The 57168-nt window shown below is 66.4% G+C and carries 52 protein-coding genes and 3 pseudogenes (1 of these 55 only partly in view); 23 read left to right on the forward strand and 32 right to left on the reverse strand.

All coding sequences use genetic code 11. The features are described from left to right. Positions 1 to 27 precede the first annotated feature (27 nt). Positions 28 to 2796, reverse strand: a pseudogene (locus CDN38_RS07070) (UPF0182 family protein); the annotation flags it as partial. Positions 2797 to 2872: 76 nt separating this feature from the next. Next, positions 2873 to 3895, reverse strand: a complete 1023-nt coding sequence (locus CDN38_RS07075; RefSeq protein ID WP_075511042.1) for a YlbL family protein — start codon at positions 3893 to 3895, stop codon at positions 2873 to 2875. Positions 3896 to 3973: 78 nt separating this feature from the next. On the opposite strand from CDN38_RS07075, the gene CDN38_RS07080 reads away from it, so the two are divergent. Both CDN38_RS07080 and CDN38_RS07085 read left to right on the forward strand, forming a co-directional pair. Beyond that, positions 3974 to 5365: a zinc-dependent metalloprotease gene (locus CDN38_RS07080; protein WP_099318872.1), complete on the forward strand. Its 1392-nt coding sequence runs from the start codon at positions 3974 to 3976 to the stop codon at positions 5363 to 5365. 37 nt (positions 5366 to 5402) lie between these two features. Further along, positions 5403 to 6257, forward strand: a complete 855-nt coding sequence (locus CDN38_RS07085; protein ID WP_075511089.1) for a TOMM precursor leader peptide-binding protein — start codon at positions 5403 to 5405, stop codon at positions 6255 to 6257. Between the two features lie 18 nt (positions 6258 to 6275). Here the strand turns inward: CDN38_RS07085 and CDN38_RS07090 are convergent, their stop codons facing one another. Continuing rightward, positions 6276 to 6449 (reverse strand): hypothetical protein, encoded by a 174-nt coding sequence (locus tag CDN38_RS07090; protein WP_023371764.1) that lies wholly within the window; start codon positions 6447 to 6449, stop codon positions 6276 to 6278. A 223-nt stretch (positions 6450 to 6672) separates the two neighbouring features. Here CDN38_RS07090 and CDN38_RS07095 point away from each other — a divergent pair, with 223 nt between their 5' ends. Continuing rightward, positions 6673 to 8016 (forward strand): macrolide-binding ATPase MABP-1, encoded by a 1344-nt coding sequence (locus CDN38_RS07095; protein WP_075511044.1) that lies wholly within the window; start codon positions 6673 to 6675, stop codon positions 8014 to 8016. A 123-nt stretch (positions 8017 to 8139) separates the two neighbouring features. Here CDN38_RS07095 and CDN38_RS07100 read toward each other — a convergent pair whose 3' ends face one another. Then, on the reverse strand, positions 8140 to 8403 hold the full coding sequence (locus tag CDN38_RS07100; protein ID WP_075511090.1) for a WhiB family transcriptional regulator: 264 nt from the start codon (positions 8401 to 8403) through the stop codon (positions 8140 to 8142). 425 nt (positions 8404 to 8828) lie between these two features. Continuing rightward, entirely contained in the window at positions 8829 to 10928 is a 2100-nt protein-coding gene (locus tag CDN38_RS07105; RefSeq protein WP_161951639.1) for an ATP-dependent DNA helicase UvrD2, read from the reverse strand. Between the two features lie 162 nt (positions 10929 to 11090). Here CDN38_RS07105 and mrx1 point away from each other — a divergent pair, with 162 nt between their 5' ends. Both mrx1 and CDN38_RS07115 read left to right on the forward strand, forming a co-directional pair. After that, positions 11091 to 11345 carry a mycoredoxin Mrx1 gene (gene mrx1 / locus CDN38_RS07110; RefSeq protein ID WP_075511046.1) on the forward strand — a complete coding sequence of 85 codons (255 nt, stop codon included), beginning with the start codon at positions 11091 to 11093 and terminating at the stop codon, positions 11343 to 11345. 227 nt (positions 11346 to 11572) lie between these two features. Continuing rightward, a complete protein-coding gene (locus CDN38_RS07115) occupies positions 11573 to 12265 on the forward strand; it encodes a sensor domain-containing protein (protein ID WP_075511091.1) in 693 nt (230 codons plus the stop codon). A gap of 14 nt (positions 12266 to 12279) precedes the next feature. Here CDN38_RS07115 and nudC read toward each other — a convergent pair whose 3' ends face one another. The 6 genes from nudC to CDN38_RS07150 all read right to left on the reverse strand — a co-directional run bounded on the left by nudC (position 12280) and on the right by CDN38_RS07150 (position 22086). Then, the gene (nudC, locus tag CDN38_RS07120; protein ID WP_075511047.1) at positions 12280 to 13209 is read right to left on the reverse strand and encodes an NAD(+) diphosphatase; all 930 of its coding nucleotides are present in this window, start codon (positions 13207 to 13209) and stop codon (positions 12280 to 12282) included. A gap of 177 nt (positions 13210 to 13386) precedes the next feature. Beyond that, the gene (locus CDN38_RS07130) at positions 13387 to 14457 is read right to left on the reverse strand and encodes a potassium channel family protein (protein ID WP_075511049.1); all 1071 of its coding nucleotides are present in this window, start codon (positions 14455 to 14457) and stop codon (positions 13387 to 13389) included. Positions 14458 to 14518: 61 nt separating this feature from the next. After that, positions 14519 to 17797 carry an ATP-dependent helicase gene (locus tag CDN38_RS07135; RefSeq protein WP_075511050.1) on the reverse strand — a complete coding sequence of 1093 codons (3279 nt, stop codon included), beginning with the start codon at positions 17795 to 17797 and terminating at the stop codon, positions 14519 to 14521. Further along, a complete protein-coding gene (locus CDN38_RS07140) occupies positions 17794 to 20943 on the reverse strand; it encodes an ATP-dependent DNA helicase (protein WP_099319347.1) in 3150 nt (1049 codons plus the stop codon). Before CDN38_RS07140 ends, CDN38_RS07135 begins: the two co-directional genes overlap by 4 nt. Before the next feature lie 128 nt (positions 20944 to 21071). After that, entirely contained in the window at positions 21072 to 21389 is a 318-nt protein-coding gene (locus CDN38_RS07145; protein ID WP_075511051.1) for a J domain-containing protein, read from the reverse strand. Positions 21390 to 21663: 274 nt separating this feature from the next. Then, a complete protein-coding gene (locus tag CDN38_RS07150; RefSeq protein WP_075511052.1) occupies positions 21664 to 22086 on the reverse strand; it encodes an Hsp20/alpha crystallin family protein in 423 nt (140 codons plus the stop codon). Between the two features lie 409 nt (positions 22087 to 22495). On the opposite strand from CDN38_RS07150, the gene CDN38_RS07155 reads away from it, so the two are divergent. The 3 genes from CDN38_RS07155 (at position 22496) to CDN38_RS07165 (ending at position 23882) form a co-directional block, all read left to right on the forward strand. Beyond that, positions 22496 to 22705, forward strand: a complete 210-nt coding sequence (locus CDN38_RS07155; protein ID WP_063468890.1) for an Rv3202a family protein — start codon at positions 22496 to 22498, stop codon at positions 22703 to 22705. Positions 22706 to 22776: 71 nt separating this feature from the next. Beyond that, positions 22777 to 23577, forward strand: coding sequence for an alpha/beta fold hydrolase (locus CDN38_RS07160; protein WP_075511053.1), 801 nt, complete (start codon positions 22777 to 22779; stop codon positions 23575 to 23577). Further along, positions 23565 to 23882 (forward strand): MGMT family protein, encoded by a 318-nt coding sequence (locus CDN38_RS07165; RefSeq protein ID WP_075511054.1) that lies wholly within the window; start codon positions 23565 to 23567, stop codon positions 23880 to 23882. Before CDN38_RS07160 ends, CDN38_RS07165 begins: the two co-directional genes overlap by 13 nt. Here CDN38_RS07165 and CDN38_RS07170 read toward each other — a convergent pair. The 3 genes from CDN38_RS07170 to CDN38_RS07180 all read right to left on the reverse strand — a co-directional run bounded on the left by CDN38_RS07170 (position 23871) and on the right by CDN38_RS07180 (position 27306). After that, on the reverse strand, positions 23871 to 24725 hold the full coding sequence (locus tag CDN38_RS07170) for a TIGR02569 family protein (protein WP_075511055.1): 855 nt from the start codon (positions 24723 to 24725) through the stop codon (positions 23871 to 23873). The genes CDN38_RS07165 and CDN38_RS07170 overlap by 12 nt on opposite strands. Positions 24726 to 24896: 171 nt before the next feature. Beyond that, positions 24897 to 26075, reverse strand: coding sequence for an adenylyltransferase/sulfurtransferase MoeZ (gene moeZ / locus CDN38_RS07175; protein WP_075511056.1), 1179 nt, complete (start codon positions 26073 to 26075; stop codon positions 24897 to 24899). Positions 26076 to 26271: 196 nt separating this feature from the next. Beyond that, on the reverse strand, positions 26272 to 27306 hold the full coding sequence (locus tag CDN38_RS07180; RefSeq protein WP_075511057.1) for a DUF3152 domain-containing protein: 1035 nt from the start codon (positions 27304 to 27306) through the stop codon (positions 26272 to 26274). A gap of 194 nt (positions 27307 to 27500) precedes the next feature. Here CDN38_RS07180 and fasR point away from each other — a divergent pair, with 194 nt between their 5' ends. Beyond that, a complete protein-coding gene (fasR, locus tag CDN38_RS07185) occupies positions 27501 to 28184 on the forward strand; it encodes an HTH-type transcriptional activator FasR (protein WP_075511058.1) in 684 nt (227 codons plus the stop codon). Here the strand turns inward: fasR and CDN38_RS07190 are convergent. Then, positions 28181 to 28426: a DUF3107 domain-containing protein gene (locus tag CDN38_RS07190; protein ID WP_075511059.1), complete on the reverse strand. Its 246-nt coding sequence runs from the start codon at positions 28424 to 28426 to the stop codon at positions 28181 to 28183. The genes fasR and CDN38_RS07190 overlap by 4 nt on opposite strands. 184 nt (positions 28427 to 28610) lie before the next feature. Here CDN38_RS07190 and CDN38_RS07195 point away from each other — a divergent pair, with 184 nt between their 5' ends. Continuing rightward, positions 28611 to 29408 carry a hypothetical protein gene (locus tag CDN38_RS07195; RefSeq protein ID WP_233026791.1) on the forward strand — a complete coding sequence of 266 codons (798 nt, stop codon included), beginning with the start codon at positions 28611 to 28613 and terminating at the stop codon, positions 29406 to 29408. Between the two features lie 6 nt (positions 29409 to 29414). On the opposite strand, the gene CDN38_RS07200 is transcribed toward CDN38_RS07195, so the two are convergent. After that, positions 29415 to 30110: a ferritin-like fold-containing protein gene (locus tag CDN38_RS07200; protein ID WP_075511060.1), complete on the reverse strand. Its 696-nt coding sequence runs from the start codon at positions 30108 to 30110 to the stop codon at positions 29415 to 29417. Positions 30111 to 30367: 257 nt separating this feature from the next. Here CDN38_RS07200 and CDN38_RS07205 point away from each other — a divergent pair, with 257 nt between their 5' ends. Both CDN38_RS07205 and CDN38_RS07210 read left to right on the forward strand, forming a co-directional pair. After that, the gene (locus CDN38_RS07205; protein WP_075511061.1) at positions 30368 to 31882 is read left to right on the forward strand and encodes a DEAD/DEAH box helicase; all 1515 of its coding nucleotides are present in this window, start codon (positions 30368 to 30370) and stop codon (positions 31880 to 31882) included. A 15-nt stretch (positions 31883 to 31897) separates the two neighbouring features. Further along, on the forward strand, positions 31898 to 33121 hold the full coding sequence (locus tag CDN38_RS07210; RefSeq protein WP_099318873.1) for an Rv3212 family protein: 1224 nt from the start codon (positions 31898 to 31900) through the stop codon (positions 33119 to 33121). An 86-nt stretch (positions 33122 to 33207) separates the two neighbouring features. Here the strand turns inward: CDN38_RS07210 and CDN38_RS07215 are convergent, their stop codons facing one another. Continuing rightward, a complete protein-coding gene (locus CDN38_RS07215) occupies positions 33208 to 34008 on the reverse strand; it encodes a ParA family protein (RefSeq protein ID WP_023371712.1) in 801 nt (266 codons plus the stop codon). A gap of 76 nt (positions 34009 to 34084) precedes the next feature. On the opposite strand from CDN38_RS07215, the gene CDN38_RS07220 reads away from it, so the two are divergent. Genes CDN38_RS07220 through CDN38_RS07230 form a run of 3 tightly spaced genes read left to right on the forward strand, consistent with a single transcriptional unit; the run spans position 34085 to position 36269 of the window. Continuing rightward, complete coding sequence (locus CDN38_RS07220; RefSeq protein ID WP_075511063.1) at positions 34085 to 34684, forward strand: acid phosphatase; 600 nt, start codon at positions 34085 to 34087, stop codon at positions 34682 to 34684. Further along, positions 34648 to 35781 carry an isochorismate synthase gene (locus CDN38_RS07225; protein WP_075511064.1) on the forward strand — a complete coding sequence of 378 codons (1134 nt, stop codon included), beginning with the start codon at positions 34648 to 34650 and terminating at the stop codon, positions 35779 to 35781. The genes CDN38_RS07220 and CDN38_RS07225 overlap by 37 nt, the downstream gene beginning before the upstream one ends. Beyond that, positions 35778 to 36269, forward strand: coding sequence for a GNAT family N-acetyltransferase (locus tag CDN38_RS07230; RefSeq protein ID WP_075511065.1), 492 nt, complete (start codon positions 35778 to 35780; stop codon positions 36267 to 36269). Before CDN38_RS07225 ends, CDN38_RS07230 begins: the two co-directional genes overlap by 4 nt. Here the strand turns inward: CDN38_RS07230 and CDN38_RS07235 are convergent. Then, positions 36221 to 36601: a hypothetical protein gene (locus CDN38_RS07235; RefSeq protein WP_075511094.1), complete on the reverse strand. Its 381-nt coding sequence runs from the start codon at positions 36599 to 36601 to the stop codon at positions 36221 to 36223. The two genes, CDN38_RS07230 and CDN38_RS07235, sit on opposite strands and share 49 nt — an antisense overlap. A 494-nt stretch (positions 36602 to 37095) precedes the next feature. Between CDN38_RS07235 and CDN38_RS07240 the strand changes: the two genes are divergently transcribed. Continuing rightward, on the forward strand, positions 37096 to 38061 hold the full coding sequence (locus tag CDN38_RS07240) for a diacylglycerol/lipid kinase family protein (RefSeq protein ID WP_075511066.1): 966 nt from the start codon (positions 37096 to 37098) through the stop codon (positions 38059 to 38061). A 276-nt stretch (positions 38062 to 38337) separates the two neighbouring features. Beyond that, positions 38338 to 38592 (forward strand): transcriptional regulator WhiB1, encoded by a 255-nt coding sequence (gene whiB1, locus CDN38_RS07245; protein ID WP_023371700.1) that lies wholly within the window; start codon positions 38338 to 38340, stop codon positions 38590 to 38592. Between the two features lie 57 nt (positions 38593 to 38649). On the opposite strand, the gene CDN38_RS07250 is transcribed toward whiB1, so the two are convergent. Next, complete coding sequence (locus CDN38_RS07250) at positions 38650 to 40155, reverse strand: sensor histidine kinase (RefSeq protein ID WP_075511067.1); 1506 nt, start codon at positions 40153 to 40155, stop codon at positions 38650 to 38652. A 46-nt stretch (positions 40156 to 40201) separates the two neighbouring features. After that, positions 40202 to 40417 carry a biotin/lipoyl-binding carrier protein gene (locus CDN38_RS07255; RefSeq protein WP_075511095.1) on the reverse strand — a complete coding sequence of 72 codons (216 nt, stop codon included), beginning with the start codon at positions 40415 to 40417 and terminating at the stop codon, positions 40202 to 40204. Positions 40418 to 40617: 200 nt separating this feature from the next. Between CDN38_RS07255 and CDN38_RS32895 the strand changes: the two genes are divergently transcribed. Then, positions 40618 to 40692, forward strand: coding sequence for a 50S ribosomal protein bL37 (locus tag CDN38_RS32895; protein ID WP_003416889.1), 75 nt, complete (start codon positions 40618 to 40620; stop codon positions 40690 to 40692). A 302-nt stretch (positions 40693 to 40994) separates the two neighbouring features. On the opposite strand, the gene rsrA is transcribed toward CDN38_RS32895, so the two are convergent. After that, positions 40995 to 41300 (reverse strand): mycothiol system anti-sigma-R factor, encoded by a 306-nt coding sequence (gene rsrA / locus CDN38_RS07265; RefSeq protein WP_036404301.1) that lies wholly within the window; start codon positions 41298 to 41300, stop codon positions 40995 to 40997. Then, the gene (locus CDN38_RS07270; RefSeq protein ID WP_408633059.1) at positions 41297 to 41947 is read right to left on the reverse strand and encodes a sigma-70 family RNA polymerase sigma factor; all 651 of its coding nucleotides are present in this window, start codon (positions 41945 to 41947) and stop codon (positions 41297 to 41299) included. Before CDN38_RS07270 ends, rsrA begins: the two co-directional genes overlap by 4 nt. A 398-nt stretch (positions 41948 to 42345) precedes the next feature. On the opposite strand from CDN38_RS07270, the gene CDN38_RS07275 reads away from it, so the two are divergent. Continuing rightward, positions 42346 to 43194, forward strand: coding sequence for an SDR family oxidoreductase (locus CDN38_RS07275; protein ID WP_075511069.1), 849 nt, complete (start codon positions 42346 to 42348; stop codon positions 43192 to 43194). Positions 43195 to 43319: 125 nt separating this feature from the next. Here the strand turns inward: CDN38_RS07275 and CDN38_RS07280 are convergent, their stop codons facing one another. From CDN38_RS07280 to CDN38_RS07290, 3 genes are read right to left on the reverse strand one after another with little or no spacing between them, the layout of a single operon-like run. Next, positions 43320 to 44132 (reverse strand): alpha/beta fold hydrolase, encoded by an 813-nt coding sequence (locus tag CDN38_RS07280; protein WP_075511070.1) that lies wholly within the window; start codon positions 44130 to 44132, stop codon positions 43320 to 43322. A 3-nt stretch (positions 44133 to 44135) separates the two neighbouring features. Beyond that, entirely contained in the window at positions 44136 to 45836 is a 1701-nt protein-coding gene (locus tag CDN38_RS07285) for a PHA/PHB synthase family protein (RefSeq protein WP_075511071.1), read from the reverse strand. A gap of 2 nt (positions 45837 to 45838) precedes the next feature. Next, positions 45839 to 47350, reverse strand: a complete 1512-nt coding sequence (locus CDN38_RS07290; protein ID WP_075511072.1) for a long-chain-fatty-acid--CoA ligase — start codon at positions 47348 to 47350, stop codon at positions 45839 to 45841. 142 nt (positions 47351 to 47492) lie between these two features. On the opposite strand from CDN38_RS07290, the gene CDN38_RS07295 reads away from it, so the two are divergent. After that, positions 47493 to 48716: a PucR family transcriptional regulator gene (locus tag CDN38_RS07295; protein ID WP_082277166.1), complete on the forward strand. Its 1224-nt coding sequence runs from the start codon at positions 47493 to 47495 to the stop codon at positions 48714 to 48716. A gap of 270 nt (positions 48717 to 48986) precedes the next feature. On the opposite strand, the gene CDN38_RS29335 is transcribed toward CDN38_RS07295, so the two are convergent. Together CDN38_RS29335 and CDN38_RS07305 are read right to left on the reverse strand one after the other, a co-directional pair. Next, positions 48987 to 49493: an RsbRD N-terminal domain-containing protein gene (locus CDN38_RS29335; RefSeq protein ID WP_075511073.1), complete on the reverse strand. Its 507-nt coding sequence runs from the start codon at positions 49491 to 49493 to the stop codon at positions 48987 to 48989. Positions 49494 to 49521: 28 nt separating this feature from the next. Beyond that, on the reverse strand, positions 49522 to 50286 hold the full coding sequence (locus CDN38_RS07305; protein ID WP_075511074.1) for an SOS response-associated peptidase: 765 nt from the start codon (positions 50284 to 50286) through the stop codon (positions 49522 to 49524). Between the two features lie 72 nt (positions 50287 to 50358). Between CDN38_RS07305 and aroA the strand changes: the two genes are divergently transcribed. Together aroA and rsgA are read left to right on the forward strand one after the other, a co-directional pair. Beyond that, positions 50359 to 51645, forward strand: a complete 1287-nt coding sequence (aroA, locus tag CDN38_RS07310; RefSeq protein ID WP_099319349.1) for a 3-phosphoshikimate 1-carboxyvinyltransferase — start codon at positions 50359 to 50361, stop codon at positions 51643 to 51645. Next, positions 51642 to 52634: a ribosome small subunit-dependent GTPase A gene (gene rsgA / locus CDN38_RS07315; protein ID WP_075511097.1), complete on the forward strand. Its 993-nt coding sequence runs from the start codon at positions 51642 to 51644 to the stop codon at positions 52632 to 52634. The genes aroA and rsgA overlap by 4 nt, the downstream gene beginning before the upstream one ends. Here the strand turns inward: rsgA and CDN38_RS07320 are convergent. Continuing rightward, positions 52621 to 53004: pseudogene (locus CDN38_RS07320) on the reverse strand (winged helix-turn-helix transcriptional regulator); the annotation flags it as partial. The gene rsgA and the pseudogene CDN38_RS07320 overlap by 14 nt on opposite strands. Positions 53005 to 53039: 35 nt before the next feature. Between CDN38_RS07320 and CDN38_RS07325 the strand changes: the two are divergent. Next, a pseudogene (locus tag CDN38_RS07325) lies at positions 53040 to 53893 on the forward strand (thiolase family protein); the annotation flags it as partial. 79 nt (positions 53894 to 53972) lie between these two features. Here the strand turns inward: CDN38_RS07325 and CDN38_RS07330 are convergent. The 4 genes from CDN38_RS07330 to scnC form a co-directional block, all read right to left on the reverse strand. After that, the gene (locus tag CDN38_RS07330) at positions 53973 to 55253 is read right to left on the reverse strand and encodes a fatty acid desaturase family protein (RefSeq protein ID WP_075511078.1); all 1281 of its coding nucleotides are present in this window, start codon (positions 55251 to 55253) and stop codon (positions 53973 to 53975) included. A gap of 90 nt (positions 55254 to 55343) precedes the next feature. Beyond that, positions 55344 to 56489: a ferredoxin reductase gene (locus CDN38_RS07335; protein ID WP_075511079.1), complete on the reverse strand. Its 1146-nt coding sequence runs from the start codon at positions 56487 to 56489 to the stop codon at positions 55344 to 55346. A 202-nt stretch (positions 56490 to 56691) separates the two neighbouring features. Further along, complete coding sequence (locus CDN38_RS07340; protein ID WP_075511080.1) at positions 56692 to 57054, reverse strand: thiocyanate hydrolase; 363 nt, start codon at positions 57052 to 57054, stop codon at positions 56692 to 56694. Positions 57055 to 57073: 19 nt separating this feature from the next. Next, positions 57074 to 57168, reverse strand: partial view of a thiocyanate hydrolase subunit gamma gene (gene scnC / locus CDN38_RS07345; protein WP_075511081.1) — the 3' end only. 607 nt of this gene lie beyond the right edge of the window; the window shows 95 of its 702 coding nt (coding positions 608–702); its start codon lies off the right edge, out of view; it ends in the stop codon at positions 57074 to 57076.

The following is a 57168-nucleotide window of genomic DNA, read 5'->3' on the forward strand; positions in this document are numbered from 1 at the left end:
ACCGTGCGTGATGCGCTCAACGGGCTATTCGGACCCGGGCGGGTTGGCGGGCGGGTTCGCCGGCACGCCGCCCTCGGTCGGCTGTATTCCGGTCGCGGCATCACCCGCCCCGGGTCCGAATAGCCCGTTGAGCGCATCACGCACGGTGGGGCCGTATCCGACCTTGTCGTTGTACATCATCGCCACCCGGATCAGCCGCGGGTAGGACGAGGCGGCGTCGCTGGCGCCCGGGGAGGCATAGACGGGTTCGACGTACAGCAGCCCGCCCTGGGCCACTGGCAAGGTGAGCAAGTTGCCCCACCTGATCCGGTTCTGGTTATCGCGCCCGATCACGCCCAGGTCCTGCGATACCGCGGGGTCGGTGGTGATCGCGTTGTTGGCCAGCTTGGGACCGTTGACCTGTCCCGGGATGGTCAGCACCGTGATCTTGCCGTACGTAGCGGGATCGGAGCTGGCGCTGATGTAAGCGGCCAGGTAGTCGCGCTTGAACCTGTTCATCGCGCTGATCAACTGGTATGCGGCCGAATTATCGTCTTTGGCAATGTTTTTCGCGACGATGTAGTACGGCGGCTGATAGCTGCTGGCGGTCGGGTTCGGGTCCAGCGGCACGTCCCAGAAGTCGGAGGTGGAAAAGAACGTCACCGGGTCGTTGACGTGGTACTTGGCCAGCAGCATCCGCTGCACCTTGAACAGGTCTTCGGGGTAGCGCAGATGCTCGGCGAGCTCGGACGCGATGTCGCTCTTGGGCTTGACCGTACCGGGGAAGACCTGCATCCACGCCCGCAGCACCGGGTCCCGTTCGTCCTGCTGGTACAGCGTCACGGTGCCGTCGTAGGCATCGACGGTGGCCTTCACCGAATTGCGGATGTAGGAGACCTTCTTGTCGGGGGCCAGCCGGTTGAACGCCACCTCGGTGGAATCGGCGGTCGCCGAGGACAACGACGTCAGCTCGGAGTAGGGATAGTTGTCCAAGGTGGTGTAGCCGTCGATGATCCACACCAGCCGCTTGTTGACGATCGCCGGGTACACCGCGCTGTCAGTGGTGAGCCACGGCGCCACCGCCTCCACCCGCTGCGCCGGATCCCGGTTGAACAAGATCTTGCTGTTGGAACCGATCACGTTGGAGAACAAGAAGTTTCGCTCGGCGAACTTCGCGGCGAATACGGTGCGGGAAATCCAGCTGCCGACCGGGACGCCGCCGCTGCCGGTGTAGGTGTAGTTCTTGGTTTCGGTACTGGTTTCGTAGTCGTATTCCCGGTCTGCGCCCGTCTTTCCGACAATCGCGTAGTCGGCGGACGTGTTGGAGATGACCGGTCCGAAGTAGATCCGCGGCTGGTCCAACTGTGCCGGACCGTCGGACACCACGGTTCCGTTGGCGCCGACGACGTTGACCAGGAACTCGGGGTAACCGCCGTTCTGGTTCGGGTCGTTGGCGATCCCGCGCACGGTGTTGGCCGGCGATGCGATGAATCCATTGCCGTGCGTGTACACCGTGTGCCGGTTGATCCAGTCGCGCTGGTTGTCGATCAGCCGGTCGGGGTTGAGTTCCCGCGCCGCGACGACGTAGTCACGCAGGTTGCCGTTGCGGTCGACGTAGCGGTCGATCGACAGCTGGTCGGGGAAGTAGTAGAAGTTCTTACCCTGCTGGAACTGGGTGAACGCCGGGCTGACGATCGTGGGGTCGAGCAACCGGATGTTCGAGGTCGTGGCGCGGTCGGCAGCGACCTGCTGCGCGGTCGCCTGACCTTCGCCGGTGTAGTTGCGATAAGTCACCACGTCCGACGTCAGGCCATAGGCTTGCCGGGTCGCGGTAATGCTGCGGCTGATGTATTCGCTTTCCTTCTGCGCGGCGTTGGGTTTGACGCTGATCTGCTCGACGATCATCGGCCAGGCGGCACCGACGATCACCGACGACAGCAGCAACAGGGCCAGACCGATAGCCGGAATCCGCAAGTCCCGCAGGGTGATTGCGGAGAACACCGCCGCCGCGCAAATCAACGCGATCGCCATCAGGATCAGCTTCGCCGGCAGGACCGCGTTGATATCGGTGTAGCCGGCACCGGTGAACGGCTTACCGCCACGGCTGTGCGACAGCAGCTCGTAGCGGTCGAACCAATAGGCGACCGCCTTGAGCAGCACCAGCAACCCGACCAGGCTGACCAGTTGGATACGCGCCGAGCGGCTCAGCGCACCCGTCCGACCCGAAAGCCGAATGCCGCCAAAGATGTAGTGCGCCACCAGGTTTGCCACGAACGCCAGGAATACGGCCACGAACAGGTAGCTGAGTACCAGCCGGTAGAACGGCAACTCGAAGGCGTAGAAGCCTAGGTCCTTCCCGAACTGCGGGTCCCTGACGCCGAAATCACCGCCGTGCAAGAACAACTGGATCCGAACCCAGTAGCCTTGCGCGACGACGCCCGCCAGCAGTCCGATCGCCGCCGGCACGCCGATGCCGACCAGCCGCAGCCGAGCCAGCACGAGGGCGCGATAACGCGCCACCGGGTCGTTGTCGTTGCTCGGCACGAAGACCGGCCGGGTGCGGTAGGCCAACCCCAGCCCGGCAAAGACGATGCCGCCGACCAACAGTCCCCCCACCAGGAACACCACGATTCGGGTGACCAGCACGGTGGTGAACACCGACCGGTAGCCCAGTTCGCCGAACCACAGCCAATCGACGTATGCGTCGATCAGGCGTGGACCGGCGAGCAGCACCGCGATGACACCCAACGCGATCAAGATCAGAATCCGGCTACGCCGAGTCAGCTTCGGCATCCGTGCGGACGGCCGCATCCCCACTAGCTACGCTCCCTGCTCGGTTTGGCTGCTGCCAGAGATTTATCTAGTCGGTCACAACTGTACGCATCTCAGAGCGTTAGCAACTTGGCGTCGGGGCCCCGGCAGTCATCGCATGCAACGCGTCCACCGCCTGGCCGAGTGTCTCGACCTTCACCAGCCGCAGACCTTGCGGGGTGTCGGAGGCCGCCTCGTAGCAGTTTTTCGCCGGCACCAGAAACACCGTGGCGCCGGCGGCACGCGCGGCGGCCATCTTGTGCGTGATCCCCCCGATAGCGCCAACCTTGCCGTCAATGCCGATGGTGCCCGTACCCGCGACGAAGGTCGACCCGACCAGGTCACCCGTGGTGAGTTTGTCGATCACCGCAAGACTGAACATCAACCCGGCCGAGGGGCCGCCCACATTGGCGAGGTTGAAATCCACCACGAACGGCGCCCACGGCGCGTCCAGCACCGCCACTCCCATGAAGCCGTAGTCGCGGTCCTTGTTGGTGCCGAGCGTGATCTGCGCGACACCGGCCGGCTCGTTCTTGCGACGGAAGTCGACGGTCACCGACTGGCCGGGCTTGGTGTTCTTCATCAATCCGGTGAACTGCTCGACATTGGTCACCGGCGTGCCGTTGACCGCATCGACAGCGTCACCGGCTTTCAGCTTGCCCGCCGACGGTCCGGGATCGTTGACCGAGGCGACGGTTACCGCTTCCGGATACTTCAGATAACCCAGGGCCGCGTACTCGGCGCTGTCTTCGGAAATCTTGAAGTCGGCGTTGTTGGCCTTGTCGACCTCCTCCCGCGACTTGCCCGGCGGGTAAACGAGATCCCGGGGCACCAGCTGTTCTTGCCCGGAGAGCCACAGTGTTATGGCCTCGCCCAGACTCAGACCGTCACGCTGGGACACCGTCGTCATGTTGAGATGACCCGACGTCGGGTGTGTTTGGGTGCCTTCGATGTCGACTACCTGTTTGCCGTCGACTTCGCCGAGGGTGTCGAACGTGGGGCCGGGTCCCAGCGACACGAATGGCACCGTCACCACCGCGAGCAATACCCCGAACACCACGATCGGCACCAGGGCGACCATCAACGTCAAAATTCGCCTGTTCACGCCGCATAGACTAGACGGACCCTGCCGAAGCCGGTTCAGCTGCGAGCGTGACGGCGGATGGCGCTTTCTTCTTCCCCGATGGGTACCGTTGACCATATGGCTGACCTGCCTTTCGGTTTCTCCTCCGGAGACGACCCCGACCCCGACAAGCGCGGGAAGAACGAACCCGACCCCGGCTCGGGCGCAAACCCGCTGGGCCCGTTCGGTTTCAGCGGGGATTTCGCCATGGCCGACCTGGGTCAGATCTTCACCCGCCTGGGCGAGATGTTCGGCGGTGTCGGCAGCGCGATGACCGCCGGTCAGAGTTCCGGACCGGTCAACTACGCCCTGGCCCGCCAAGTGGCGGCCAGCTCGGTCGGTTTCACAGCGCCCATCCCGGAGGCGACCAACTCCGCCATCTCCGACGCGGTTCACCTGGCGGAGACGTGGCTGGACGGGGCCACCTCACTGCCGGCCGGCACCGCCAAGGCGGTGGGCTGGAGCCCCACCGACTGGGTCGACAACACCCTGGACGTCTGGAAGCGACTCTGCGATCCGATGGCCGAGCAGATCTCCACGGTGTGGGCGTCGTCGCTGCCGGCGGAGGCCAAGAGCATGGCCGGCCCGCTGCTCACGGTGATGTCGCAGATGGGCGGCATCGCGTTCGGTTCGCAGCTGGGTCAGGCACTCGGCCGGTTGTCGCAGGAGGTGCTGACATCGACCGACATCGGCCTGCCGCTGGGGCCTAAGGGAGTGGCCGCGATCCTGCCCGCCGCCGTCGAGGACTTTTCGTCCGGCCTCGAACAACCGCGCAGCGCGATCCTGACCTTCCTGGCCTCCCGTGAGGCCGCCCATCATCGCCTGTTCAGCCATGTCCCCTGGCTGGCCGGGCAGCTGCTGGGCACTGTCGAGGCCTACGCCAAGGGCATGAAGATCGACATGACCGGAATCGAGGAGCTGGCCCGCGACTTCAATCCGGCCACGCTGACCGATCCCGCCGCCATGGAGCGGTTGCTGAGCGAGGGAGTATTCGAACCCAAGGCGACACCGACACAGATCCAGGCGCTCGAGCGGCTCGAGACGCTGCTCGCCCTGATCGAGGGCTGGGTCCAGACAGTGGTGACCGATGCGCTCGGCGAGCGTATTCCGGGCACCGCCGCACTCAGCGAGACCCTGCGCCGCCGCCGAGCCAGCGGCGGTCCCGCCGAACAGACGTTCGCCACCCTGGTCGGGCTGGAGCTACGGCCACGCAAACTGCGGGAGGCCGGCGCGCTGTGGGAGCGCCTAACCCAGGCCGCCGGTGTGGACGCCCGGGACGCGGTGTGGCAACACCCCGACCTGCTGCCCGCGGCCGACGATCTGGACGACCCGGCCGCTTTCATCGACCAGGTCATCGGCGGCGACACCAGCGGCATCGACGAGGCGATCGCCGAACTCGACCGTGAAACCGGCGGCCCGGAGGACTCCGGACCCGGCCCTGTGGATAACTGAACCACCAGCCGAGCCCGGCGTGGCACAGTTTCTGGTCATGCCGCAGGCCGTTCCCACCTTGTATTCGCTCGATCCGGCGATGCCGGTGCTGCTGCGGCCCGACGGTGCCGTGCAAGTGGGCTGGGATCCCCGCCGGGCCGTGCTGGTGCATCCACCCGGCGGCCTGACCGCATCGTCGGTGGCCGCGCTACTGCGGTCCATGCGCTCGCCAACACCGATCACCGAGCTGCAGCGCCAAGCCGTCAGCCAGGGTTTGGTGGACGGCGAGGAGGTGGTGAACCTCGTCAGGCAATTGGTCGGCGCCGGTGTCGCGACCCGCGGGCATCGAGGTTGCCCGGGCCGCGCGGCGTCGATCCGGGTCCACGGTCGCGGACCGTTGTCGGACCTGCTGATGCAGGCTTTGCGCTGCTCGGGGGCGCGGGTCGGGCAGAGCAGCCAACCGCATGCCGCGGTCAGCAGCGGCACGGTGGATTTGGTGGTGCTGTCCGACTATCTGGTAGCCGATCCACGTTTGGTGCGCGATATGCACAACGAGGGCATTGCGCACCTGCTCGTTCGGGTTCGTGACGGCACCGGCCTGGTGGGACCGCTGGTTATCCCGGGCGTGACGAGCTGCCTACGCTGCGCCGATCTGCACCGCAGCGACCTGGACCGCGCGTGGCCGGCAATCGCTGCCCAGCTGCGGGGCACCGTCGGAGTGGCCGACCGAGCGACGTTGCTGGCGACGGCCGCGCTGGCCCTCAGCCAGGTCAACCGGGTGATCGCCGCGGTGCGCGGTGAACAAGCCGACCACGATCCGCCGTCGGCTCTCAACGCCACGCTGGAGTTCGACCTCAACGCCGGCTCCATCGTGGCGCGCCAATGGACCCGGCATCCGTTGTGCTCGTGCTGACTGCGGCCGTGACGGCGTCTAGCCCAGGCGGCCCTGCTCCGGGACGTTCGTGGAGACCGCGGCATAGGCTCTGGCCAAGTCGTCCAGCACGCCTTCGGTCAAGGTGCCGTCTTTGCGGTGCTTGTCCAGCGTTTCGATGATCGCCCTGAATAGGGCGTCGGCGGTGTCGTGCTGCGTTTGTTTTGCTGACATAGCTTTGGCGGTCCACCCTCCAGATGTGGGGATCGATGCGTCACACCGTTGCGACCTGCAAGAGACTACATAGCGGCTGTGCCCGCGGCGATCCGAAAATCCAACCTGTCATCCGGCGAGCCGAAGCCGGGATGCGGGCCGTCGGTTCGGTCCTCAGCCGCCCGGCCCGCCGTGCACGCGCGCCTGGTTGATGCCGGATCAATACCCGGTTGACGCAACCGTCATGGATGATGGGTATGTGTCAGACATCAAACGCGGCCGCGCCGCGCGCAACGCCAAGCTGGCCAGTATTCCGGTCGGCATGGCTGGCCGGGCGGCTCTCGGCTTCGGCAAGCGGCTGACCGGCAAGTCGAAAGACGAGGTCAACGCCGAGCTGATGGAGAAGGCCGCCAACCAGTTGTTCACCGTCCTGGGCGAGCTCAAAGGCGGGGCGATGAAAGTCGGCCAGGCGTTGTCGGTGATGGAAGCAGCCATTCCCGAGCAGTTCGGTGAGCCATATCGCGATGCGCTGACCAAGCTGCAGAAGGATGCCCCGCCGCTGCCCGCGGCCAAGGTCCACCGGGTGCTCGATGCACAGCTGGGCACGAAGTGGCGTGAACGGTTCAGTTCGTTCGACGACACCCCGGTTGCCTCGGCCAGCATCGGCCAGGTGCACAAGGCGGTCTGGTCCGACGGCCGCGAAGTGGCCGTCAAGATTCAGTACCCGGGTGCCGACGAGGCCCTGCGGGCCGATCTGAAGACCATGCAGCGCATGGTCGGCGTGCTCAAGCAGCTGTCGCCGGGCGCCGATGTCCAAGGTGTCGTCGACGAACTGATCGAACGCACCGAGATGGAGCTCGACTACCGGTTGGAGGCCGACAACCAGCGGGCTTTTGCCAAGGCGTACCACGACCACCCACACTTCGCGGTGCCGCGGGTGGTGGCCAGCGCACCCAAGGTGGTGATCCAGGAGTGGATCGACGGGGTGCCGATGTCGGCGATCATCCGCAATGGCAACCAGGAACAGCGCGACCTGATCGGGACCCGGCTGATAGAGCTCACCTTCGACGCCCCACGCCGGCTCGGGATGCTGCACGGTGACGCCCACCCCGGGAACTTCATGCTGCTGCCGGACGGTCGAATGGGCGTCATCGACTTCGGCGCCGTGGCACCATTGCCCGGCGGCTACCCCATAGAGCTGGGGATGACGATCCGGTTGGCCCGGGACAAGAATTACGACCTGCTGTTGCCGACCATGGAGAAGGCCGGTTTCATCCAGCAGGGACAGCAGGTCTCGGTCCGGGAGATCGACGAGATGCTGCGCCAGTACGTCGAACCCATCGAAGTCGACGTCTTCCACTACACCCGCAAGTGGCTGCAGCGGATGACCGTGAGTCAGTTCGACCGATCGGTCGCGCAGATCAAGGTCGCCCGGCAGATGGACCTGCCGGCCAAGCTGGCGATTCCAATGCGGGTCATCGCCTCAGTGGCCGCGATCCTCTGCCAGCTGGATGCGCATGTGCCGATCAAGTCGCTGACCGAGGAGCTGATTCCCGGCTTCGCCGAGCCGGATACGGCTGTGGTCTGATACGCGTTCGAGCCGAGCAGACGGCGCAGCCATGGCCGGCGGCAGCCTTGCGCCTCGCCCGGTAAGGGCGGACATGTCTCCACAAGGCCGGGCCCGGCTCTCGGTGAGCCGGGCCCGGGCCACCTAAGCGGCGACCTTGCGGGGACGCCCCCGCGGACGCTTGCGGCTCACGATCGTGCCGCGCTCGAAAATCTCGCCGCCCCAAACGCCCCATGGCTCGGCACGGTCCAGCGCGGCCGCCAAACATTGGCGCCGGACCGGGCAGCCGGTGCACAGTGTCTTGGCGCGCTCGAGATCAGCTGGGGTGTCGGCAAACCATAGGTCGGGATTACCCACGTGGCATGGCAACGCCGGCAGCCGATTATTGGGGACTGTCAGTGCCGACATGTCCTGGCTCACCTGCTTCCTGGTCTTGGGGCTGTCTTTCGAAGGTGATCCGGACCAGGTGAGAGAGGTTGGCCCCCAACAAATTTGGCCACGGATCCTGGTGACTTGGGTCCGTGGCCATTCGGCGAATCTGGGGCTGTTACGCAGTGTCTACGTTGGGCTCCAATCCACGGACGCGTCAGTCGCGGTGGCGGCGCGGTGCTTAGCCGCTGCCGCCGGTGCGGCGGCGGCATGAGGGGTTCCCGCGGTTGACGCCGCGGCAGCCACGCTCGCACCGAACACACTGATGTCGAGCATCGTGGCCACCCTCCTCTCGTGCCGTTTGCCGATTTGCCAGCCTTCAACGCCGGCAGCGATGTGCGTTTCGAGGGTAATCGGTCACGGCTGCCGATGACAACCGATTTTCTGACCTGCGGTTTCGTTACTCAGCGAGCCTGCCTGACCATGTCGAGCACGTCGGCTCCGTACTGTTCCAGCTTTCGGGCACCGATACCCGGAATGGCGATGAGCGCCTCGTCGTCGTCGGGGCGCAGCTCGGCGATCGCGATGAGTGTGTTGTCGGTGAAGACGACGTAGGCCGGCACGTTCTGTTCCTTGGCGATGTTCAGCCGCCACGACTTCAGCTGCAGCAGCAACTCCTCGTCGACGTCGCCGGCACATGTTTCACATCGCCGGAGCATGACGGCTGCCGGGGTGGTCAGCTCCTTGTTGCAGACCCGGCAGCGGGCGGTGGCCCGGTTGCGACGGGCTTTGCCCGGTCCCGGTTCGGCACGCGTCTGCGGCGCAATGCCGTTGAGGAACCGTGACGGCTTACGGCTCTGGCGACCGCCCGACGCCCGGGCCAGCGCCCAGCTCAAGGCCAAATGCACTCGGGCCCTGGTGATTCCGACATAAAGCAGGCGACGCTCTTCCTCGACCGGCTCACTGTCGGGGCCGTGTGCCAACGCATGCGAGATGGGTAATGTACCGTCGGCCAATCCGACCAGAAACACTGCATCCCACTCCAGGCCCTTGGCCGCATGCAGCGAGGCCAGCGTGACACCCTGCACCACCGGCGGATGCCGCGCGTCGGCTCGCGCCCGAAGCTCGGCCAGCAGTCCCGGAAGCTGTAAATGCGGACGCTGCGCCACCTCGTCGTCGACCAATTGCGCCAAAGCGGTGAGTCCCTCCCAGCGTTCCCGGGCGCGGGCACCCACCGGCTCGTGTGCCGTCAACCCCAGCGGTTCCAGAACGCCGCGGACCGCGTCGGGCAATGCAGCGTCGGTACCCCGTTCGGCGGCACGCTGTAACGCCACCAGCGCCTGCTTGATCTCCTGACGGTCGAAGAACCCTTCTCCGCCGCGAACCTGATAGGCGATGCCCGCTTCGGTCAGCGCTTCCTCGTAGACCTCGGACTGTGCGTTGACGCGGTACAGAATCGCGATTTCCGAAGGCGCAGTACCGGATTCGATCAGCCGGCCGATCGACGCCGTCACCGCGGCAGCCTCGGCGGGTTCGTCGGGATACTCCTGGAACGAGGGCGACGGACCGGGTTCGCGCTGGCCGGATAACCGCAACTTGCTGCCCGCGACCCGGCCCCGAGCGGCTTCGATCACCCGGTTGGCCAGCGACACGACCTGCGGAGTGGACCGGTAGTCCCGCTCCAGCCGCACCACCGTGGCGTCGGGGAACCTGCGCGAGAAGTCGAGCAGGAAGCGTGGGGAGGCTCCGGTGAATGAGTAGATGGTCTGATTGGCGTCGCCGACGACGGTCAGATCGTCGCGATCCCCCAACCAGGCCGACAGCACCCGCTGCTGCAGCGGTGTGACGTCCTGGTATTCGTCGACAACGAAGCAGCGGTAGCGGTCCCGGAATTCCTCGGCCACCGCGGCGTCATTTTCGATAGCGGCCGCGGTGTGCAGCAGCAGGTCATCGAAATCCAGCAGGGTGACACTGTCGTCGCGAACTTTGAGGGATTCGTATTCGGAGTAGACCGCCGCGATGCGTGCGGCGTCCAACGGGGTGTCGCGGCGCACCGCCGCCACCGCGGTCGGGTAATCCTCGGGACCGATCAGCGAGGCTTTGGCCCACTCGATTTCGCCCGCGAGATCCCGGACGTCATCGGTGCTGGCCTGGAGCCTGGCGCGGCTGGCCGCGCGGGCCACGACGGGGAACTTGGTGTCCAGCAACTGCCAGCCGATGTCACCAACCACGCGTGGCCAGAAATACCGCAGCTGGCGATGCGCCGCCGCGTGAAACGTCAGCGCCTGCACCGCGCCGACGCGCGAACCGACCTGCGCGGCGGCGCCCAGCGCACGCCACCGGGCGCGCATCTCCCCCGCTGCGCGCTGCGTGAACGTCACGGCCAGTACTTGACCGGCAGCGACATGACCACTGCCGACCAGGTGGGCGATCCGGTGCGTAATGGTGCGCGTCTTCCCGGTTCCGGCTCCGGCGAGCACGCAGACCGGTCCGCGTGGAGCCAATACGGCTTGGCGCTGCTCGTCGTCCAGTGCGGCGGTCAGTGCGTCTGCGACCATCGGCATAGCGTCCATCTTGGCAGCGGCGGCCGACAAGCCGGGCGTTTCGACGCGCCGCGGCCTGCGTCGTTGCCGGGTCCTCCCAGGGCTGCCCGGGTAAGCCTCGCTTCGGCCCACCCCATGGCCCAGTCCATGGCCCGCATGCTTGTCGGGCTACGTTTACCTGCTATGACCAACGCTGCGCTCACCATCTACACGACGTCATGGTGTGGCTACTGTTTCCGGCTCAAGACGGCGCTCAAGACAGAGGGAATCACGTACGACGAGGTCGACATCGAGCACGACAGCGCGGCTGCGGAGTTTGTTGCCTCGGTCAACGGCGGCAACAGGACGGTCCCGACGGTCAGGTTTGCCGACGGCTCAACGCTGACCAACCCGAGCGCAAACGTGGTCAAAGCCAAGCTGGCAGAAGTCGGCGGCTGAGGCGGCCCGGTGTCGGCCGTTCGGCCGGCGCGCCCAGACACGGCCCCGTCGCCTGGGCAAAGGTGCCCAACAAGAGGTCCGGTCGCCCGTACGATACGAGTTACGGCGTCGACCTCCGGGCATAACTCGCCGGCACCATAAGCGCCACCCAACCGCGGACGGCGGTCCGCAGAAAACGGCTATCAACGATGAGGCCAACCGGCTCAACCCGCTCGAGCGTGACATATCTGGCGCTCCGGCTGAAGCGGCACGCGGCAGACATTCGCGCCGCCCTGGCCGGCGCGGGCAGGTCGATTTTTATCATCTGCACTGCGCTACTCGTGATCACGGCGTGCTCGCACAAAGGCACGTCAGCGAAGCCGAGCACCGCCACCACCACCACGGCGCAATCGGGTGCCGATGCATTGATCATCGGCATCGAAGAGGTACGGCGTATCGCCAATTACGAGGAACTGACCGCACATTCACGCGCGGACTTGCGTCATCCGCCGCCAGGCGACCTGAACGCACCGGGCCCTTGCCGGGCGGCCGGGACCAGTGATCTCACCTTCGCGGGCGGCTGGATAGAGTTCCGGAGTGCCGGCTACAGCGGCGTCACCGACGAAATTCGTCCCGGCGGCATGGCTCTGGTGGATTCGGTCAGTCAAGCCGTTGCCATCTACCCGGACGCGCATGCAGCGCGCGCAGCGCTCGACCAGCTGGAAGCTTCGCTGAACGCGTGCATGGCATTGCATGACCCCAAGTACACGTTCAACGTGGACAAGCCAGACCCCGCCACGCTGCGAATCACCGACCAAGGCTGGAGCCACCTGTATCGCGTCAAGAACGCGGTGTTGATGTCTGTTGGGGTATTGGGCATTGAACCGGCTGAACGGATCGCCAATACCGTGCTTGACGCGATCTGCGATCGCGTCAAGTAGTTGATCGCGGCAGTTCAGTCGCGCGCCGCCGCCCAGGATTCGATGATGATGCGGGCAATCGAGACGGACCCCGGTAGCCGCAATTTCGACTCCGATGCGGTGGTTGTCCAGTCGCCCGCTTCCAGCGCCGCGCGCACTTCGTCGCGGTTGAACCAGCCGGCCTCGGCGATCTCGCCGTCGTGGAATGAAAAATCTTGATCCGGGTCGGCTACGGCATGGAAGCCCACCATCAGCGAGCGTGGGAACGGCCAGGGTTGGCTGCCCAGGTAGCGCACGTCACGGACGGTCAGACCGATTTCCTCACGGATCTCGCGGGCCACGCATCCCTCGAACGATTCACCCGCCTCGACGAAGCCCGCCAGCAGCGAGAACATCCGCGGCGGCCATGCCGCTTGGCGGGCCAGTACCGCGCGATCACCGCCGTCGTGAACCAGGCAGATCACCGCTGCGTCGATACGGGGAAACTCCTCGCGACCGGTGATCAGGCTGACGCGTGACCATCCGGCCCGGGCGGGTTTGGTCGGGGTGCCGTCGACCGGGCTGAATCGCGCGGTGTCATGCCAGTTCAATAACGCCAATGCCGACGACACCAATTGGCTGCTGGTGTCATCGATGATCTTGCCGAGCCTACGAAGGTCCACCACTTCGGCCTCCACACCCAGATTCTCGGGGGCCTCCAGTGCGCCCCTGATCGCCCAGACGTGGCGATCACCCGCGATGCGACCCAGGAACACCGCCTGCGGCGGTGGCTTGTCGCCCAGCGCGGCCGCCGGACCCAGCACCGCTCGGCCGTCGGCAACCAGGACCTGGTTGCGCGAATCCACCCGCAGTAGCGCCGCATCGGCCCAGCCGGCAGCCGCGGCGTCGACATCGGTCCGCAAGTGGTCGGCTCGGTCCGCGCCGATGCGCGACAGGAATGGAACGTCCCGCAGCCGGAAGTCCACGCTAGGCCCTAATGCCCACGTGGCGACCCGCCGCGCCCGGCTCCGCCAAGCTTGCGATCGCCACGCAACCCCCCACGTGGCGACCCGCCGCGCCCGGCTCCGCCGAGCTTGCGATCGCCACGCAACCCCCCACGTGGCGACCCGCCGCGCCCGGCTCCGCCGAGCTTGCGATCGCCACTAGTGCCCCGTGTTGCGGACGTAGAGCAGACGGTCGTCGGCCTCAATGGCGTCCACCTCGGGTGCTCCGATACGCAACAGTTGTCCGTTGCGAACGACGCCGAGCACTATGTCCCCTAGATGCCGCGGAGAACCGCCGACTTCACTCGGCTCCACCTCGCGTTCGGCAATCGCCAGCCCGGTGTCCGGCGTCAACAGATCCTCGATCATCTGCACGACGCTGGGTGTGGTGGTGGCAAGGCCAAGCAATCGGCCCGCCGTCTCGGAGGAAACCACCACCGAGTCCGCCCCCGATTGCTCGAGCAGATGCTGGTTTTCGGCCTCCCGGATAGAAGCCACGATCTTGGCCTTAGGCGAGATCTCGCGGGCGGTCAAAGTGACCAACGCCGCAGTGTCGTCACGGCTCGCGGCAACGATGATCGAGGCCGCGTGCTGAGCACCGGCCAACCGCAGCACGTCGGATTTGGTGGCGTCGCCATGTACAGTGACCAACCCCGCCGCCGCCGCGCGGTCGAGGGCCGCCCGGTCGGTGTCGACGACGACAATCTCACCGGGGACCACCTCGTCGCCGAGCATCGCGGTAATCGCTGTTTTGCCTTTGGTCCCATAGCCGATGACGACGGTGTGGTTGCGCACTCTTTTCCTCCAACGCTGGATCTTCAGTGCTTGCCGGGACGTCTCCGTGACCACCTCGAGCGTCGTCCCGACCAACAGGATCAGGAACGCGATGCGCAGCGGTGTGATGATCAAGACGTTGGTCGCACGCGCGAATTCCGAAATGGGTGTGATGTCGCCATAACCGGTCGTCGACAACGTCACCGCCGAGTAATACAGGCAATCCAAAAACGTCAGTTCGTCGCCCTGCGAGTCGTGGTATCCGTCCCGATCGACGTAGACGGTAATGGCGCCGACCAACAACGCCGCCAAGGCAATAGCCACTCGGCGGGTAATGATGCGCGCGGGACTGGCCCGACCCGAAGGAATGCGCAACACGCCGACGAGCGCGTAACTGGGCTGGACCGTCAACCTCTCGTCGAGACGCCTCAGCCGCCGCCAACTACCTTTTGCCACGGGAATCCGTCATCGGCTGATCCCAAAGCACGACACAGGCACGAGAAACATGTAACCACGATCAGGTGTCGCGACGGCGAGCGGAGTCAGCCAGCAGCGCGGCCAACGCCGCACCGTCGGGCAACTCATCGGGAACAACGGTGATGCCACTGCGGACGTAGTAGAACGCGGTGCGTACCGATGACTCCCGGCAGCCGAGCAGCGCAGCCCATGCCAGCCGGTAGACGGCCAACTGGACAGCGGCCTGCCGCCTGGCTTCCGGCCCGCGTGGCGGCTCACCGGTCTTCCAGTCGACCACGGTGACGCCGCCGTCGGGATCGCCGAACACCGCATCGATGCGGCCGCGAACCACGGTGTCGCCGATCGGCATCTCGAACGGCACTTCCACCGCGATCGGGGTGCGAGCAGCCCATGGCGACGCGGTGAACGCCGCCCGCAGTTTGGCCAACTCCTCGGCGTTGCTTGCGTCGGAGTCGGCGGCACCCGGAAGGTCTCCGAGATCGAACAGCAATTCGGCTCCGTAGAACTGCTGGACCCAGGAGTGAAAGGCGTTGCCCAGCAAAGCCTGCGGATCCGGACGCGACGGCAGACGATGGGCTAGCCGCTGCCGTGCCTTCGCAGGATCGCGGCCCAGCTCCACCAGACCGTTGACCGACAACTGGCCCGGCAGCTCGCGGGCCGGCGGTTGCACCGCGCGCGCACGTTCGGCCAGTAGCGCATCGACGTCATGGGTCCACCCCTCGGTGTCAGCGTCCCAGGCGTCGATCACTTCGGCCGCTGTTGCCTCAGCCACCAGCCGGGCCCCGCGTTCCACGTCAGCGCGCCGCGCGCCCAGCGGCTCAGCTGGCCAGACTGCTTGGATAACATTGTCCCGCAACGGGTTACGCTCACCTTCAGCCGGTGCGGGAGCCCACTGGTCCACAGTCCCGCACGGATCGCCGGCCGTAACCGAGTGATCGATGATGTCTTTGACTTCGCAGAGGAATTCCGAAGGGCCGCACGGCTTGACCCCGGCAGCGCCCCAGTGGTGACCCGATATCAACAGGGTGTCCTCGGCACGAGTGACTCCCACGTATAGCAACCGACGCTCCTCATCGACACGTCGCTGATCGAGCTGACGACGGTGCTCGGAGATCTTGTCCGACAGCTGTTTTCGATTGGTCACCGCCGACGTGTCCAGGACCGGGATACCGAGCACCCCGGCCGAGGCGCGGTCGCCGCGCAGCAGTGGTGGTAGCTCACCGGGGTCGGTTAGCCAGGTGGTCCGCGACGCGGTCGACGGGAAAACTCCACCCGACAGGTGCGCGACCGCCACGACCTGCCACTCCAAGCCCTTTGCGGCATGCACGGTCAGCACCTGCACCCTGTCGCGTGCAACCGCCGGCTGCGCGGGGGGCAATCCGTTTTCCACTTCTGCGGCCACGTCCAAGTAGGCCAGCAGACCAGCCACCGACGCCGTTGCCGGCACTTCCGTGCTCGACGAGGTCGCCCGCTCGGCGTATTTCGCTACCACGTCGGCGAAAGCGTCGAGATGCTCGGTGCCTGACCACTCTGCGGTAGCGGCCGATGTGGCGCGGGCTTCGCAATCGACACCCAGCACGCGGCGCACCTCGGCAACCAGATCCGGTAGGCGATGGCCGAGTTGTGCACGCAGCAGGTTCAGTTCGCCGGCCAGCGCCACGATGCGCCGATACCCTGCCACCGAGTAGCAGTCGGCCGGACCCGGGTCGCTGATCGCGTCGGCCAGACAGGGGGTGTCGCTGTCCGGGCCGGCTGCCGCCGCAATCGACTCGGGTGACGATTCGTTCGGGCCGCCCGCCAGGCCCAGCGCGCGCCGCCACAGCGCTGCCAGGTCCCGGCCACCGAGCCGCCAGCGGGGACCGGTCAGCACCTGCATCGCCGCGGCTCCGGCCGTCGGCTCTGCCACCAGGCGCAGCATGGCCACCACGTCGGCGACCTCTGGAATGGACAACAGGCCGGCCAGCCCAACCACTTCGACCGGGATCCCGCGGGCGCGCAGTGCATCGGCGATGGGTGCCGCGTCAGCGTTGCGGCGCACCAGCACGGCTGCGGTAGGCGGGCCGACGCCATCGGCCCGAGCCCGCAAGTAGTGCCCCTGAAGGTGGTCGGCAATCCAGTCACGTTCGGCCTGCACGTCGGGGAGCAGTGCGCAGCGAACGGTTCCGGGCGGGGCGTCCGGGCGTGCCCGCAATGCGCGCACCGCGACCGATCGCCGGCGCGCCTCCGCAGAAATGGCGTTTGCCAGGTGCAGCGCTCGCGGCGGGTTACGCCAACTGGTCGGCAGCTCCAGGATCGGCGCTGGTGTGCCGTCGGAGAGGGGGAAGTCGGTGGTGAAGCGCGGCAGGTTCGTTGCCGAGGCACCGCGCCAGCCGTAGATCGACTGAATCGGGTCCCCGACCGCGGTGAGCGCCAGCCCGTCGTCGACTCCGCAGCCGAACAACGACGACAACGCGACCCGTTGGGAATGGCCGGTGTCCTGGTACTCGTCGAGCAACACCACCCGGAATTGGTTCCGCAGTTCGCGACCAACATCCGGGAACGACGCCGCCAGCCGCGCGGCAGACGCCATCTGCATCCCGAAGTCCATCACCTTCCCGGCCCGCATGCGTTCGAGCAACGCATCCAGCAACGGCACCAACTCGGCGCGCTCATTCTGGGTGGCCAGCATCCGCAGCAACCACTGGCTGGGGCCGCGGTCGCGCTGATAAGGGCCCGCCGGCAGGGTGTGCACCAGTCGTTCCAGCTCAACGTGGGTTTCGCGGAGTTGCCCGGTGTCCACCAGGTGCTCGGCTAGCTGGCCCCACAACCGCAACACCATCGCGGTGACCGCCGCCGGGTTCCGCTGGGTACGCAGCTCACCGCGATATCCGTTGACCACCTCGAACGCCAGCTGCCACAGCTCTGTCTCGGTCAGCAACCTGGTGTCGGGCTCGACCGGCAGCAGCAAGCCGTAGTCACGCAGCAACGACCCGGCGAACGCGTGGTACGTGCTGACCACCGGAGCGCCCGCGGATTCGCGCGCCGCCGGGCCGGGTTCCAGCCCGGCCAACCGCGCCAGCCGAGACCGGACGCGGCGCAGCAGTTGGCCGGCGGCCTTGCGGGTGAACGTCAGGCCCAGCACCTGGCCGGGTTCGGCGTAGCCGTTGGCGATCAACCACACCACCCGCGCCGCCATCGTCTCGGTCTTGCCGGCTCCGGCACCGGCGATGACCACCAGTGGGCCCGGCGGCGCGGCGATCACGGCTGTCTGTTCCTCCGTGGGCGGAAAAAGCCCCAGCGCACAAGCTAATTCGGCGGGGCTGTAGCGGGCTTTTTTCACAGCGGTGACCTGTCAGTGTGTGCTGGGCAAAACGGCCGGATCGGGCAGTTCGAGCAACTGTCGTTGCGTCGGGCGATGAACTGCGGCCCGGCCATCGCCTCGGCAGCCTGCCGCACCAGACCGCGCCATTGATCACGAGCGGCCGGTGTCAACGGATCCTGCTCGCGTTCAGTGGCGCCGGTCGTGCCGCACTTCCCCGGATAGACCAGACGCGCACCACCCGGCTCATGGCCTGCGGGCACCATCCCTTCGGCGACAGCCAGCTGATACATCGCCAGTTGCGCGTGCTGTTGGGCGTCGTCCTTGCTCACCGGCGTCTTGGCGGTTTTGACGTCGACAATCATCAGCCGACCCGCGCCGTCGCGTTCGAGCCGATCGACGCGGCCGCGCAGCCGGATCCTTCCGCCGTCCTCGCGGCGGGTCTGCAGGACGCCGTCCACCTCGATCTCGACGCCGACCTCGGCCAACTCACCACGGGTCCGCGCTCGCCACTCGACAAACGACTGGATCATCGCGCGGTGCCGGGCAAGCTCATTGGACGAATACCAGCTCGCCTCGAAGGGTAGCTGCGGCCACACCCGGTCCAACTCGGCCAGCAGTTGAGCTTCACTGTGGCCCGGGCCGGCGAGCAGCGCATGCAGCACCGACCCGACGGTGGAGCGCAGCTCACGCGGCTTGGCTCCACCATGGCGCTCGGTCAGCCACCGTAACGGGCACTCGTTCAACGTCTGGAGGGTCGACGGCGTCAACGTGACGACATCCCCACTGTCGTACAGCGGTTCACTGGTGCTGACCGGGATCAGCCCGTGCCACCCGTCCGGGTCGGCCCCCGCCACACCGGCCCTGGCCAACCGCGCCAATTGCGTTGCCGCACATGCCCGGGCAGCGTCGCCGACTGCGCCGTCAGGTGCACACACGACAGCCCGCAACCGACCCACCACCGCCGCGGCCGACAGGACACGCGGTGCCGGCTCCGGCTGCGCCGCCGCGGGTTCGCCGCCACCATCGGCCAAACGGGCGATCTCGGAAAAGAATGGCGACGGTAGTGCCGGTTCCTGGCCGCCGCCGGCGTCGTTGTCGACGGCCGTCACCAGCAACCGGCGCCGGGCCCGACCCATGGCGGCCACCAAAAGCCGGCGTTCCTCGGCCAGCAGCGGTGCTCGGGCAGAGGCGTTTTCGGTGACACCATCGATTTCATCGAGCAGCCGCTGGGTAGCCAACACGCCACCACGAGGAATGGTGTTGGGCCACAGCCCTTCCTGCAATCCCGCTATGACAACCAGATCCCATTCGTGTCCCAGGGCGGCGTGCGCGCTGAGCACCATCACCTGTTCTGTCGGTAATACCGGCTCGGTGCCGACGCGCGGCAACTGCAGAGCCGCGACATGCTCGATGAGTCCGCGCAGCGACGCACCCGAAGTTCGGGAGACGTACTGGTCGGTGATGTCGAACAAGGCGGTCACCGCTTCCAGATCCCGCGCGGCCTGGACACCCGCCGGGCCGCCGCGTTCGCTGGCTGCCAGCCAGCGACTTTGCAGACCTGAGCGATGCCACGCCGCCCACAGCGTGTACCGCGGATCTTGACCCTGACGGTGGCACCGTGCGGCTGCGGCGAGCACGGCACGCACACGCCGCAGCGCGCCGGCCTGCGGCCCTGAGAACTGCGGGTGGGATTCAGCTTCGGGGGAAAGTGTCTGTGCCAGTACGTCACCGAAATCACCCGGTGAACCACCGGACCGGCCGCGCTGCAGCGCCCGCCGCAGCTGACGGAGCGTAATCGGGTCGACGCGGCCGATGGGCCCGGTGAGCAGCGCCAATGCCCGCTCACCGGTGAGCCCGTCAGCGGTCGCGGCCAAAACTGTGAGCAGCGCAGCCGGTGCGGGCTCCGCCGACAACGCCCCGCCGATCGCCGGCATGGCCACCGGAACTCCGGCCGCAGCCAGCGTCCGGGGCAGCCGCGCGGCGGCGCGCGGCACCGACCTGACGATCACCGCCATCTGCGACCACGGCACCCCGTCGATCACATGGGCTCGTCGCAGAGTATCGGCGATCATCGCCGCTTCGGCATGCACCGAGGCAGCCAGCCGCACGGCGACCGAACCGTCCTGTCCCCCGGTACCCTCGATGCGTTTTCCAGCACTGCCACCGGGCAGCCGCCGGGTGATGCCACTGACGGCACGCGCCACCGCGGGCGCGCAGCGATGCGACACCGTCAAAGTCACTGAGGGTCCGCCTTCAGCGCCGCCCAGTAACCCGGCGGGCTCGCCGCCACGGAAACCGAATACGCCCTGGTTCGGGTCACCCGCCACCACGGCACGTTCGGTGCCCGCGGCCAGCGCCCGGACCAGCCGGGCTGCCTGGGGATCGAGTTGCTGGGCATCGTCGACCAGCAGCAGCCGGACACGGGCGCGCTCGGTGGCCAGGAGTCCCGGATCGACCGCAAAGGCCTCCAATGCCGCCCCGACGAGTTCAGCGGCCCCCAATGCCCGTGCCGTCGCTTGTGGCGCCGCCGTCCCGACCGCCGAACGCAGCAACATCACCTGCTCGTATTGGCGGGCGAAGCGGCCGGCAGCAATCCATTCTGGGCGCCCGCAGTGACGGCCCAGCCGCTCCAGATCCCACGGGTCTACGCCACGTTCGAAGCAGCGCGCCATCAGATTTCGCAATTCGTTGGCGAATCCGGCGGTGCTCAGCGCCGCCCACAGATGCTGCGGCCAGGCGGATTGGGAGGCCGCCGCGTCCTCGAGGTCGCCGGCTAGCAGCTCCCGGATGATCGCATCCTGTTCGGCACCGGTGAGCAGCCGCGGCGGCCCGTCTCCGGAACGCTCCGCGGTCCGTCGCAGTAGTGCATAGGCGTAGCCGTGCACGGTACGCACCAGCGGCTCGCGGACCGCGGACCGACCGGATCCAATCGTGCTCGACCGCAGCAACGCCGACGTCAACGCGCTGCGTGCGCGTAGCCCCAGCCGGCCTGAACCGGTAAGCAGCAGAACCGATTCGGGATCGGCACCCGCGGCGATATGCGCAACCGCGGCCTCGACCAGCAGGCTGCTCTTACCGGTCCCCGGGCCCCCCAGCACGCGCACCAGCCCGCGCAATCCCGGCACGAGCAGCTCGTGCGCCTCGGCGCCCCAGCTCAATGACATAGCCGCCATGCAACCACGAGGGTCTGACAAGCTCTGGCGGCCAGAGCCGGTGATGCCCGGGATGGTTCCGGTCTCAGCTGATCGAGCGGCCTCAGCGGCGATCGAACGCGGCCTGCAGCGGCCGGCCGTCACCGATGCCAGCGCACCGGCCCCGCCCACAGCGCCGCACCGACATGGGCAGCGTCATTGCGCCTGACCGCGATTCGAGCCGGCGGCCGGTGTTTCCGAACGCGAGCAACCGCGCGGTCGTAGTCGTTGCGCAGCTGCGGATCGCGCAACACGCGGTAGGCCGCCAGAACTTGCCGCAGCCGTTCGTCGGCGCCCAAGTCTGGTTTGCCGGACCGCACGTCCGGGTGGCACCTGCGCAATTGGCGCCGGTAGGCATGGGTTATTTCGGTCCGCGTTGCCGTGGGCGGAACGCCAAGGACTGCGTACGGGTCAATCATGGAGTAGCACCGCGCCTTTCGTGAGTGATGGCGGGTCGCTGCTGGAAGTGGGCGCGCCGTCCCGGGGCGCGCCCACTTCTACCGGCACCCTCCGCGCAGCCTCACCTCAACCACGTTGGGTGGCAATGCGCTGCAGTTACGGACTCAGTCGCGCGTCTATTGTGGCGACAGACGGCACGGAGGGCCGCAAGCGTCAAACAGATGTCAATCCGGCGTCATCACCTCCTCGTCGAGATGTTGCAGCTAAAAGTCGGAGCGGCTGGAACGAATGCCGTCAGGCATTGATCGGCGTGCGCTCCCCGTTGTGGCTGATCTCGATACGGCGGGGCTTGGCCTTCTCCGCGATCGGAATGGTCAGGCGCAACACGCCGTCGTGGTAGCTGGCCTCGATTCTGTCGGTTTCGAGGGTGTCGCCCAGGAACAGCTGCCGGCTGAAGACACCGCGCGGCCGCTCGGCCGCGACCATCTCGTGCTCGCGATCCACATCAGGGCGCTCGGCGCGCACCGTGAGCACATTGCGTTCGACGTCGAGGTCGAGCGAGTCAGGGTCCACGCCCGGTAGGTCGAATTCGACGATGAACTGGCCTTCCTCCCGCCAGGCATCCATCGGCATGACGGCCGGGCGCGCCGGTGTACCCAGCATTTGCTCGGTCCAACGATCGAACGCGCGGAATGGATCTGAACGCATCAACATCATATTTCGCCTCCTAGTCGCAACGATTATCTATGTTGATGGTCATAGGTTCTATCTACCACCTCGAACGGCTCCGCGCAAGCATGACAACCAAATTTATTTCCGATTCAGTAGCAGCAGTTCTCGATCCTCCTGGTGTACACCGCATTTCAGCGGTGGCGAACCCCAACGCAGCCCGCCGCCACCGAGTGGCCCGAGACCGCGGCGGGCCCGAAGCGATAGGGCATCGCAGCGAACCGGGGAGCGGGTGGCACAATGCAGGTAACTGACCGCCACTGGTCCGAATGGTTGATCGGGAAGTTCTGGAAGACCCAGCGAGAAGCCGCCAGTACGCAGTGGCCGTGCGACAACGCCGGACTGCAGGCCAACCAGGCCGGCCAGCGGCCGAAGAGCTACAGCAGGAGTATCGATTATGGGCAATGCCGACGGAGTAGGGCCGCAGGATCAGGTTCCCGAAGCGGACGCGGCGGAACAGCACCGCACCGTCGATTTTGACGACGAAGCGGGATTGGACACCGCCTACCTGAGCGATGCCGCGGATCGCGAAGCCAACGAAGCCGACGTGATTGATCAGGCCTACATCGTTCCGGTATCGGATGACGACGCGGACCTCGACCGCTAGCGCGCCGCTGATGTAATTGCCGCGGGCCCCTTTCGACGGCCCGCAGTGATCCGACCTGGCACCATCGACACGTGACTGCCGACCTCCACGTCCACCGTTACGGTCCGTCCGGGCCTGTCCAGGTGCTGACGATTCACGGAGTCACCGAGCATGGGCAGTGCTGGGAACTCTTGGCCGACCGCTTGCCCGAGGTCACCATCGCCGCGCCCGATCTGCTGGGCCACGGCAGGTCATCGTGGGCGGCCCCGTGGACCATCGACGCCAATGTGTCGGCGCTGGTCGCACTGGTCGATGAACAATCCGACGGACCGGTTGTGGTGGTCGGACACTCGTTCGGCGGTGCTGTCGCGTTGCGGCTGTCGGCGGCGCGTCCGGATCTGGTAGCAGCGCTGGTGTTGCTTGATCCGGCGGTCGGCCTGGATGGGTCGCGGGTACGCGAGGTGGTCGATGGAATGGTGGCCTTCCCCGATTATCCGCACCCCGCCGCGGCGCGCGCGGAGAAGGCGACGGGAGCCTGGGCCGATGTGGACCCCGCCGTGCTCGACGCCGAACTCGCGGAGCACCTCATTGCGTTGCCGAGCGGGCGATATAGCTGGCGGATGAGTCTGCCGGCAATGGTGTGTTATTGGAGCGAGCTTGCTCGGGATATCATGCTGCCTCCAGCCGGAACCCCGACAACGCTGGTGCGTGCGGGGCGGGCGGATCCGCGATATGTCAGCGACGAGCTCGTCGCCGCCCTCGGTCAACGGCTGGAAGCCGATCTTGTGCTGCACGAATTCGACTGTGGACACATGGTGCCTCAAGCCAAACCCGCCGAGGTTGCCGCGCTGATCCGCCAACACCTGGCAACGCCCTCGCCATGGCACCGGTGACCGACGAGCAGATCGAGCGGGTGCGCGCGCTGGTTGCCGCCATACCGCCCGGCAGGGTCGCGACCTACGGTGACATCGCTTCGGTGGCTGGACTTTCCAGTCCGCGCATCGTCGGCTGGATCATGCGTACCGATTCCGCGGATTTGCCTTGGCACCGGGTGATCAACGCCTCCGGACGCCCGGCGCGGCATTTGACCACGCGGCAATTGGAGCTGTTGCGTGCCGAAGGTGTGCTCAGCACCGACGGCAGGGTCCCGCTGGGTCAGGTGCGTTACGAGTTGCCACCAGGGCTGTCAGAGCATTAGCCGGACCAGAGCCGCGGTGCGGGCCAGACCCGGAAACGCCTCGGCTGTGGAACGCGGGTGCAGCGCATGCACCGCTAGCCGAAACATCAACGCGCGCAATAACATCTGTGGCCACTCCGGCAGCGCGCTCCACCGCTCGATGAGTCCGTCGTCGGCCTCTCCCCACGACAGCGCATCGACGACGACCACCCCGGCCGCCCACGACGCGGGCCGCCAGTACGGCGTGATATCGGTGATCCCGGGTGCCGCTGCTCCCACGAACAGCACTGTGCCGTAAAGATCCCCGTGAACCACCTGGTTGGGGCTCCTGGTCGGCTTGCGCAGCGTGGCAAGCTGATTGATCAGATCGATCGACCGCTCGGCATCCGCCGTCGGCGAAGACGACCGGGTACCGGGCGGAATGGACTGCAGCGGCCGCTCCTCCCATGCCGCGCGGTCGGCGGCGATGAAGACGTCTACTTCAGCCCACGGCGTCGTGGGCCCCTGGGTCAGGAAACGTGGCCGTTCCAGCTTGCTGGTGGCCTCGTGCAGGCGTACCGCCGCCGAGACGACTTCATCGTGTCGGGCCTCCGGAGTGCCGGCGACGAAAGTGTCTGCCCGCCAGCCGGAAACCACGTACCGGCCGTCGGTCGAGCGAACCGGCCGGGCCAACCGGACCCCGTCGACAAATAAGGTTTCGCGCACCCGCGCCGACCAAGCCGCGCGGGCATGGTCGGCCACCATGGACAACACCACTTCGCCACACCGCCAGCCACCTTCCCAGCTGGAACCCAACGAGGCGAGCTGCACACCGGTCAAACCAAACGCCGCCAGTACGTGCTCGGGCGGTGGCTCGACACTCACACGGGTCAGCCTAGTCGGGCTCCTCAGCGGGTCGACACGACCCGCTGAGGAGCCCGACAAATGGGGCACAGTCGGGTGACCCGCCATATCCGAGCGGGTCGACACGACCCGCTGAGGAGCCCGACAAATGGGGCACACTACCGGCCGCCTGGCCAACGATCGGTATCCGGCTCAGTACATCACCATGTCGGGCTGCATTTGCCTGGCCCACGCCACGATCCCGCCCTGCAAGTGGACCGCATCGGAGAAACCCGCCTTCTTCAGCGCGGCCAACGCCTCGGCCGAACGCACACCCGTCTTGCAGTAGAGCACCGGCATCCGGTCCTGGGGCAGCTTGGCCAGGCCCTCACCCGACTTGATGGATGACTGCGGAATCAGTGTCGCTCCGTCGATATGCACGATGTCCCACTCCACGGGCTCGCGGACGTCGATCAGCGCCAGCTTCTTGCCGGAATCCAGCAGCGCGCGCAATTCCCGCGGGGTGATCGTGGATCCGCTGGCCGCGTGAGCGGCATCGTCGGACACCACGCCGCAGAACTGTTCGTAATCGACCAGCTCGGTGATCTTGGGCGTCGACGGGTCCTTGCGGATCCTGATCGTGCGGTAGGCCATCTCCAGCGCGTCGTAGATCATCAACCGGCCCAACAGTGTCTCACCGAGCCCGGTGATCAGCTTGATCGCCTCTGTCCCCATCACCGACGCGATCGAGGCGCAGATAATGCCCAGCACGCCGCCTTCCGCGCAGGAGGGCACCATGCCGGGCGGCGGTGGCTCCGGGTACAGGTCGCGGTAGTTGAGCCCCAGCCCGTTGGGCGCATCCTCCCAGAACACCGACACCTGGCCCTCGAAGCGGTAGATGGAACCCCACACGTACGGTTTGCCGGCCAGTATCGCGGCGTCGTTGACCAAATACCGGGTGGCAAAGTTGTCGGTGCCGTCCAGGATCAGGTCGTACTGCCTGAACAGGTCGACGGCGTTGCCGGGCTCGAGCCGGTACTCATGCAGTTGCACGTCGATCAACGGATTGATGGCCACGATCGAGTCACGTGCCGACTGGGCCTTGGACCGTCCTATGTCGGCGACACCATGAATGATCTGGCGCTGCAGGTTGGACTCGTCGACGACGTCGAAGTCGATGATGCCAATGGTGCCAACACCTGCGGCAGCCAGATACAGCAGCGTCGGTGATCCGAGCCCGCCGGCCCCGATTACCAGCACCCGTGCGTTCTTGAGTCTCTTCTGCCCGTCGACACCCAAGTCGGGAATGATGAGATGGCGACTGTAACGGGCCACCTCTTCACGGCTCAGCGCTGGTGCGGGCTCAACCAGGGGCGGCAGCGATGTCGACACCGAACATCTCCTCTGTGCAGGCGGTTGTCAGGCACTGTCAGGGCCCTGTCTAGGACCCATCACAGCAGCTGTCCGAATCGACGGCAATGAGATCAACACCCAGGCCGGCGGTGTTGTTTCCCGGGGTCGACGTCATCGGCCCGCTGCACCGGCTTTTCGAGCGTCGAGCGTGCGGCGGCAGCGCCGGGGCCCCCGGTCAGGCGATCGGGTACGGCCAGGGATTGAATCGGCAAGTCTTGCCGTCCGCCTTCACCCACTCCGGGTCGAACTTGGCAGCATCGTCGTCGGACGTGGAGAACGTCTGCTGCATCATCACCGGCGCCAGGCCGCCCTGCTTGTCACACGGCTCGTGACGCAGGTACCCGATGGCGTGGCCGACCTCGTGGTTGATCACGTACTGCCGGTAGGACCCGACATCGCCTTCGAACGGGACGGCTCCGCGCACCCAGCGTGCCTCGTTGATGAAGACGCGTGCTTGCCGGTCCGCTCCGAATGACGGGTTGTAACAGGAGGTCTCGAGCCGGAACTCGTAACCGCACCCTTCACGCACCGTCAGCGGTGACACCAGCGAAATGCGGAAGTCGGGCTTTGCCTTGTCGGTTCCGTCGATCCGGACGAACGCAAATTGCGGATCGTGGGTCCAGCCTTTGGGATTGGCCAGTGTCTGGTCAATCATCTGGGCGAACGCGTTGTCGCCGCCGTACATCGTCGGGTCCAGCCCGTTCTCGATCTCGACGGTGTACTTGAAGACCTTTGCCGTACCCTGCCCCACCTGCGGCGCGGTACCCGGAACCACGCGCCACGACTTTTCGCCCGCGTCGGTAAAGGGGCCACCATCGGGCAGTGTTCCGGCCGGCAGGTTGGCATCGAATGCGGCCAGACCGCGAGGCGGCATGTCGATGATCGCCGTCCCCACCGAACCGATGGAGGGCGGGTCATGAATGGTGGCGGCCACCGCCGACCTGGGCGACGTCGTCCCCGTCACCGTCTGATACACCACCACCGCGGTGAGCACCATCAGGATCGGCAGCGCATACGCGCGCCAGCCATAGGTCGACACGAACCGCCCCAGCCAGGTTTGTTTGCGCCATCGGCGCGGCCTGTCGCGGCCGACGCGCGGCCGTCCGGCGCCCTGCCCGAGCGGGTCACGCTGGGCCCGCAGCGGTTCACGCCACGGCTCGCGCAGCACCGGCACCCGAGCGGTGCTGCCCGGCGGGCGGGTGGACGTCATTTCCCCAGGATGGCACAGTCGGCCGTGACTGCCACCCCTGGCGCGCCCGAATACACCGGCCGGAGCCCTCCAACCAGCGTCGACAATGTCTGTTCGGATCGGCGGGCACCTCGGGTAGTAATGTCTTGCGATAAACCGTGCGGGCGCGGGGATGGCAAGTCGCCCGCGAATCAGCACGAGCGGATTGAGGACCGATGAGCGATCTCGCCAAAGCTGCACAACGGCGTGCCGTCAGATCGGCCGACCGGATGCGGCCGGTGGAGGTTCCGGCCCAGAACCGCAAAGGCAATCGGCTGCCCCGCGATGAGCGCCGTGGCCAGTTGCTGGTCTTGGCCAGCGACGTCTTTGTCGACCGCGGCTACCACGCCGCCGGCATGGACGAGATCGCCGACCGCGCTGGTGTCAGCAAACCTGTGCTGTATCAACACTTTTCGAGCAAGCTGGAATTGTATCTGGCGGTGCTCAAGCGGCATGTTGACAACTTGGTGTGCGGCGTCCAGCAGGCGCTGCGCACCACCACCGACAACCGCGGGCGCTTGCACGCAGCTGTGCAGGCATTCTTCGACTTCATCGATCACGACGGCCAGGGGTACCGGCTGATCTTCGAAAACGACTATGTCACCGAGCCCGAGGTCGCCGCGCAGGTGCGTGTTGCCACTGAATCATGCATCGACGCGGTGTTCGCGCTGATCAGTGAGGACTCGGGCCTGGACCCGCACCGCGCCCGGATGATCGCGGTGGGCTTGGTCGGCATGAGTGTCGACTGCGCCCGGTACTGGCTGGATTCCGACCGCCCCATTTCCAAATCGGACGCCGTCGAAGGCACCGTGCAGTTCGCCTGGGGCGGTCTGTCGCACGTGCCGCTTGCCCGCTCCTAGCTCCGCGCGGCGTCTGCGCCGATTCCGAACCCAACCCGGCGAGCGTCGGCGACGCCGATTTCGACATAGGCGATCTTGGCGGCATCAATCAGGAACCGACGGCCCCGGTCGTCGCTGAGGCTCAGCAGACCCGAATCCTCACGCAGCGCTGCCGCGACGAGTTCTTCGACCTCAGCAGGGGTCTGTGCACTGGCGAAGACCAGCTCGCGCGGACTATCCGTGATACCGATCTTGACCTCCACGGGGGCCCCTTCCGTTGGTGTTGAAGTCGCAGGCGTTTCAGCAGCAGGCTAGTAGACGCCGCCGGCGCCGACCGTACCCCCAGCCCCTAGCGCCATCATCACGATTGGGTCTAACTCGGCCCGACACGCCAACCGGCACCGGACCGTCATCGCGAGCGTCGATAACATCAGCCCCATCAGCAACATGTATCACACCCTGTACCAGGACTCGCGAGACTCTGGAGACTCCCGCGACGTCCGGGGCTACCCGGACGACGACGGTTATGACACCGAAGCCGACGACGACTACGGCTACGAGGGCGGCGGCTACGACGACGGCGGCTACGAGGACGGCGGCTACGGCGAGCTGGTCTGGTCGACCGGGAGTCGGTGGCGCCCTGTCGCCGCAATCCTCGGCGCGGTAGTGGCGCTCGGCGCCGTCGCGACCGCAGTCATCATCAACAGCGGCGACAGCGCCACGACAAAAGCGACGGTGGGGGCGCCAGTGGGAGCGCCAGTGCCGCGGACGGCGGTCTCCACCACGCCACGGACGACGGCCCCACCCGGCACGACACCGAGTCCGACGCCGAGTACAAGTGCACGGCCCGGCACGTCGGCGCCGCAGCTGGCCCCCGAGACCGTCACCACGGTGACGATTCCCAGCGCTGCCCCGAGCCGAATCCCGACCGCCGCGCCGCCGCAGCCGGGCACACCGCCGTCGGCGGCGCTGAGTCCCCGTGCCGTCTTCTACAGCGTGACCGGGACCAAGCAGCTCCTCGACATCGTCAACGTCGTCTACACCGACGAGCGGGGCTTTCCCGTCACCGAGTTCAATGTGGCGCTGCCGTGGACCAAGATGGTGGTGTTGAACCCCGGCGTGCAGACCGAGTCGGTGGTCGCGACCAGCATCTACAGCCGCCTCAACTGTGTGATCGTCAACGCCCAGGGTCAGCCGGTCGTGGTGTCGACCACCAACTCGATCCTGGCGACGTGCACTCGCTGACAGCGGTCAGGCCAGACCGAGTTCGCGCATCCGTTGGTCGTGTGTCTGCTGCAGACGCTCGAAGAAGGCGCTGAGCTGGCCCAGGCCACCGGAGCCCGCTACCACCAAGTCGACCAGTTCGTCGTGGTCGGCCAGCAGCAATTGAGCTTGCGTGATGGCCTCGCCCAGCAGTCGGCGTGACCACAGCGCAAGCCGGCTGCGCTGTTTTCCGCTGGCGGTGACTGCCGCACGTACCTCGGCGACCACAAACTGGGAGTGCCCAGTCTCGGCCAACGCCGCCCGCACCACGTCGGCAACCTCATCCGGCAGTCCATCGGCGATCTGTAGGTACAAGTCCGCGGCCAGCGCGTCACCGACGTAGGTCTTCACCAACGCTTCCAGCCACGTACTCGGCATCGTCAGCCGGTGGTAGTTCTCCAATGCCGAGACGTACTTCGACATCGCCGGCACCACGTCGACACCGCGGCGTTCCAGCGCGTCGCGCAATAGCTCGTAGTGAGCCATTTCGGCGGCCGCGATGCTGGCCATCGAGATCCGCCCCTGCAGATTCGGCGCCATCCGCGCCTCGTCGGTCAGCCGATAAAAGGCCGCCACCTCGCCATAGGCCAGCAGCGCGAACAACTCGTTGACGCCGGGATGGTCCGCCGGTAACCGTGGCCTGGTCGAATCGGCCACCTGATCGGCGGATGTGGGCGAAGTCATGGCAACACTCTAGTCGCCGGAACCACTCGCACACCGGTGACAGTTGGCCAACCAGCTATCATGGGATTCGGTAGTGGCTGGATCTGTGCTGCTACTACCGGAAATGTGCGTGCACGTAGCTGCGCCCGCCCAGATCGAGCAGCGGGCCGGCCTCTCGGCGACATATCGGAGTCGGAACTCGTGCGCGCGATGAACCGCGACAAAGAAGTACCGACACCAGACCGATATTCGTCACCGAAAGGCTCTTCACCCCCCTAATGACCGCACTCAAAAGCACAACCGAACACAGCTTTGCCCAACTCGGAGTCCGCGACGAAATTGTGCGCGCACTGCGGGAAAAGGGCATTGAGCATCCCTTTGCTATCCAAGAACTCACCCTGCCCCTGGCGCTGGCCGGCGAAGACGTGATCGGCCAAGCCCGAACGGGCATGGGCAAGACTTTCGCGTTCGGCGTGCCGCTGCTGCAGCGCATCACCTCCGAAACCGCGGCGCGGCCCCTCACCGGCACCCCCCGGGCCTTGGTGGTGGTGCCCACCCGCGAGTTGTGCCTGCAGGTCACCGATGACCTGGCCACCGCGGCCAAGTACCTCACCGCCGACGAAACGCGTCGCTTGGCGGTGGTCTCGATTTACGGAGGGCGGGCCTACGAGCCCCAGGTCGAGGCGCTGCGCGCCGGCGCCGACGTCGTCGTGGGCACCCCGGGCCGGCTGCTGGACCTGTCCCAGCAGGGCCACCTGCAGCTGGGCGGACTGTCGGTGCTGGTGCTCGACGAAGCCGACGAGATGCTGGACCTGGGCTTTCTACCCGACATCGAGCGCATCCTGCGGCAGATCCCGGCCGAGCGGCAATCGATGCTGTTCTCGGCGACCATGCCGGACCCGATCATCACCCTGGCCCGCACCTTCATGGTCCAGCCGACACATATCCGAGCCGAGGCACCGCACTCCCTGGCCGTGCACGACACCACCGAGCAGTTCGTCTATCGGGCCCACGCCCTGGACAAGGTGGAGCTGGTCAGCCGGATTCTGCAGGCCCGGGACCGGGGCGCGACGATGGTCTTCACCCGCACCAAGCGCACCGCCCAGAAGGTTGCCGACGAGCTGAACGAACGCGGTTTTGCGGTGGGCGCCGTGCACGGTGATCTCGGGCAGGTGGCCCGCGAGAAGGCGCTCAAGTCGTTCCGCGCAGGCGAGATCGACGTCCTGGTCGCCACCGACGTGGCCGCGCGCGGCATCGACATCGACGATGTCACCCACGTCATCAACTACCAGTGCCCCGAAGACGAGAAGATGTATGTCCACCGCATCGGGCGCACCGGCCGGGCCGGACGCACCGGCGTCGCGGTCACCCTGGTGGACTGGGACGAGTTGGACCGCTGGACGATGATCGACAAGGCACTGGGCCTGGGCTCTCCCGACCCCGCCGAAACCTACTCCAGCTCACCGCACTTGTATGCCGAGCTGTCCATCCCCGCCGACGCCGCGGCCACCGTCGGTCCCCCGCGCGGATCGCAGCCCAAGCGCCGCGCCACCGATCAGGAAGGCCGGCAGTCGGTAGCCGCTCGCTCCGGAGCGAGGCGTCGGCAGCGCACCCGCGGCGGCAAACCGATCACCGGACATCCCGCCACCAGCCCGGTTAATGAGGCCGCGGCAGAGCCGGGTTCCGGTTCCGGGTCGAGCTCCCCCGCGGCGAACGGCGGGGCCACCCGGCGCCGGCGTCGACGCCGCAAGCCCGCCTGCGTGGCGGACAACGCCACCGCCTCGGCCAACTGAGGCCGACGCTCGAGCATGGTCAAACCGGAGCGGCGCACCAGGGGCGATATCCTGGCCGCCGCGACCATCGTCGTGGTGGTTGCCGTGGCTGCGGCGCTGATCTGGTGGACCAGCGACGCCCGGGCCACCATCAGCCGGCCGGCCGCGACTCCGGTGCCCAACCCCACGCCGGCCCGAGAAGTCCCAGGCACACTGAAGCAGCTCTGGAGCGCGCCAAGCCCCGCCAGCCGGGTACCCGTCGCGGTCGGCGGGACCGTCGTCACCGGCGACGGACGCCACGTGGACGGGCGAGATCCGGCCACCGGTGAGACGCTCTGGAGCTACGCCCGCGACACCGACCTGTGCGGGGTGACCTGGGTCTACCGCTACGCCGTCGCCGTCTACCGCGACGACCGCGGGTGCGGTCAGGTCAGCACCATCGACGGGTCGACCGGACGCCGCGGACCCGCCCGCAGCGGCTACGCCGACCCGCGGGTAGGCCTGTCCTCCGACGGCACGACGGTGTTGTCGGCCGGCAACACCCGCCTGGAACTGTGGCGATCCGACATGGTCCGGATGCTGTCCTACGGCGAGACCGACGCCCGGGTGAAACCGTCAAATCGGGGTCTGCACTCGGGATGCACGCTGGAATCGGCCGCGGCCAGTTCGTCATCGGTGGCAGTTCTCGAGGCTTGCGCCAACCAGGCCGACGTGCGGCTGGTCCTGCTGCGCCCGGGCAAGGAAGAGGACGAGCCGGAACAGCGGATCGTGCCCGAACCCGGGATCCGGCCGGGATCGGGAGCACGGGTGCTGATCGTCTCGCAGAACAACACCGCGGTGTACCTGCCCGGTGAATCCGGCGCGCAGCCACGAGTGGACGTGGTCGACGAGACGGGCACCACCGTGGCAAGCACGCTGCTGCCCAAGCCGCCGTCACCCGAGGCCACGGTGTCGCAGAGCGGCAACCTGGTGACCTGGTGGACCGGCGATGCGCTGCTGGTTTTCGACAGCGGCAAACTGACCCAGCGCTACACCATTGCCGCCGGCGAGACGGCGGCGCCGGTAGGACCGGGGGTGATGATGGCAGGTCAGCTGATCGTGCCGGTCACCGGCGCGATCGGTGTCTACGATCCGGTCAGCGGCGCCAACAACCGTTACATCCCGGTGGACCGTCAGCCGACCGGCTCGGCGGTGATCCCGGTCGTTGTGGGATCCAGGGTGATCGAGCAGCGTGGCGACTCAGTGGTGGCATTGGGCTGAACCCGGCGCCGGGCCGCCATGCGCGAGCAGACACGCAATCGCACATTCCGAGCTGTCTTGATGCGATTCTGTGTCTGGTCGCGGGGCTAAAGCTCCACCGCGAATGTGGGTAGCGGCTTGCCCGACTTCCAGTGCTTCAGCAGCGCCTGGGCCAGGTCGCGATAGGCCACCGCCCCCTTGTTCTTGCGCCCGGCCATGACTGACGAGCCCGATGCGCTGGCCTCGGCGAAACGCACCGTGCGCGGAATCGGCGGGGCCAGCACCGGCAGACCGTAGCGATCGGCGACATCGAGCAGGACGTCGCGGGTATGGGTGGTTCGGGAGTCATAGAGGGTGGGTAGTGCCCCCAGCAACCGCAGATTCGGGTTGGTTATCTGCTGAACGTCAGCGACGGTGCGCAGCAGCTGTCCAACACCACGGTGGGCCAGCGTCTCGCACTGCAGCGGAACGATGACTTCGTCGGCGGCCGTGAGTCCGTTGAGCGTGAGCACCCCCAACGACGGCGGACAGTCGACGATGACCACGTCGAACTGGTCGGAGAGTTTGGCCAGCGCCCGTTTGAGCGCATACTCCCGGCCGGCACGCATCAACAACATCGCTTCGGCGCCGGCTAAGTCGATGTTGGCCGGCAGCAGCGCCATTCCTTCCATGGTGGTCACCAGCGCGGTGTTCGGCTCCACTTCCCCGAGCAGCACCTCGTGCACGGACACCGGTAGCTTGTCGGGGTCCTGGCCAAGCGAGAACGTCAAACAACCCTGCGGATCGAGATCGACGAGCAGCACCCGCCGACCCTTATCCACCATCGCCGCGCCGAGCGAGGCGACCGTTGTCGTCTTGGCCACCCCGCCCTTCTGGTTGGCCACCGCCAGTACCCGGGTCTCTGTCACAGTGCCATCCTGGCATGTCCCCGGCAGTCTGGTAGGGGCGACGGGTCCGGCATGTCGTCCGGCACAATCGGTCGGCATGGGCATACACGAGCACCGGCTGCTACTGGTCCGCCACGGCGACACCGAGTGGTCGAATTCGGGCCAGCACACTGGCCGAACCGATATCGAGCTGACCGAAGCCGGCCGGATACAGGCTGAGCTGGCCGGAAAAGCTCTGGGTGAACTCGATCTCGACAACCCACTGGTGATCAGTAGCCCACGTAAACGGGCGCTGACCACCGCCGAGTTGGCCGGGCTGACGGTCGATGAGATATCTCCACTGATCGCCGAATGGGACTACGGCGCCTACGAGGGGCTGACGACCGCCCAGATCCGTGAGATCGAACCAGACTGGCTGGTGTGGACGCACGGATGCCCCGACGGTGAGAGCGTCGCGCAGGTCAGCGAGCGCGCTGACCGGGCTGTCGCGCTGGCACTGGAGCACCTGGCGTCACGCGACGTCGTCTTCGTCGGCCACAGCCACTTTTCGCGGGCGGTGATCACCCGCTGGGTCGAGCTACCGCTCGTCGAGGGCAGCCGCTTCTACATGCACACCGCTTCGGTCAGCATCTGCGGGTTCGAACACCGGATACGCCAGCTATGCGCGCTCGGAGTGAAGGGGCGTCCCGGCAATTGAGCCCCCTTGAGCCGCCCTTCGCGCTGCGCGGACCCGGACGAACTCTGGTCGCCGACGGGGTGCGGACACGTTACCGCGACATACCGGCGGCGCAAGCGGCGCTGCGCTCCGCTTCTGTGCCGATGATATTGGGCGCGTTGCCTTTCGACGTCAGCGAACCGGCCGCGTTGATGGAGCCGACGAGCGTTCAGCGCCTCGAGGCGCTGCCCGGCTGGCCAACCGGCCCGCTGTCGGCGGTTCACATCAGCGCCGCCGTTCCGCCGCTCGCCGAGCACCGCGCCCGAATCAGCTACGCGCGGGATCAGCTTGCTGCACTTGATAATCCGTTGCGCAAGGTGGTGCTGGCCCGGGCACTGCGGCTTACCGCCGACGCTCCGCTGGACGCCCGCGTCATCCTGCGCAGGTTGGTCGCGGCCGACCCGGCGTCCTACGGCTATCTCGTCGACCTGAGCGCCGCCGGCGACGATTATCTGGGAGCGGCTCTGGTGGGCGCCAGTCCGGAACTGCTGGTCGCGCGATCCGGTGACCGGGTCGCCTGCCAGCCGTTCGCCGGGTCAGCCCCCCGCGCCGCCGACCCCGAAATCGACGCCGCCAATGCGGCTGCGCTGGCCGGCTCGGCCAAGAACCGGCACGAGCATCAGTTGGTTATCGACACAATGTACGCGGCCCTGGAACCCCTCTGCGACGACCTGGAAATCGCATCCGAGCCCCAACTGACCCGCACTGCGGCGGTCTGGCACCTATGCACACCAATCATCGGTCACCTGCGCGACACCGCTACTACCGCAATCGATTTAGCGCTGGCGCTACATCCCACGCCCGCCGTCGGCGGTGTGCCGACAAGCGCCGCCGGCGAGCTCATCGCTGCGCTGGAAGGCGACCGCGGCTTCTATGCGGGCACCGTGGGTTGGTGCGATGCGCGCGGTGACGGCTGTTGGGTGGTGTCCATCCGCTGCGCTCAGCTGTCAGCCGACCGTCGTACCGCGATCGCCCATGCCGGCGGTGGAATCGTCGCCGAATCCGATCCTGATGACGAAGTTGAGGAAACCACAACGAAATTCGCGACGATGCTGACCGCATTGGGAGTGCAGCAGTGACCGAGAACATCCGCCACGCCATACCGGACGACATCGCCGATATCGTGGCCATGGTTCACGATCTCGCGGAATTCGAGCGCGCCGCCGATCAATGCACCGTCACCGAAAAGCAATTGTACACAGCGCTTTTCGGCCCATACCCGACGGTTCGAGGACACGTCGTCGACAGCGACGGTCAGATCGCGGCAATGGCGTTGGGGTTTCTGAACTTCTCCACCTGGGATGGTGTCGCCGGCATCTTTCTGGAAGATCTCTATGTGCGGCCGAGCTTTCGCCGCCGTGGCCTGGCCCGCAGGCTGCTGGCCACACTGGCCGGTGAATGCCTCGACAACGGCTACACACGGCTGTCCTGGGCCGTGCTGAACTGGAATTCCGATGCCTCCGATGCCGTAGCCCTCTACGACGGGATCGGTGGACAGCCGCAGCGCGAGTGGACCACCTATCGGCTGTCCGGGCCGGGCTTGGTTGCGTTGGCCGGACCGCGGTGATCGCTGCCGGCCACCCAGCGCAGCGTTGGAGGGCTGAAGAGCAGTACCAGAACTGTCAGCGCCACGATCGCTACCGGGATCCCGAACGCCGGCTGCCGCGAGCCAACGCTCAGATACCACGCCACCGGCAGCAGTAATAGCTGGGTGAACACGGCCACGCCGCGGCCCGAGCGTTTGCCGACCACCAGAGCGCATCCGCCGGCCAGCACCCCGCCGCCGATCAATACGAACCAGACGGCGGTTCCGAGGCCATTGACCACGTGCTGATCGGCCCCGACGAGCCCGCGAACCACTAACACCGCAGCGGTCATCAGGGCTGTCGTGCCCTGCATTGCGACGATCAGTCCCGCGCCGCGCACGGTGGTCGGAGCAGTCACAGCATCAGCGTAGCCAGTGCAGCGTTGCGGCACCGTCGCCGCGCTTCAGTTGGAACTCACTAGTCAATCCTGTCGCTTTGATCGCAATTGTCACGTGAGCCTCTGCGGTGGGAGGTACCCAATTTGCCCAGCTCCGAGCGACAACTCGCCATCACCTCCGACACTCGTCACAGCGTGACGCCGGTGCGGTTGTCGCGGAAAGCCGGGCAAAAGGATGCCGGCCACCGTGCGTTCAATGAGGCAATGTGGCGGATATGAGACCCTGCGGTCGCTGGCCCAGCCGCTCCTCAACGGGCCCCACCGGCCCGCATCGTCGCACGGCACAGCCCAATTGCCGCGCTCCTCAACGGGCCCCACCGGCCCGCATCGTCGCACGGCACAGCCCAATTGCCGCGCTCCTCAACGGGCCCCACCGGCCCGCATCGTCGCACGGCCTAGGCTCATGCCTCATGCGCGCCGTGCTGATCGTCAACCCCACCGCCACTTCCATCACACCGGCCGCCCGCGACCTGGTCGCCCACGCGCTCAAGAGCCGGCTGCAACTCACCGTCGAGCACACCAACCACCGCAGTCACGGGGCCGAACTCGGTCAAGCGGCCGTTGCCGCCGGGGTGGACGTGGTTGTCGTGCACGGTGGCGACGGCACGGTAAGCGCAGTGGTCAACGGCATGCTGGGCCGCCCGGGATCGACCCCCTCGGGCCCCATACCGGCGGTCGCAGTGGTACCCGGCGGCTCGGCGAACGTCCTGGCCAGAGCGCTGGGGATGTCGCGCGACCCGATTGCCGCCACCAACCAGCTCATCCAGCTGTTCGACGACTACGGCCGGCGTCCAGAATGGCGCCGTATCGGGCTGATCGATTGCGGTGACCGGTGGGCCGTGTTCAACACCGGAATGGGCGTTGACGCCGAGGTTGTTGCGGCCGTCGAGGCCGAACGCAGCAAAGGTGGCAAAGTCACGGCATGGCGCTACATCCGGGCTGCGGTTCCCGCCGTGCTGCGCTACCGGAATCGCGAACCCGTTCTTACGCTGGAACTTCCGGGCGATGAGCCGATTCCTGGGGTGAGCTTCGTCTTCGTGTCCAACTCGAGTCCGTGGACCTACGCAAACGACCGGCCGGTGTGGACCAACCCCGGCTGCACCTTCGAGTCTGGCCTGGGTGTGTTCGCCCTCACGACCGTGAAGACGATCCCGACGCTCCGCATCGTCCGGCAGATGTTCGCCAAGAGACCGAAGTTCGAGTTCAAACACCTCATCACCGACGATGACGTGGCTTGCGTACGGGTCACCAGCACCGCGGCTCCAGTTGCCTGTCAGTTCGACGGGGATTACCTCGGCGAGCGCCAAACCATGACCTTCCGGGCGGTTCCCGACGCGTTGGCGGTGGTAGCCCCGCCCCCCAAAAAATGGTTCTGACCTGCGGCGATCCAAGCTGTGACAGCGTTGGAACGTAAATGTGGGGCGCAATTGGGAGGCAGTGTAGTACAAATGAGTAAGGGCTTTGGTAAGAGAACGTCAAAGTGAGATAGCCCACGCGCTTAGGTAACACTATTGACATCTGTTGAGCCTGTGAAACGATCAAAAGGTTGCATGCAGAGACATGTAGGGGTACGGATACCTTTCTTGTGCACGCGTTAAGCCAGGAAAAACGCCCGTGCGCCTTGCTGCGCATTTAGTGAGGAGTAGTGACTAATGGATTGGCGCCACAAGGCGGTCTGCCGTGACGAAGATCCGGAGCTGTTCTTCCCGGTAGGGAACAGCGGCCCGGCACTCGCGCAGATCGCTGACGCGAAACTGGTCTGTAATCGGTGCCCGGTGACCACGGAATGCCTCAGCTGGGCCCTGAACACTGGCCAGGACTCGGGCGTCTGGGGCGGCATGAGCGAAGACGAGCGGCGCGCGCTGAAGCGCCGCAACGCCCGGACCAAGGCCCGTAGCGGAGTCTGACGACTCGGTAGCACAACAATACGGCCCCGGCAATGTCGGGGCCGTATTGTTGCGCCCTCATTGCACCATCAACCGGCCCCGCCGCCCGATCGGCACCCGCAACACCACATCGGTTCCGCGCTCAGGAGCCTCGCGCATACCTAAGGAACCGTCCAATTCCGCTGAGACCAGCGTCCGCACGATCTGCAAACCGAGGCTGTCGGACTTCTCCAGGTTGAACCCTTCGGGCAAACCCCGTCCATCGTCGTGAACCACGACATCGAGCCAACGCGCCGAGCGCTCGGCTCGAATCGTCACAGACCCACCATGAGCGGCAGGGTCGAACGCGTGCTCGATCGCGTTCTGCACCAATTCGGTGATCACCATGATAAGGGCCGTCGCGCGGTCGGAGTCCAGCACACCGAGGTCACCTACCCGGTTGATGCGGATCGGCCGGTCCACCGACGCCACGTCGTTCATGATCGGCAGAATCCGATCGATGACCTCGTCGAGATTCACCTGCTCGTCCACCGACATCGACAGCGCGTCGTGGACCAAGGCGATCGACGACACCCGACGCACCGACTCGATGAGGGCTTCCCGACCTTCGGCATTGGCGGTCCGCCGGGCCTGCAACCGCAGCAGCGCCGCTACCGTTTGCAGGTTGTTCTTCACCCGGTGGTGGATTTCCCGGATCGTCGCGTCCTTGGATATCAGGGCCCGGTCTCGGCGTTTCACCTCGGTGACGTCGCGGATCAGGATGGCGGCACCGGCGCTGGCGCCATGGACCATCAGCGGCAACGTCCGCAGCAGCACCGTGGCACCGCCGGCATCGACCTCCATCCGCATACTGGGCCCGCCGGTCAGCAGGTCGCGCACATGCTCGGCTACCTCTTCGGCCTCGAACGGATCCGAAATCAGCGGCCTGGTGACCTCCACGAGGTTGTGTCCCTCCAATTCCGTGGTCAGGCCCATCCGATGGTAGGCCGACAGCGCATTGGGGCTGGCGTACGCGACCACACCGTCGACGTTCAACCGAATGAAGCCGTCGCCTGCCCGCGGGGTCGAACGCGACATAGCCACGTCCCCGACGTCGGGAAATGTGCCTTCGGACAGCATGTGCAGCAGGTCGATAGCGCACTCCCGGTAGGCCGTCTCCAGGTGGCCGGACGCTCGTTGTGCCGCCACCGCCGTTTGATGCTGCGTCAGCACCGCCACCACCTGACCGCCATACCGCACCGGGGAGGCCGCAACGTTGGGGCCTGGCAGGTCGCCCGAATGGCATTCGGCCGCATCGCCTGGCCATCTGGCGGCGCCTGACGTGAAAGTCTCCGCAACCAGCGGCAGCTTGTCGCCGGCGACGGCGGTGCCCACCGCGTCGGTCTGCAGCACCGTCGGCGCGGTGTTGGGCCGGCATTGCGCCACGCATACCAGCACGCCGTCGTCGCGGCGAACCCACATCAAATAGTCGGCGAACGACAAGTCGGCAAGAAGCTGCCACTCCCCCACCACCGCATGCAGGTGGTCGACGGCGTTGCCCGGCAGCACCGTGTGTTCGGCCAGTAGATCACCGAGAGTGGACATCAAGAACTCCCGAGTCGCTCCCGGTTGGCGGGTATCGGTCCAACGGCTAACTGATCACCGCGATGAGATCGCCGGCCTGAATGACGTCGCCCACGGCCACGCTCACCTTGCTGACGGTGCCGTCGACCTCGGCCAGGACGGGGATCTCCATCTTCATCGACTCCAACAGCACCACGACGTCACCCTTACCGACTTGGTCACCTTCGCTGACCACGACTTCGAGCACGCTGGCCACGATCTCGGCGCGAACATTTTCGGACATCTTCACCCCACTCGTTCCGGCCATTTCCCATGCTGACTGCTGGTCTATCGGGCTGCGATCAGCTCATGTATATCGAACCATAAGGCCTGCGAGGGTTGCGGCGCGCGGGCTACCGCGGTCGCATCGGTGACCGCGTGAGACACTAGACCGCAACCGCGGGCCCGAGCTGCCCGCTTCTGACTCGATACGGAGGTTCGGTGATGGCCAAGCGTGGCCGAAAGAAGCGCGACCGCAAGTACAGCAAAGCCAACCACGGCAAGCGCCCGAACTCCTAGCCCGGCGACGATGCAGACCGCGTAGCGGTCTGAGGAGGAGCCGGGCAATCAGGCCCAGCCCGGCGACGATGCAGACCGCGTAGCGGTCTGAGGAGGAGCCGGGCAATCAGGCCCAGCCCGGCGACGATGCAGACCGCGTAGCGGTCTGAGGAGGAGCCGGGCAATCAGGCCCAGCCCGGCGACGATGCAGACCGCGTAGCGGTCTGAGGAGGAGCCGGGCAATCAGGCCCAGCCCGGCGACGATGCAGACCGCGTAGCGGTCTGAGGAGGAGCCGGGCAATCAGGCCCAGCCCGGCGAATCCTTACTCGCTACGACGGATGATGGTCGTCCGGCGTATCTCCAGCCGCACCCGCTCGCGCAGGCCCTCGGGCGCCTTCTCGCCTTTGCACTTGGTTGCTATCAGCAGCTTGATCCGCTCCTCCAGCCCATAATGCTTCAGGCAGCCGGGGCAGTCTTCGAGGTGCTGGCGTAGCTTCTGGCGGGTCTCCGCTGTGCATTCACCATCGAGCAGGGTCCATACCTCGGCAATCACCTCCGCACAGCCAACGTAACCATGGGAGTCCTCGCGGTCCGGGCTCGAGTCGCTTGAGCTGACTACATCGCTCATGACGACACCTCCTGGTGGGGTTGGTCACCGCGGACAAAGCCCCGCTCTTTGGCCACGTCAGCCAACAGAGCTCGCAACTGACGTCGACCGCGGTGCAGCCGCGACATCACCGTCCCGATTGGCGTATCCATGATCTCGGCGATCTCCTTGTAGGGAAAACCCTCGACGTCGGCGTAGTAGACCGCCATCCGGAATTCCTCCGGCAAGGCCTGCAGCGCCTCTTTGATTTCGGAGTCCGGCAACGCCTCGAGCGCCTCGACCTCAGCCGAACGCAGCCCGCTCGAGGAGTGCTCGGCGTTGGCGGCCAGTTGCCAGTCGGTGATCGCCTCGGTCGGATACTCCGCGGGTTGGCGCTGCTTCTTGCGGTAGCTGTTGATGTAGGTGTTCGTCAGGATCCGGTACAGCCAAGCCTTGAGGTTGGTGCCTTCCCGGAAAGAGCGGAATCCCGCGTAGGCCTTCACCATGGTCTCTTGCAGCAAGTCCTCGGCATCGGCCGGATTACGTGTCATGCGCAGCGCGCCACCATATAACTGGTCGAGCAGTGGAATCGCGTCGCGCTCGAAGCGCGCGGTCAGTTGTTCGTCCATCTCCGCATGCGGCTGGGAACCGGGAACCTCCGACCGGGTCTCGCCATCGATGTCGGCCATCTTGATTAACACGGTCCCTTCGGTTGCGGTGTCACCGGACAGCGTCGAAGGCCATGCCGGATTCGCAAGGGAGCGATCCAACTGCTCCTCACATAGCAGGCTCGTCGCAGTTGACACCGGGCTCCCTTCCCCCAATGTAGAGGTCGCGACCGACAGCATTTGCCTCGGTCCGTTGATTCTTGTTATCGCCGGACGGCCGCAGGGACCGCATCAATCAACGGCGTGAGCAGGCACACTATTTCCGAGCCGCAGCTCCGACGGTTCGCCGGCGGCCGGACGGAACGCCCGCCGACACTTCCCGCGGGCCCCCGGAGGATCATCGAGCTACCGAGGCGCGCCGGCCGCGCCGGAGACGTCCCGCAATTTGGATGGGTCGCCCGTCACGTTAGTGTGACGCCATGTCCCTTAACGGCAAGACCATGTTCATCTCTGGCGCGAGTCGTGGTATCGGCCTGGCGATCGCCAAACGCGCCGCACAAGACGGTGCCAACATCGCCTTGATCGCCAAGACCGCCGAACCCCACCCGAAGCTGCCGGGCACGGTGTACACCGCCGCCAAAGAGCTGGAGGAAGCCGGCGGTCAGGCCCTGCCGATCGTGGGGGATGTCCGTGACCCGGATTCGGTCGAGTCCGCGGTCGCCAAGACCGTCGAGCAGTTCGGCGGCATCGACATCTGCGTCAACAATGCCTCGGCGATCAACCTCGGGTCCATCACCGAAGTCCCGATGAAGCGCTTCGACCTGATGAACGGCATCCAGGTGCGCGGCACCTACGCCGTGTCGCAAGCGTGCATCCCACACATGAAGGGTCGGGAGAACCCGCACATTCTGACGCTGTCGCCACCGGTGTTGCTGGACAAGAAGTGGCTGAAGCCGACGGCCTACATGATGGCCAAATTCGGCATGACACTGTGCGCGCTGGGGATCGCCGAGGAGATGCGCGACGAGGGGATCGCGTCGAACACGTTGTGGCCGCGCACCCTGGTGGCCACCGCCGCGGTGCAGAACCTGCTCGGCGGCGACGAGGCGATGGCGCGGGCCCGCAAGCCCGAGGTATATGCCGACGCGGCCTACGTCATCCTCAACAAGCCTTCCCGCGAATACACGGGCAACTCGGTGCTGTGCGAGGACGTTCTGGTGGAATCCGGCATCACCGATTTGTCGGTATACGACTGCATACCGGGGGCCAAGCTCGGCGTCGACCTGTGGGTGGAAGAGGTCAACCCGCCGGGGTACGTCCAGCCTTGATCCCGCCTGGCCGAACCGGCAACACCGGGCATCGCTGCGTGTGCCTGGACTTGGCCGCGCGAATGTAACGCCATGGCGAAAAATGCGGCGATTTTTCGCCGCAGCGTTACGCTCGCGGACCCGGCTCAGCCCAGGAACTCTTCGATGACGGGAGCGAGCTCGCCCGCGTTGTGCACGAGGTCGATGTGACCCCCGGAGTGCAGGTGCAGCCGCGAATGAGGCAACAAGGTGTTCATGATGTGAGCGTTGGCAACCGGAATGATCGGATCATCGGTGCCCGCCACGATCAACGTCTCCTGGCGCACCGCCGGTAGCGCGAACAGACTCGTCCACACCGAACCGGCAAGCAACTGGTGAAGGTAGCCGATCTTCGATCCGGCCCGCAATTGCCGCACGAACAGTTGCGCCACGTCGTCGCCGTGGGCACGGACGGTACCACCGTAGAGCTCAGCGGCGATGGATGCCGCATAGTTGGGATCCGAAAAGCGCCTCGGGGTAAGCATTTTCGTCAGAACCCGGGGGTGGCCGGGAACCATGACCACCCCCGTGCCCGTGGCGACCAATACCAGGCGACGGCATCGGCGCGGATTCTGGAAGGCGAACTGCTGCGCCAAGGCGCCTCCCCAGGACAGTCCGAGCACATCCACCACGCCGAGATCGAGCTTGCGCAGGATCCTGCCCAACACCCAGGCGAGATAGGGAAACCCATAGGGCAGAACGGATGTGGGTGATCCGCCGGTCCCGGGAACATCGAATCTGACGACCGTCGAGTCCAGCTCCTCCACCAGCGGATCAAGCACTTCCAGGCTCGCCCCGATGCCGTTGCACAGCACCAGCGGCACGCCGGTTCCTTGGCGTACGTTGACTCGGATCCGCTGTCCGCCGGCGAAGACATGGCGCTCTTCGCCGTGCGCGCTCGGGAAGTGGGTGTCAGCCATGGCTCACTTCTCCTTCACATAGGTACCCGGTGCCGGGCCGAGCGGTGGCAGACCTTGTCCGCCAAGCGTTGTCGGCGCGTCGACCTCCGGGCCGCTGCGCTCGGCGAGCCAGCTCACGTAGTCGGGCCACCATGAGCCCGCGAACTGCTGAGCGGCGTCAAGCCACTGTTGGGGATCCTCTGCGTCGACCGGACCCGTGCGGAACGACGCCTTCGGGTTGCCGGGCGGGTTGACCAGAGCGGCGATGTGACCGCTGGTCGACAAGACGTAACGATTGTCCTTGCTGCCCAGCAGCCGTGCGCTGCGGTAGGTCGCCTGCCATGGGGAGATGTGGTCGGCGACGCCGCCGATCACATACGCGTCGGAGGTGATGGTGGCCAGGTCGACCGGGCTGCCCAGCATGGTGACTTCGCCGGGGGTCACCAGCGCGTTCCGCAGCCCCATGAGCACCATGTCACGGTGCAGTGCCGCGGCCATCCGGGTGGTGTCGGCGTTCCAGAACAACACGTCGAAAGCCGCCGGCTTGCGGCCCTGCACGTAGTTGTTCACCCAGTACCGCCACACCAGATCGGTGGGCCGCAGCCAGGCGAACATCTCGGCCATGTCGCGCCCGTCCAGGTAGCCCTTCCTGGCCGAAACCCGAATGGCGGTCTGCGCGGCACGATCGCTCATGGCCGCGACGGCAAGACCGGCGCGGGTCTCGTCGAGCACGGTGACCGCCAAGGTAAGCCCAGCCACCCGGTCGCCCTCACCGATATGGGCGAGGTGGGCCGCCGTCATCGCCGCGATGATGCCGCCCGAGCAGCTTGCCAGCAGGTGCACGCTGTCGGTGCCGGCAATATTCTGGACCGCGTCCATTGCCTCCACGATCGCCCCACCGTACGCGTCGAAACCCCAATCCCGATGGCGCGCCTGGGGATTACGCCACGAAATCGCGAAGACCTGTTGGCCCTGCTGCAGGAAGTACTCGATCATGCTGCGTCCCGGTGCGATGTCCATGATGTAGAACTTGTTGATCACCGGCGGCACCATGAGCAACGGAATCGTCCTTACCTTGGCCGTCTGCGGGGTGTACTGGATCAGTTCGAACATCGAGGTTTGCAGCACCACCGCCCCTTTGGTGATCGCGACGGTCTCCCCCACCACGAAGGCATCGGGTTCGACCATCGACGGCACCCGCGGCTTCGAAAGCATGTCCCGGACAAAGGCTTTCACACCCCGCAGGGCACTCAGGCCACCGGTGTCGATCAGCGCCTTCCAACCGAGCGGACTGATCAGCGGATTGTTGCTGGGCGCCAGGCCCTCCACCAGGTTGTCGACGACAAATTGCATCTTCTCTTGGTCGCGCCAATCCAGCTCAGCGTCGGCAAGCAACCCTTCGGCCGTCTCGGCACCGGCCAGATAGGCCTGCATGACCCGATGCAGCAGCGGATTCTGTTGCCAGGCAGCGTCACTGAAGCGCTTGTCGGTCCGCGCCGGGGCACGGTGCGACTTGCCCGCCGCGATACTGCCCAGCTCACGGGTAAGTGTGGCGGCGCGGCCGGCCACGGCGCCGGGGCGCTGGGCGAGGTTGGCACCGAGCCGGGCCCAGGTAGTGTCGGGCATCATCCGGCTGGCAAACGGCCGGGTGGCGCTGGTGAGCAGCAGGTCCAGCGGTGCGGCCAACTCGTCGGGCGCGGTGGTTGGGTTCGGAGATTCGGCCATGGTTATCGTGTGCTTTCACTTGTGGGAACGGTGATTTCGCGTTTGAGGACCTTGCCGGTGGGTCCCTTGGGCAGCGCGTCGATGAGCCAGACCCGGCGCGGGTACTTGTAAGCGGCGATCCGGTCCTTGACGTAGTCACGCAGCTCGTCAGGACTGACCACCGCCCCCTTCTTCAGCGCGACCGCGGCGCCGACCTCCTCACCCAGGGAGTCGTGGGGTATACCGATGACGGCGGCCTCGGCCACCGCCGGATGCTCGTAGAGCACCTCCTCGACTTCGCGGGGATAGACGTTGTAGCCGCCGCGGATGATCAGGTCTTTGGTGCGGTCGACGATGTAGAAATAGCCGTCGTCGTCGACGCGTCCGACGTCTCCGGTGGCCAGCCACCCGTCGGGCGTGATCGTGGCCTTAGTCGCCTCCGGAAGGTTCCAGTAGCCCTTCATCACGTTGTGGCCACGGATCTGGATCTCACCGGGTTCGCCGACCGCGACCTCGGCGCCGCTCGGGTCGACGACCCGCATCTGGACGCCTTCGATCGGCGTGCCGATCGACCCGGCCTTGCGCGGCCGGTGCGGATGATTGAACGCGGCCACCGGAGAACTCTCGGAGAGTCCGTAACCCTCGAGAACGGCTGAGCCGAAGACCCTTTCGAAATCTGCGAGGACCTGGACGGGCAACGCCGCGCCACCGGATACACAGACCCGCAGTGTCTGCGTCGCCTCTGGTTTGACCGCGTCAGCCACGCTGAGCAACGCCGAATACATCGTCGGCACCCCCTGGAAGACGGTGACCGCGTCCCGCTCGATCACCTCGAGCGCCTTGTGTGGGTCAAACCGCGGAATGAGCGTCAACGTGGCACCCGCGACGACGGCCGCGTTGAGGCCGCAGGTGAGACCGAAGACGTGGAACAGCGGCAGGCATCCCATCACCACGTCGTCCGGCCCGGTCTCGATCAGGGTGCGAACGCTCACCTCGGCGTTGCGGCCCAGGTTTGCGTGAGTGAGCGTGGCGCCCTTGGGTTTTCCGGTCGTTCCGGAGGTGTGCAAGATGATCGCGACGTCGTCGTCGTCACGGTGCACGGGGCTGTCCTGGGCGGGTAGGTCTGCGATCAGCGCGGCGAGCCCGGGGTCATCGACCAGCCAGCATTGAGCGCCCGCCTCGGCGGCGCCGGTGCTGGCCTCGTCGGCGAAGGCAGGTGTGGCGAACAGCGCTTTGGCACCGCTGTTGGACAGGTAAAACGACACTTCGCGGGCCTTCAGCAGCGGGTTCATCGGGACCGCGACGGCGCCGCGGTACATGATCCCGTAGAAGGCGATGGCGAATGCGGGGATGTTCGGCAACATCACGCCCACCCGATCACCCGGCTCGACACCGGCCCGCTCCAGCAATGTCGCCACCCTGGCGGCGGCGGCGTCGAGCTCGCCGAAGGTGAACTGCAGATCATCACAACGCAGCGCAATGCGTTGGGGATAACGGTCTTTCGATGCGACGAGGTTGGCGCTCAGGGTGGCCATCAGGTGCCTCCGAAGGTGCTTGGGTTGTTGTTTCAATGGTCAAGCCGGAGGCTCCGGGTCACAATGTCCGCGGATACAACAGTCGGGGCGGTTCGGTGTGACCGCGCACATCGGCAACCGGTTGGGGCATAAAGTTCGAAGGATGAGCGCGGCGACACATTCAGCCGGCGTCCGGCATGGCGCCACACCCGATCCGCACGTCATCGAGCTCGGGAAGCTCATGCTGACGCGCGCCCCGGAATTGGGCGAAGCGATGGCGGAGCTGCTGTGCCGGGAAATCGACGCATACCGCGACGGCACCGTGGTCACGAAGGACGAAGTACGCCAAAGCTGCGAGGCGAACGTCACGTTCATCTTCGATTCACTCGCCGGCGACGCCGATGCGGACGTCTCACCCGCGGAGCGCACCGGCACTATCCGCGCTCTGGCCGGCGTGCCGCTGCCGGCGGTGATGACCGCCTACCGAATCGGTTTCCGATTCATCTGGGAGCAAACCCTTGCCTCGGGCCGCGCCGCAGGCATGCCCACGGAGTCGATCCTGGATGCCACCGCGCGGGTGTTCCTCGCGCAGGACACCTTCACCCAAGCGATGGCCAGCGCGTACCGCCAACAGCTGACCACTCAGATCCTCGAGCTGGAGGAAGAGCGCTCGGCGCTGGTCGAGGCGCTGCTGTCGCGGCGGATCACCGACAGTCATAGTCTCTGGGAGGCGGCGGACCTGTTGCGGTTGCCCACTTCGGGGCCTTACGTGGTCGTGGCAGCGGAGCTGCCGGCGATCGGGAAGTTGGGATTGCCCACCATCGAAAACAAGCTCTCCGCCCGCGACATCCGGTCGGCATGGCGGCTGTTGCCGGAATTGCAGGTCGGCATTGTCCATCTGCGGGGCCGGGATTCCGCCGAGACCCTCAGCATCCTTGTCGAGGTGCTGCGGCAATCCGCAACCGCGCGCGTCGGCATCAGTCAGCCGTATCACGAACTCGCCGAAACCAGCGACGCGTTGCGCTGCGCCCGGCTGGCGGTCACCGGAAAGCCGTTGGGCGACTCGCTCGTTGCCGTCTTCGACGACGCCCCGCTCGCGGTCGCGGCGGTCAGCGCCCCGGACGTCATGGCAAAGGTCAGGGCGTCGGTGCTGGGTCGGCTGGATACACTGCCGGCCGAGGAGCGCTCGGTGCTGCTCGACACGTTCCAGGCTTGGCTACAAGCGGGCGGCTCTGCCAACCAGGCCGCCGCGACGATCTTCTGCCATCCCAACACCGTCCGGCACCGGCTACGCCGTATCGAGGAGCTGACCGGCCGGTTACTCTCGCGCCCAACGGATCTCGCTGAGTTGTGTCTGGCCCTCGAGGTCCAGCGACGACTGCCCTGAACGGCACGCCGGCCGCTACGGCTTTGTCGCCGGAAAACAAAACCGGGTCGTAACTTCGTCGGTTGACGACATTCATGCGCCCAGGTTGCAATCAGTATGTTTTCCGGTCAGCGCGTGTTGATTGCAGTTGCGCAGTGACACAACGTCGTACACCTCTCCACTACCGAAAGAAATGTGAGCCGATCATGCAGTACTTGACCATCGCCGGAATGCTTGTTCTCATCCTGTTCCCGCTGCTTCTCCCGGCGATCATCACCGCTGAGCACGCCTTCACGGCCCCGGCCGCCGAGTAAGCCGGCCGGCCGGGCTATTTCGGCTGCAGCACCGCCGCGCCATACCAGTGACAGGCGAGCAGCGCGAACTGGCGGACTTGCGAAACAGCATCGGCGCCGGCATCATCGATCGCGGCGCGATAGGGCAGGCAGCCCCAGCCGCAACTTCAATCGGCATCCACGAAGAGCGGACTCGCCTCAGCGCCGTTGACGGGCACCCATGTTGGGCCAGCAGGCGCGCGTACTCCAGCGCCGTGGCGGGCGCCTCGAAACGTTCGACCGCAATGTCGTAACGCAATGCGTGCAGCATCGTGTCCACGTTGCCCTCGATGCTGGCGCCCAGTAGTTCGTTGAAGCGTGCGTCGGCGCGCAATTCGGGGATCAGGCCTTCGATGGAACGACGAATCTCCGCCGACACGTCGGCCAACCGGCCATGCAACCGGCCGGCAACCTCGGCGACGTAGCGGCCCACCTCGACGTCGCCGTCGAGGCGCGACTCTTCCACGGTCCCGACGTTAGCCGCTCAAGCGACGTTAGAGCAGCGTGATCTGTTCGGGTTCCGGCTCGGCCGGCGCCAACAGCTCGGGCCCGTTGTTGCGCACGCTGTTGACCAAGGTCGACACCTGACGCAGCTCGATGTCGTGCACGTCCGGCGCACGGGCCAGTAACTCCGGATCCAGCGGCTCGTCAGGATTGAGCCAGGCATCCCAGTCGCCTTCGGCCAGCATCAGCGGCATCCGGTCATGGATCTCGGCCATCTGCCCCACGGCGTCGGTGGTGATGATGGTGCAGCTCAGCAGCGGCGCAGCAGCGTTGTCCGGCTTCCACACCGACCACAATCCGGCCATGAACACCTGGTCACCGTCGCGGCGGTGCAGAAAGAACGGGGTCTTGGCGGTCTTGCGCCCCGGCGCGGCATCGGGATTGGCGCGCCATTCGTACCAGCCGTCCATGGGCACCAGGCAGCGTTTGCGCTGCGCCGAATTCCGGAACGCGGGGGACGTGGCGACCTTGTCGGCACGGGCGTTGATCAACAACGGACCCTTGGTGTCGGGCACGCCGTCCGGCGCGGCCTTGGCCCACGGCGGGATCAACCCCCAGCGCATGAGCCTTACCCGGCGCGATGGCTGGTCGTCCGGCTCGCTGTGTCGCGACACGACCGTCATGATCGTGTTGGTGGGTGCCACGTTGTAGTTGGGCGCGTCGGCGCTGGACCCGGTGCCGGTGGCTTCGTCGATCGCCTTGATTTTCTTGGCCAGCCGAGCCGGATCGGTGGTGACCGCAAATCGTCCGCACATGAGTCCTATGGTGCCTGGTACCCACGACAACCGCCGACACGGCAGGATGTAGCCGTGAACAGCACCGAGCCCCTGAAGGCATGGCGGGCCCCGTCCGCGCCGGCACCGGTGCACGCGACGGTGACCGTTCCGGGCTCGAAATCGCAGACCAACCGCACGCTGGTGCTGGCTGCGCTGGCGGCCGCGCAAGACCACGGCCCCTCCACGATCAGCGGCGCGCTGCGCAGCCGGGATACCGATCTGATGATCGCAGCGCTGCGAACTCTGGGCCTGCACGTCGACACGACGGGCTCCGAACTGACGGTCAGCGGCCGGCTGGACCCCGGTCCCGGCGCCCGAGTCGATTGCGGCCTGGCCGGCACGGTCTTGCGTTTCGTCCCGCCGCTGGCGGCGCTGAGCGCAGCCATAGTCACGTTCGACGGCGACGAGCAGGCCCGGGCCCGGCCCATCGCACCGCTGCTGGATGCGCTGCGCGGTCTGGGCGTTCAGGTCGACGGTGCGAGTCTGCCTTTCCGCGTCCGGGGCACCGGATCGGTCACCGGCGGCACGGTGGCCATCGACGCATCGGCGTCGTCGCAGTTCGTGTCGGGCCTGCTGTTGTCCGCGGCATCGTTCACCGAGGGACTGACCGTGCAGCACACCGGCGCGGCGCTGCCGTCGGCACCGCACATCGCGATGACGGTGGCGATGCTGCGCCAGGCCGGCGTCGACGTCGATGACTCGGTTCCGAATCGTTGGCGGGTCACGCCCGGCGCGGTCAAGGCACGCCAGTGGAATGTAGAACCTGATCTCACCAACGCGGTCGCGTTCCTGGCGGCGGCCGTGGTCAGCGGCGGCACGGTGCGTATCACCGGCTGGCCGGCCGACAGCGTCCAGCCCGCCGATCACATCCTGCGCATCCTGCGACAACTGAATGCCGTTGTCTCGCATACAGATTCAATGTTAGAGGTGCGAGGGCCCGCCACGTACCCCGGGTTCGACGTGGACCTGCGCGACGTCGGTGAGCTCACGCCGTCGGTAGCCGCGCTGGCGGCGCTCGCCACCCCGGGATCGGTGTCGCGGCTGACCGGCATCGCCCACCTGCGCGGCCACGAGACCGACCGGCTCGCCGCGCTGAGCACCGAGATCAATCGCCTGGGCGGTGACTGCCGGGAAACATCCGACGGCCTGGTGATCACCGCGACCCCGTTGCGGCCCGGCCTCTGGCGTGCCTATGCGGATCATCGGATGGCGATGGCCGGCGCGATCGTCGGGCTGCGGGTCGCCGGAGTCGAGGTGGACGACATCGGCGCCACCACCAAGACGCTGCCGGAGTTTCCACGGCTGTGGGCCGAGATGGTCGCGGAGCCCGGCGCTTGAGACCCGGCGACTACGACGAATCGCACGTCAAGGTCCGCTCCGGCCGCGGTTCGCGACCGCGGACCAAAACCCGCCCCCAACACGCCGACGCCGAGGCCGCCATGGTGGTCAGCGTCGACCGCGGCCGGTGGGGTTGTGTGCTGGGCGGCGACCCGGATCACCGCATCACCGCCATGCGGGCACGCGAGCTGGGCCGCACGCCCATCGTCGTCGGAGACGATGTCGACGTGGTGGGCGACCTGTCTGGCCGGCCGGACACGCTGGCCCGCATCGTCCGCCGGGGTCCGCGACGAACGGTGTTGCGCCGCACCGCCGATGACACCGACCCCACCGAACGAGTGGTGGTCGCCAACGCCGACCAACTGCTGATCGTGGTCGCGCTGGCCGATCCGCCGCCGCGCACCGGCCTGGTCGACCGGGCGCTGATCGCCGCGTACGCGGGCGGGCTGACGCCCATACTGTGCCTGACCAAGACCGACCTGGCCCCACCCGAATCGTTCGCCGAACAATTCGCCGACCTGAACCTCACGATGGTCGTCGCGGGCCGCGATGATCCGCTGCTCGCGGTGGCCGGCTTGCTCGACGGCAAGATCACCGTGCTGCTGGGACATTCCGGAGTCGGCAAGTCGACGCTGGTCAATCGCCTTGTGCCGGAAGCTGATCGAGCTGTCGGGGAAGTCACCGACATCGGCAGAGGGCGGCACACCTCGACACAGTCGGTGGCATTGCCGCTGCAAACCGGCAGCGAAGGTTCTGGCTGGGTGATCGACACCCCGGGCATCCGTTCGTTCGGGTTGGCCCACATCCGTCCCGACGACGTGCTGTTGGCGTTCGCCGATTTGGCCGAAGCGATTCAGGACTGCCCGCGCGGCTGTGGACATATGGGGCCGCCGGCCGATCCCGAATGCGCATTGGACAGCTTGTCCGGGCCCGCCGCGCGGCGGGTTGCCGCCGCCCGCCGACTGCTCGCGGTACTCAGCCAGACGTGACCAGCCGGATACCCAGCTCGTCGGGCAGTACCAGATGCCCTTCGTTACACCGTATTTCGATCTGCGCAGCGGCGCCGCAACCCAGATGAGTCAGTTGCAGCCGGTCGCCGCCCGCCAGCTGCCGTTTGCCCCACTCGAACATCGCAAAGACCACCGGCATGAAATCGAAACCGGCTTCGGTGAGCACATATTCGTCGCGGCTGCGCTGTCCGGGTTCGCGATAAGGCCGCCGGGCAAGTAGTCCGAGGTTGACCAGTTCGGCCAGCCGGGCCGAAGCCGCGGCCTTGGTGATGCCGACGCGGCGGACGAAGTCGTCGAACCAGGTGGTGCCGTAGTAGGCCTCGCGCATGATCAGCATCGCCGACCCGGTGAAGTTATAGATACTCAGCTATCCGAGGAGGAACCATGAGCCAGCGCCGCGACGCCGTCATCGTCGGAGCCGTCCGCACCCCGATCGGCAAGGGCAAGGGCACTGGCACGCTGCATGGCGTGGCCCCCCGACCTGCTGGCGCACACCCTGCGCGAACTGGTAGCCCGCACCGGAGTTGACCCGGCCCAGATCGACGACGTGATCGCCGGTGCCGTCACCCAGGTCGGGGACAGGCCGTCAACATCGCCCGTAACGCGTCGTTGGCGCCGGCCTCGGGCCACCAAGGAAGGGCTCTTCGATGACGAGCTGATCCCGATCGCCGGCCTCGCTTCCGACGAGAGCATCAGGCCCGGTAGGACGGTCGAGACACTGGCCGGGCTGCCGCCGGCGTTCCACAGCGCGGCGATGAAAGCCCGCTTCCCGCAGATCAATTGGTCGATCACGGCGGGAAACTCATCGCCGCTGTCCGATGGCAGCGCCGCAGTGTTGATCATGAGCAGCGACGTCGCCTCCAAGCTCGGCCTGCGCCCGCTAGCCCGGATACATACCACGACGGTGGTCGGCTCCGACCCGCTCTACATGCTGACCGGGGTCATTCCCGCCACCGAGAAGGTGCTGCGCCGCGCCGGTTTGACCTTGGCCGACCGACCTGTTCGAGGTGAACGAGGCATTCGCGCCGGTCGTGCTGGCCTGGGCCCACGACACCGGCGCCGATCTGACCAAGACGAATGTCCACGGCGGGGCCATCGCGATCGGCCACCCACTGGGGGCCAGTGGCGCGCGCATCATGACCACGCTGGTCAACGCGCTGCACCAGCGCGGCGGTCGCTACGGGCTGCAGACGATGTGCGAGGGCGGCGGCATGGCCAACGCCACCATCATCGAGCGGTGGATAGCAGGCGCCGAGCGTGTTCTCGCTGCGAGAAAAAGGCCAAAATTTCGCAGTGATTGCACGCTGGCGACGGAGCTTAGGCCGCCAGATCGTCTGTGGCCGGGCCGACGCCGGTACGCCGGCCGCGCCGCCAACCACGCACCGCCGCAATCGCGCTCTTGAGACCACGCCGGCGCCCGGTCGCCGGATCAATGCCCGCGAAACCCGGTTCCAGCTCGGCGAACATCCGCTCGCTGCGCGTCTCCGGAGCGTCGTCGGCATTGTCGCGCAGATACTTGTTCGGCAGCGACAGCTTGGCCAGCGTGCGCCACGTCTTGGCGTACTGCACCAGGAACGGACCTGTGGTGTAAGGCAAGTCGTACTTGTCGCACACCTCGCGCACCCGTACCGAGATCTCGGCGAGGCGGTTGCTCGGCAGGTCGGGATATAAGTGATGCTCGATCTGGTGGCACAGGTTGCCGCTCATGAACTGCAATGCGGGCCCGGCGTCGAAGTTGGCGCTGCCCAGCATCTGCCGCAGATACCACTGGCCCTTCGTCTCGCCGATCATGTCAGTCTTGGTGAACTTCTCGGCGCCGTCGGGAAAGTGCCCGCAGAAGATCACGGCGTTGGACCACAGGTTGCGGATCACGTTGGCCACCGCGTTGGCGGTCAAGGTGGACTTGTAGGTCGCGCCGGGCGACAACGAGGTCAGCGCCGGGAACGCGACATAGTCCTTGACCAGCTGGCGGCCGGCCTTGCCGGAGAACTCGCGCAGCCGGATCTTGGCGGCGTCACGGTCTGCCCGGCCCTTGAAGATCTTGCCGATCTCCAAGTGCTGCAACGCAACTCCCCACTCGAAGCCAATCGCCAGAATGGCGTTCCACACCAGGTTGAAGATGTTGAAGCGCTTCCAGCGCTGATCCCGGGTGACGCGCAGCACGCCGTAGCCGACGTCGTCGTCCATGCCCAGGATGTTGGTGTACTTGTGGTGCACGTAGTTGTGCGTGTAACGCCAGTGCTTGGACGACCCGGTCATGTCCCACTCCCAGGTCGAGGAGTGAATCTCCGGGTCGTTCATCCAGTCCCACTGGCCGTGCATCACGTTGTGGCCGATCTCCATGTTCTCGATGATCTTGGCCACGCCCAGAGTCGCCGCGCCTGCCCACCACGCGCTGCGCCGCGAGCCGGCAGCCAGCATCAGCCGGCCGCTCACCTCCAGCGCACGCTGGGCGGCAATGGTGCGGCGGATGTAGCGGGCATCGCGCTCGCCACGAGAGTCTTCGATGTCCTGGCGGATGGCATCGAGTTCGACCGCCAGGTTTTCGATGTCGGCGTCCGTAAGATGCGCGAATTCGTCGACGTCGGTTATCGCCATTGTCTTCTCCCTACGTCGTACGTTTCTTTGAATCGATTACGTACCTACGCCATCGTAGGCTACGTATCCGTAAGTTACCAGCGGGTAGCTTTAGATGTCGACCACACAGTCGCCCGAGGCGGCCGACACACAGGTCTGGATCCGGGTGCCGGGATCGTGCAACTGACCGGTCCGCAGGTCACGGGCGTGGCCCTCGACCAGGTCGACCACACACGATTGGCAGATGCCCATGCGGCAGCCGAAGGGCATCTGCACGCCGGCACCCTCGCCGGCATCCATCACCGATGTGGCGGCATCGGCCGCCGCGGACTTGCCGCTACGGGCGAACGTGACCGTGCCGCCCGCGCCGGCGGGTGCCGCCTTGGACACCGCGAACCTCTCCAGGTGCAGCCGGTCGCTGATACCGGCCGCGGACCAGACCTTTTCGGCCTGGTTGAGCATCGCGGCAGGCCCGCACGCCCAGGTTTGCCGGTCGCGCCAGTCCGGCACCTGCTCATCGAGCCGGGCGAGATCCAGTCGGCCCTCGGTGCGGGTCTTGCGCAGCGTCAGCCGATAGCTGGGATGGTCGTCGGCCAAGGCGACCAGCTCGGCGCCGAACATCACGTCGGCTTCGGTGGGCGCCGAATGTAGATGCGCGATATCGGTGATCTGGTTGCGGCGCACCAATGTTCGCAGCATCGACATGACCGGGGTGATCCCGGACCCGGCCGTGAGAAACAGCATCGAGGGCGGCGCCGGGTCGGGCAGCACGAAGTTTCCCCGCGGAGCGGCCAGTCGCACCACGGTCCCCGGTTCGACACCGGCCACCAGGTGGGTGGAGAGGAAGCCTTCGGGCATCGCCTTCACGGTGATGGTGACGGTGCGCGCGGATCCGGCCGTCCCGACGGGGCTCGACGTCAGCGAATACGAACGCCAGCGCCAGCGCCCGTCGACCAAGAGGCCGATGCCGATGTACTGACCCGGTTGATAGTCGAAACTGAAGCCCCAGCCCGGCTTGATGACCAAGGTGGCCGAGTCTTCGGTCTCGCGGCGGACCTCGACGATACGGCCCCGCAATTCCCGCGCCGACCACAGTGGATTGGCCAGCTGCAAATAGTCGTCGGGCAACAGCGGTGTCGTGATGCCCTCCGCGATCTTGCGCAGCGCGTGCCAGCCCGGATGCCGGGCTGCCCCGGCGACGGTCGGCCGTCTGGTGTCGGCGACTTTGGCGTTGATCACCGCGTGTTTCTTACTCATGCGAAGCTCCTGATTGCGGCGCGGCCATTGGCTTCCGCCTGGGTAGCGAGCAAACTCAGGCCCACGTCATAAGGCTACGGTACCGTAACTTACGGTTGCGTAGCTAGACCAGAATATGCAAGTTGCGTCACAGGACGGTCTAGCGGGGTTGCAGACGTTATCAGCGGCAATGGCCGGTGTTTCCTCGGTAACCGGGAGCCGGTCAGGCTTCCAGGCGCTTTCGGATGTCGGACAGTCGTTGTGCCAGCTCGGCTTCATCAATGACCCCACGGGCGACCAGTGAATGGGCCAGTGCCACCAGCTGGTTCTCCGGGTAGGGCAGGCTGGAATACCGGCTCGCCGAGAGGATGTCTTCCTCATCTCGTCGCTGCTTGAAATCGGGGATGTCCGCGCTGCAGGCGGCGCGGTCGAGAGCGTCGCACAGACCGTCCAGGCTGGTCTTCCACGGAGGCACGGGATTGGTAACGCCGTACTTTTCGGCCATCCGCGACCAGACCTGGTTACGTTCCACGATCTGCTGCAACGGCGCGATGGTGCGCTGCTCGATCGGATCCGGTGGCTTCATCTTCTGTATCTTCTGCCCGTCACTCGGCTGGATGTATCGCGGCCCGGGTGGCGGTGATGACGTTGCTGGTGACACCCGGCTTGGGCAGTGCCGCACCGATCAAACAGTCGCGCG

Source organism: Mycobacterium ostraviense (genome assembly GCF_002705925.1).
In the GTDB taxonomy this organism is placed as follows: domain Bacteria; phylum Actinomycetota; class Actinomycetes; order Mycobacteriales; family Mycobacteriaceae; genus Mycobacterium; species Mycobacterium ostraviense.

Excerpts from the sequence above, each read along its gene's own strand:
- CDN38_RS07180 (WP_075511057.1), bottom strand. The coding sequence starts at position 27,306 with ATGACGTCCACCCGCCCGCCGGGCAGCACCGCTCGGGTGCCGGTGCTG.
- CDN38_RS07335 (WP_075511079.1), bottom strand. The coding sequence starts at position 56,489 with ATGAGTAAGAAACACGCGGTGATCAACGCCAAAGTCGCCGACACCAGA.
- rsrA (WP_036404301.1), bottom strand. The coding sequence starts at position 41,300 with ATGAGCGATGTAGTCAGCTCAAGCGACTCGAGCCCGGACCGCGAGGAC.
- CDN38_RS07250 (WP_075511067.1), bottom strand. The coding sequence starts at position 40,155 with ATGTCCACTCTCGGTGATCTACTGGCCGAACACACGGTGCTGCCGGGC.
- CDN38_RS07225 (WP_075511064.1), top strand. The coding sequence starts at position 34,648 with ATGCGCGCTCGGAGTGAAGGGGCGTCCCGGCAATTGAGCCCCCTTGAG.
- CDN38_RS07090 (WP_023371764.1), bottom strand. The coding sequence starts at position 6,449 with ATGTCAGCAAAACAAACGCAGCACGACACCGCCGACGCCCTATTCAGG.
- CDN38_RS07270 (WP_408633059.1), bottom strand. The coding sequence starts at position 41,947 with ATGGCCGACATCGATGGCGAGACCCGGTCGGAGGTTCCCGGTTCCCAG.
- CDN38_RS07285 (WP_075511071.1), bottom strand. The coding sequence starts at position 45,836 with ATGGCCGAATCTCCGAACCCAACCACCGCGCCCGACGAGTTGGCCGCA.
- CDN38_RS07210 (WP_099318873.1), top strand. The coding sequence starts at position 31,898 with ATGGTCAAACCGGAGCGGCGCACCAGGGGCGATATCCTGGCCGCCGCG.
- CDN38_RS07100 (WP_075511090.1), bottom strand. The coding sequence starts at position 8,403 with ATGTCGGCACTGACAGTCCCCAATAATCGGCTGCCGGCGTTGCCATGC.
- CDN38_RS07305 (WP_075511074.1), bottom strand. The coding sequence starts at position 50,286 with ATGTGCGGACGATTTGCGGTCACCACCGATCCGGCTCGGCTGGCCAAG.
- CDN38_RS07235 (WP_075511094.1), bottom strand. The coding sequence starts at position 36,601 with ATGCAGGGCACGACAGCCCTGATGACCGCTGCGGTGTTAGTGGTTCGC.
- CDN38_RS07240 (WP_075511066.1), top strand. The coding sequence starts at position 37,096 with ATGCGCGCCGTGCTGATCGTCAACCCCACCGCCACTTCCATCACACCG.
- CDN38_RS07095 (WP_075511044.1), top strand. The coding sequence starts at position 6,673 with ATGGATGATGGGTATGTGTCAGACATCAAACGCGGCCGCGCCGCGCGC.
- whiB1 (WP_023371700.1), top strand. The coding sequence starts at position 38,338 with ATGGATTGGCGCCACAAGGCGGTCTGCCGTGACGAAGATCCGGAGCTG.
- CDN38_RS07200 (WP_075511060.1), bottom strand. The coding sequence starts at position 30,110 with ATGACTTCGCCCACATCCGCCGATCAGGTGGCCGATTCGACCAGGCCA.
- CDN38_RS07280 (WP_075511070.1), bottom strand. The coding sequence starts at position 44,132 with ATGGCTGACACCCACTTCCCGAGCGCGCACGGCGAAGAGCGCCATGTC.
- CDN38_RS07085 (WP_075511089.1), top strand. The coding sequence starts at position 5,403 with ATGCCGCAGGCCGTTCCCACCTTGTATTCGCTCGATCCGGCGATGCCG.
- CDN38_RS07255 (WP_075511095.1), bottom strand. The coding sequence starts at position 40,417 with ATGTCCGAAAATGTTCGCGCCGAGATCGTGGCCAGCGTGCTCGAAGTC.
- mrx1 (WP_075511046.1), top strand. The coding sequence starts at position 11,091 with ATGACCAACGCTGCGCTCACCATCTACACGACGTCATGGTGTGGCTAC.
- CDN38_RS07340 (WP_075511080.1), bottom strand. The coding sequence starts at position 57,054 with ATGAAGCCACCGGATCCGATCGAGCAGCGCACCATCGCGCCGTTGCAG.
- CDN38_RS07140 (WP_099319347.1), bottom strand. The coding sequence starts at position 20,943 with ATGTCATTGAGCTGGGGCGCCGAGGCGCACGAGCTGCTCGTGCCGGGA.
- CDN38_RS07290 (WP_075511072.1), bottom strand. The coding sequence starts at position 47,350 with ATGGCCACCCTGAGCGCCAACCTCGTCGCATCGAAAGACCGTTATCCC.
- CDN38_RS07080 (WP_099318872.1), top strand. The coding sequence starts at position 3,974 with ATGGGTACCGTTGACCATATGGCTGACCTGCCTTTCGGTTTCTCCTCC.
- CDN38_RS07295 (WP_082277166.1), top strand. The coding sequence starts at position 47,493 with ATGAGCGCGGCGACACATTCAGCCGGCGTCCGGCATGGCGCCACACCC.
- CDN38_RS07155 (WP_063468890.1), top strand. The coding sequence starts at position 22,496 with ATGGGCAATGCCGACGGAGTAGGGCCGCAGGATCAGGTTCCCGAAGCG.
- CDN38_RS07275 (WP_075511069.1), top strand. The coding sequence starts at position 42,346 with ATGTCCCTTAACGGCAAGACCATGTTCATCTCTGGCGCGAGTCGTGGT.
- CDN38_RS07330 (WP_075511078.1), bottom strand. The coding sequence starts at position 55,253 with ATGGCGATAACCGACGTCGACGAATTCGCGCATCTTACGGACGCCGAC.
- CDN38_RS07220 (WP_075511063.1), top strand. The coding sequence starts at position 34,085 with ATGGGCATACACGAGCACCGGCTGCTACTGGTCCGCCACGGCGACACC.
- CDN38_RS07165 (WP_075511054.1), top strand. The coding sequence starts at position 23,565 with ATGGCACCGGTGACCGACGAGCAGATCGAGCGGGTGCGCGCGCTGGTT.
- CDN38_RS07105 (WP_161951639.1), bottom strand. The coding sequence starts at position 10,928 with ATGCCGATGGTCGCAGACGCACTGACCGCCGCACTGGACGACGAGCAG.
- fasR (WP_075511058.1), top strand. The coding sequence starts at position 27,501 with ATGAGCGATCTCGCCAAAGCTGCACAACGGCGTGCCGTCAGATCGGCC.
- CDN38_RS07145 (WP_075511051.1), bottom strand. The coding sequence starts at position 21,389 with ATGATTGACCCGTACGCAGTCCTTGGCGTTCCGCCCACGGCAACGCGG.
- CDN38_RS07205 (WP_075511061.1), top strand. The coding sequence starts at position 30,368 with ATGACCGCACTCAAAAGCACAACCGAACACAGCTTTGCCCAACTCGGA.
- CDN38_RS07195 (WP_233026791.1), top strand. The coding sequence starts at position 28,611 with ATGTATCACACCCTGTACCAGGACTCGCGAGACTCTGGAGACTCCCGC.
- CDN38_RS07150 (WP_075511052.1), bottom strand. The coding sequence starts at position 22,086 with ATGATGTTGATGCGTTCAGATCCATTCCGCGCGTTCGATCGTTGGACC.